Genomic DNA, 57,671 nt, shown 5'->3' with positions numbered 1-57,671 from the left:
TCGGAAATCTCCCGCTTCCAGCGTGGCGGTAACGGGCGCCTTGCCGGTCAGGAAGCCGCGGCCGAGCGGGCTGAACGGCACGAAGGAAATGCCCAGCTCGCGGCAAGTGTCGAGAACGCCATTGGTTTCGACATCACGCGTCCACAGAGAATATTCGCTCTGTAACGCGGTGATCGGGTGGATGGCGTGGGCTCGGCGCAATGTCTCGGCAGAGACTTCGGAAAGGCCGATCGCGCGAACCTTGCCCTCGGTGACCAGTTCGGCCATTGCTCCGACACTCTCTTCGATGGGCACCGCTGGGTCGACACGGTGCAGATAGTAGAGATCGATGACGTCGGTATCGAGGCGCTTGAGCGAAGCGTGCGCGACGGCTCGGGCATTTTCGGGACGGCCATCCGTTCCGGTGATTTCACCGAAATCGTTCCGATCCCGGTTGTAGATGAAGCCAAACTTCGTCGCGATGACCACGCGTTCCCGATACGGCTTGAGCGCCTTGCCCAGAAGTATCTCGTTGCGATACGGGCCATAAACCTCGGCAGTATCGAAGAAGGTTACGCCAAGTTCGACTGCACGATGCAGTGTCTGGATTGAACTGGCTTCATCTTGGACGCCATAGGCCTGGCTCAGTCCCATGCAGCCCAAACCGATGGCCGAGACGTCGATTTTGCCTAATTTGCGATGTTCCATAACGTGTTCCTCTGTGAAGTTAGCCGGAATACGAACAGGGTAGAGCGAGCGACTAGCACTGATAACCCGTGCAAGCGAGATTGTGTTGATCTAAAATTTAGAACAATGGACAGAACACAGCTCTCCCAACTCGTCGTTTTCGTCGCCGTCGCCAAGACAGGCAGCTTTCGCGCGGCGGCCGATCAACTCGGCATCGCGCCTTCTGCGGTCAGCCATGCGGTCTCCACGTTAGAGGGCGCCTTGGGGCTGCGCCTATTGGCAAGGACCACACGCTCGACACGCCCGACAGAGGAGGGCGAACGCCTTCTGGCACGGGTCACAGGCCCCCTCGCCGAAATCGAAACCGGGTTCGCGGAAGTTACGGAGGATGCTGTTGCGCCTTCTGGTCCCTTACGGATCACGATGCCGCTCCTCGCTGTCCAGGAAGTCATCATGCGTCGACTGCCGGCATTCGTGGCGCTCTATCCTGCGATTGAGCTCGACATTCGCGTTTCGGATACGTTTGAGAACATAGTCGAGGAAGGGTGTGACGCCGGGATCAGGCTCGGGGAGAGCCTGGAGATCGACATGATCGCGGTACGTGCTGGTGGGGCACGGCGCGGCATGATCGTTGGGGCCCCGGCTTACTTCGCCGGGCATCCCAAACCTCTGCACCCCCGCGACCTGGCCGCACACAACTGCATCCGCCGCAGGTTCCAGAGTGGCCGTATCTACCGCTGGGAATTGGAGCGCGACGGGCATGCCGTCAGTGTCGGGGTGAACGGCAATCTGATCCTGCCACAGCAGGAACTGATGAGGCAGGCCGCCCTCGATGGCATTGGGCTGGCTTTTTTGTTTGAGGAAAGCGTTTTGGCCGATGTCCGCGCAGGCAGGCTGATTTCCGTCATGGAAGAATGGTGTCCACCCTTCGATGGCTTTTATATCTACTATCCTTCCCGGCGACTGATGCGTCCTGCATTGCGGGCCTTCATAGAATTCTTTCGTTATGGAGAGTCTGCGTAACACGCCATTCGTGGCACGCTTGGGGATTGCGCGATGACGTCCGCCGGCCTGGGTCGTGTCATTGCGATTGCCGGGGCCTGGTTCTGACATGCCCACGCGTGCAACCGCTGCACACCCATATGGCCCCCAGCCCACCAAAGCGCCAGTGCTTCAGTGAGCGGAGGGCTGCGCCGTGTAGGTTTTCTTGGCGTCTCATGTCCTCACGCTAGGCGTGGCATTGGACATTTTGATGGTGTCGGATTTTTACAGCGGCGTGGGCTGAATGATCTCCACCCAGTAAGCGTCCGGGTCCTTGATGAACGCCAGGCTTTTCATGCGGCCATCGCTCAGGCGCTTCTGGAAGTCGCAGCCCAGGGCTTCGAAGCGCTCGCACGCGGCCACGATATCCGGCACCGAAATGCAGATATGGCCAAAGCCGCGTGGGTCGGTGTTGCCGTTATGGTAGGCGAAGTCGGCGTCGTTTTCGGTGCCGTGGTTGTGGGTCAGTTCCAGGATGCCTGGGATCGAGTTCATCCACTGGGTACGCTCGGTGGCGTCTGCGGGGATCCGGGCCTTGTCCACCAGTGCGAGGAAGTACAGGCTGAATTCGGCTTCCGGGAAGTCGCGCTTTTCGAGCAGCGAGAACCCCAGGACGCGGGTGTAGAAATCCAGGGATTTGGTGATGTCCTTGACCCGCAGCATGGTGTGGTTGAACACGAAGTTCGACGTGGCGGTGTCAGGCTGGGCGGTGACGCCCGGGAAAGTGTTCAGATCGTGCAGGCTCATGGGCCCTCCAGAAAAAAATGGGGCAAACGCGGCGTGAGATGAGCGGTGCGTTCCCTTGGCTTGCGGCAAGCATTCGTGCGGCTGGGCCATGATACGCAAGGCCCGCCCGCCGCGCCAAATGAAAAAGCCCACGCAGGCCTTGCGAGCCGCAGGGGCTGGGCCGCAAACTTCGGCGCTTGAACCTGGGATGTTTTTTTAATGAGCGAATGTCGTACAGCGTTGTTGAGCACGTTGTGTTTGTTATTGGGTAGCCCTATGGCGCTGGCGGCCGAACCGGAAATTCACTGGCCCAGCGGCTGGCAAATCGAGGAAGTGGAGCCTGCCGGGGAGACGCCCGCCAACACTCAACCGGTGTCTCGGCAACGGGCAATCAAGAATGATGAAAATGGCGCGACAGTGATGGTCATGGAGTTGACGGGCACGCCGATCGAGGCCGGGCATGCCGTCAATCTTGAGGGCGTGTTACTGGAAATGCGCAAGTCCATCCAGAAAGACTTTGCCCAGGGCGGCTATCAAAGTGTGTGCAGCAAGATGCATCCTACAACATTGAGTCGTCTTGAGGCGCTGGAAACTACTTGTGTGATTACCGAGAACGGCCGCCACGTACTCTCGCAAACATTGGTGGGCGCTGTTGATACCGATAAAGCCTTTGTTTTTTCATACGCAGGCCAGGCGCAAGCATACGAAGCGAGCAAGGATGAAGTCCGTTCGGTGCGCGACAGCCTGAAACTTTGAAAAGGCCCCACGGTAAGCGTTTTTGAACAAAGTGAAATGTTATTTAAGTTCGCATTCGAACGTTTAAACAAAAAAAGCCCCGCTGTTGCGGGGCTCTTTGCAAGTGCGTTGTCGATCAGCCGCGAAGCCAGGAATCTACAGTGGCAGCGCCGTACTGTTCTTTCCAGGCTTTCAGGCCGCGGTGGTTGCCGCCTTTGGTCTCGATCAGTTCGCCGGTGTGCGGGTTCTGGTAAACCTTGACCACGCGTGCGCGACGCTGTTTTGGTGCGGTGGCGACCGCTGCGGCCTTGCCTGGGTTAGGGTCAAGGATGGAAATGATATCGCGCAGGCCCTTGCCATAGCTCTTCATCAACGCTTGCAGCTTTTCTTCGAATTCGATTTCTTTCTTCAGGCCAGCGTCGTTCTTCAGAGATTCCAGCTGGGCAAGCTGCTCTTGAAGGGCTTTTTCTGCTGCGCGAAATTCGGCGAGTCTGGACAAAATCTTTACTCCAATAGTGTATTTGGCTGATATCAACTGCAGATAACGCTATAAGCCAAGAGCTGTAAGGCGACTCAAGAAAGAAGCCTTCCTGCGAGTTCTGCACAGGTATGAAAAATTGTAGTAGTTAATCCGTCACGAGTAAATCATGTCTTTAGCTAATTAACACTCTTTCATCGGCGCGGTAGATGGCTATTCAATGGCTGATCAGGGATTTAATGAACTCATCGCAGGGCAGCGGGCGCCCGAACAGGTAACCCTGCAGGAAATCCACGCCTTGTGCCGCCAGGTATTCACATTGCTCGATTGTTTCCACGCCTTCGGCAACGATGCCCAAGTCGAGCTTGCCGGACAGCTCTATGATGCTGTCCAGAATATGCCGCGAGAGTGGATCTACACCGATCATGGCGACAAAGCTTTGATCGATCTTCAAGTAGTCGACATTGAAGTTGCGCAAGTAGGCCAGGCTGGAGTGACCGGTACCGAAGTCATCGATTGCAATCATCACGCCCAGTTCATGCAGCGCATCGAACAGGCGGCGGGTGATGTCCGTAGGGTTGATCAGCTCGCGCTCGGTCAGTTCCAGCACCAAGGTTACCTGGCCAGGCGGGAAGGCCGCGAGAAACTCGCGACAGTCCTGCACCAGGGCCAAGTCCTGGCAATGACGCGCGGTGATATTCACGCCGATATGGAAACCACGGGGAAAACGCTCGGCATGCGGCGCCAGTTGCGCTGCCGTCTGGCGCAGCAGCGCGCGCGTCATGGGTACGATCAGGCCGCAATCCTCGGCCAGCGGAATGAACAGGTCCGGCCGCACCAGGCCTTCCTTGGGGTGGTTCCAGCGCATCAAGACTTCGCAGCCGGCCCACTCGCGCGTATCGCCGCGTACCACCGGCTGGAAATAGGCGACGAACTCATTGGCACCCAGGGCCCGTTGCAGCTCGTGGGTCGGGGCCGACGAGCGTTTCTGCAGCCAGTGAGCCAGCACGCCCGCCAGTACACCGAAGAACACCACCAGGCTGAACAGCGCCGGGTAACGCTCTTGCATATAGCGCCAGGTTTCCCCGGCCGGCAGGCCGGCGTCGACACTGTAGTGATAACGCGGCGACACCAGATGGTGATGGGCCACGGCAAATACCGGTAGCGCCGTGTCCTGCACCTTGCCGTCAGCGCCCATCCAGTGCGGCCCGACCTGCAGGACCAGCTCTGCGTGGCGGCTGATCAGGCGCAGGGCGTTGGTCAGGTGGTAGCCGTCAATCGACGCAAAGGCGCCTTGATCGCCGTCGACCAGGCGGTATACCAGCAGCGCGGTATCCGGTGTGACCGGGTTGCCATCCATCAACCACAAGCGCCCATCGACATAATCGCCCGGGTTGACCTGCGATTCATAACCACCGCCGAACAAGGAACTGCAATAGATGTTTTTCTGCCAGGACAAGGTGGTTGCCCGGACAAACGGCCGGCGCGTGACTTGCTCGCGCAGTGCCAGCTGCACGCCGCTGTCACAGGGCTGGCCGGCCAGTGGCAGCAAGGCCTGGGCGGCGAGGGCGGTGTTGTCGAGCATCAGGTCGAACTGGCGCACCGCTTCCTGGGCCATCTGCGCGGTACTTTGTTGCAGCGTGCGTTCAGCCTGCCAGTGCAGGATGAGTATGCCCAGGCCGATTGGCAGCAGCGCGCTGAGTGCGCTGATCAGGTAGCGGGTGGCGCGTTTTTGCGGGCCGTTGACGGTCAGGGGCATGGGGCGAACGGTCTGTGGTGGGAGGCGGAACGCCGCAAGGCGCAGGATTAACTCGATGATAGATGGCCGGGCTCAATTAAGCTCGCCGCGGCAGAGAAATCCACGCTTTGTGCAACTTGAATAAAGGCCAGGGTCGCCGGCGTCGACTGGCGTTGATCCAGCACCGCCAGGCCAACTTCGCGGCTGACCGGCGGCGACAGCGGGCGCACGGTGTAGCGCGCATCCGGCGTTTCGGGCAGCGACGCCTGCGCCACCACGCTGACGCCGTCGCCGCGACTCACCGCCTCCAGGGTGCTGAGCAATTGCGAACAGCGATAACGCACATTCGGGGTCAACCGGGCGCTGTCGAACAGTCGCGAGACCAGTTCCAGCGAGCCGGCTTCGGTGAGGATGAACGGGTCGGTGCACAGCGCCTTCAGTGCCACGCAAGGGCGTTCGGCCAAGGGGTGGGCGGCGGGCAAAAGGGCGACCATCTGGTCTTTGAACAGCGCAAACGTATCGAATCGCTCGTGCTCCAGTACCACAAACCCGACGTCGATACGCCGCTCATCCAGCCATTGGATCACTTGGCGATCCGGGCCTTCGTCGACATGCACTTCAATGCCCGGATGCTGCAGCCGATAGCGCTTAAGAATGCGCGGCAGCAGGCGATTGGATGAGGTGGGGCCGAAAGAGCCGATGCGCAGCGTACCGCGTTTCATCCCGCGCGCGTCGCAGGCTTCCTGCTGCAAGGTGTCGGCCACGCCGAGCAACGTGCGGGCGCGCATCAGCAGTTGCCGGCCGATGTCGCTGAGTTCGATTGGGGACTGATGGCGTCGAAACAACTCCACCCCCAGCTCTTGCTCCAGGGCTTTGATCGCATGGGACACGGCAGACTGACTGATCCCCAGGCGAAGGGCCGCACTGGTGAAACCTTGCAGTTCGGCGACCCGCGAGAATATTTCCAATTGCGTGAGGGTCATGAGTATTTACTCATTTTACGATGATTGATCATTAGCTGGAGGATACGCCAATCCTACAGGCCACAGAGCAACCCGCCGATGACATCTTCCTCCGACCGCTCGACTTATCTGAAGCTCACCGCTGTGACCATGATCTGGGGCGGGACCTTTGTGGCCGGCCGCTACCTGGCGGCCGACCTTGACCCGCTGCTGGCCGCGACCCTGCGTTTTCTATCGGCGAGCGTTGCGCTGTTGCTGTTCATGGCCTGCGCACGCGTGCGCCTGACTCGCCCTGACGCCAGGCAATGGGTGCGCCTGGCCGTGTTGGGTTTTTTCGGCATCTTTTTCTACAACCTGTGCTTCTTTTACGGCCTGCATTACATCAATGCATCGCGAGCCTCCTTGATCGTGGCCCTAAACCCCGCAGTGATCGGCGTGGCTTCATGGTGGCTGTTCAAGGAGCGCCTGGGCGCGGCCAAGTGGCTGGGGATTGCCTTGTGCCTGGTCGGCGCGGGCACGGTGATTGTCAGCCGCAATCCCCAACTGCTGCAGGCCGCAGCCAACGCGTGGGTCGGCGATTTACTGATCTTCGGCTGCGTGGTGGGGTGGGGCGTGTACTCATTGTGTTCCCGTGAGCTCAATCACAGCCTGGGCGCGTTGCAAACAGTCACGTGGTCGATTCTGCTGGGGACAGTAATGCTGACGGCCACCACCCTCATCAGTGGCAGGATCAGCCTGAATGCGCTGGCCGCCGTGCATTGGCCGCAACTGTTCAGCCTGTTGTACCTCGGGGTGCTGGGCTCGGCGCTGGCGTATATCGGCTGGTACGACGGCATCCGCCGAATCGGCGCGACCCGCGCCGGTGTGTTTATCGCGCTGAATCCGCTGACCGCCGTCATTTGCGGCGCGGTGTTGCTGGATGAGCGACTGACTCTGCCGATGCTGTTGGGCGGCGCGGTGATCCTGCTCGGTATCTACCTGTGCAACAAACCCCTTGCTCCGAGCAGGCCAATGGGGATTTGATAAGAGTGCGGACAAACACTGTTACGCTGTGTAGAATCGATTTACGCATACAAGAATATGGACTTGCGCTCACGCAAGCCTCAGCCGTCAGAGACTGATGTACCCATGAAGCTACTCGGCTCCCCCCTCATCTTCGGTGACTTCCTCGCCCGCAGCGTGCGAGGTCTCTCGTGTGCGCCTCCCTCCCACTTCATCCTTGCTGGCAATTGACATCCGTTCATCCCAAGAATGAAGAGGCGCCGAAAATGGCTGACCAATACGAAAACCCAATGGGCCTGATGGGCTTTGAGTTCATCGAATTCGCATCGCCCACCCCAGGCACCCTGGAGCCGATCTTCCAGATCATGGGCTTCAGCAAAGTCGCGACCCACCGTTCCAAGAACGTTGACCTGTATCGCCAGGGGGAGATCAACCTGATTCTCAACAACGAACCCAACAGCATCGCCTCCTACTTCGCGGCCGAGCACGGCCCATCGGTGTGCGGCATGGCGTTCCGTGTGAAGGACTCGCAAAAGGCCTACAACCGCGCCTTGGAACTGGGCGCCCAGCCGATCCATATCGACACCGGGCCGATGGAGCTGAACCTGCCGGCGATCAAGGGCATCGGCGGCGCGCCGTTGTACCTGATCGACCGTTTCGGCGAAGGCAGTTCGATCTACGACATCGATTTCGTCTACCTCGAAGGCGTAGAGCGTAACCCGGTCGGTGCCGGCCTCAAGGTCATCGATCACCTGACCCACAACGTGTATCGCGGGCGCATGGCCTACTGGGCCAACTTCTACGAGAAACTGTTCAACTTCCGTGAAGCGCGCTATTTCGATATCAAGGGCGAGTACACCGGCCTGACCTCCAAGGCCATGAGCGCCCCGGACGGCATGATCCGCATCCCGCTCAACGAAGAGTCGTCCAAGGGCGCCGGGCAGATCGAAGAGTTCCTGATGCAGTTCAACGGTGAAGGCATCCAGCACGTGGCGTTCCTCACCGACGACCTGGTCAAGACCTGGGACGCATTGAAGAAGATCGGCATGCGCTTCATGACCGCGCCGCCGGATACCTACTATGAAATGCTCGAAGGTCGCCTGCCGAACCATGGCGAGCCGGTGGACCAACTGCAAGCGCGCGGCATCCTGCTCGACGGTTCGTCCATTGAAGGCGACAAACGCCTGCTGTTGCAGATTTTCTCGGAAACCCTGATGGGCCCGGTGTTCTTCGAATTCATCCAGCGCAAGGGTGATGATGGCTTCGGCGAGGGCAATTTCAAGGCGCTGTTCGAGTCCATCGAGCGTGACCAGGTGCGCCGCGGTGTACTGAACACCGACTGATCACCTTCTCGTCACAACAAGCCCGGTCGAGGTCGCCTCTGCCGGGTTTTTTTGTACGCCAGGTGTGAGGAACTGTATTTCGAACCGCGTCCACAAAGATGGCAGGGCCGCAGGAAACCTCCTGTGCCTTGATGCAGGGATGCCGAACTTCAGTAGTCACGTCGGGATACATTTTATGATCAATACATCCTATGCAAGCCAACATCCGCTTACCCCTTACGCGCAAAACGAGCCCGCAGTGTCCACTCGCAGCATCCGCTCGACCAGCGACTCGGACCCAGTCGACCAGGCGTTTCAAAGCTACATGGACCGCATACAGTCAGAGTTCCGCGACGGTTCGCTGAGTGCCGGCGGGCGAGCGCTGGCGACTGCCGTCGTAAGGCCTGGCAAACCGGGAGCACCCGGTGTGCAGGTGTCGACCTTTGCCGTCGATGGCGCGCAAGCCAAAGACATCGTCATGGCCAAGCGCACGCCGGCGACCGCCGAAGGGCCGAACTTTCTGATGTATTTGCCGGAGCAAGAAGGTCAGTCGTTTCACGCATTCAACACCCGTGAAGAAATGACAGCCTCGCTCAAGGCGGCGCTCAGCGATCCAAAGAAGGTGGACCAGCTTGCCGCACACTTCTCCAGTGACGCGGCGCCAAAGCAAGTGGAGCGGGTCAAGCAGGTGCTGGGGAAATTTGCCGCTGGCGATATCAATGCGGTGGTCGGCAGTTATGGGTATGAGAAGGGGGACATCTTTACGCGTCTGGACAAAGACGCCAGCACCCCGCCGGTGCCCGTCAACGGCCTGACCGACACGCGCCTCCACAGCCTGTCGCCGGATGGCAAGGCCACCTACATCGGGACACGCGAGGATGGCAATAAGGTGATTTACAATTATGACGCTTACGGCAACCTGCATGGCGGTAGCAAGGATGGTCTCTACTTAGTGCGTAACGGGCTGAACAATAACGACCCGCTCGTACTGATGACGCCTCAGGAATACAAAGCGGATGTCGGCAATCTGATCCTGAGCAATGTGGGCGCCAATGATCTGAATGGGCTCTACGGCGAATTCCTCAAGCAGCTCAGAAACCCAGGCCATGGCCTGGGGACGGCGCTGGAGGCGTTGGGCGTTCCTGAAGACGTGGCTTATTCTATCGAAAAAATCGCCAAGAACCCGGTCACAGGCACGTTGCTCGAGCTGAACCAGGGCAATCGACTGGGCAATCTGTTTGGCGTCAAGAAAGAAGTGATGGATGCCTCCCTGGAAGAGGTAGGCAATCAAGTGCAGAGCGACATCCCGTTCTACGGCTCAGGGCGCGAGCGACTGAACGCCTTGGCCGACATGTTGGAAAAGCAATTCGGCACGCCTGTTCAGCCAACAGTCCAGGTGCAAACCCGCTGAATGGCGGCGCAGCCCTGAGCAGGAGGGCATGGATGCGCCCCACGCTCTCGCGCTTATGCCCTGCGTTGGCGCACCAGGTGCTTGAAGCCTTCGTACACCAGCACCATCACCGCCAGCCAGATCGGGATGTAGGTCAGCCATTCGCCCGTCTTGATACCTTCACCCAGCAGCAACGCCACCCCCAGCAGCAGGACCGGCTCCACATAACTGAGCAACCCGAACAGGCTGAATGCGAGCAAGCGGCTGGCAATGATATAGCTCACCAGCGCCGAGGCACTGATGACGCCCAGCATCGGGATCAATGCGTACAGTTTCGGATGGGCCGCCATCACCGCAAAGCCCTGTTCGCCGCTTTGCACAAACCACCAGGCCACCGGCAGCATCAGCGCCATGTCCAGCCACAGCCCGCCCAAATGGTCGGTGGTCAGGTATTTGCGCACCACGAAATAGACCGGGTAGCCGATGATCACCACCAGCGTGGCCCAGGAAAAACCACCGGCCTGATACAGTTCGTTAAGCACCCCAAGGGCTGCAAAAAACACCGCGATCTGTTGCAGCCGCGACAAGCGTTCGCCGTACACCAGGCGTCCGGTCAGCACCATGGTCAGCGGCAGCAGGAAATAGCCCACCGACACATCCAGGCTGCGCCCATTCAGCGGCGCCCACATGAACAGCCACAATTGCACACCGAGCAGCGCCGAGGACACCACGATGCCGCCGATCAGTCGCGGCCTGGCCGCCAGCATCCGCAGCACGTCCCATACCCGTCGCCATTCGCCGCTGATGAGCATGAACACCGTCATGCACGGCACGGTGAGTAACATGCGCCAGCCGAAAATCTCCAGGCCACTCAAGGGCGTCAGCAGCGACGTGAAGTAATACATCACGGCAAACAACACCGAAGCCAAGACCGATAACACAACACCTTTAGACACGCTGTCCTCGCGAAAACCGTTGGATACAAAAGAGGGGGGATTTCAGCAGGGGAATATAGTGCTTTTGGCGTCAGAAGGTGGCTCTGTTTTGGGGCGTTTCATCCAGGTTTTGCTCACTGCCCTCGGTAGAAGGGCAGTGAACTGCGATTTTCCGGGGGGTTACGTGCGTGCCATGCGGCCCGACACAAAGTGACCGACATCATTGAAGCCCGGGGTGGACGAGTGCCCCGGCGTCACCAGCGAGTCGATAAAGGCCTCGTCCTCAGCCGTGAGCTTCACATCCAGTGCGCCGGTGTACGCATCCCACTGCGCTTCGGTGCGCGGGCCGACAATCGCAGAGCTGACGGCCGCGTTGTTCAGTACCCAGGCGATTGCGAATTCGACAATCCCCACGCCACGTTCTTTGGCGTATTGCTGGATTTGCTGGGCAATGCGCAGCGACTCGACCCGCCATTCGGTTTCCAGAATACGCTTGTCCTGCCGCGCGGCGCGGCTGCCGGCCTCGGGCGTGGCATCGGGTGCGTATTTTCCGCTGAGTACGCCACGGGCCAGTGGGCTGTAAGGCACCACGCCCAAGCCATAGGCGGCTGCGGCGGTGATCTGTTCGATCTCGGCCTGGCGATTGACGATGTTGTACAGCGGCTGGCTGATCACCGGCTTGTCCACGCCCAGGCGCTCGGCCACGCGAATCACTTCGGCAATGCGCCAGCCGCGGTAGTTGGACAGGCCCCAGTAACGGATCTTGCCCTGGCGAATCAGGTCGCCGATCGCCGATACGCTGACCTCCAGCGGGGTGTTGTGGTCTTCGCGGTGCAGGTAGTAGATATCCAGGTAGTCGGTGTCGAGGCGGGTCAGGCTGGCTTCCAGTGCATTGAAAATACGCTTGCGGCTCAAACCGCTGCGGTTGGGCAAACCGTCCGGTGGGCCAAAGCCGACCTTGGACGCCACCACCCAATCCTGACGCTGGCGGGCGATGGCTTCACCGACCAGCTCTTCCGAACGTCCGCCTGTATAAACGTCTGCGGTGTCGATGAAGTTGATGCCCTGGTCCCAGGCCTTGTCGATGATGCGCAACGAGTCTTCGGTGTTGGTCTGTTCGCCAAACATCATGGTGCCCAGGGTCAAGGCGCTGACCTTCAACCCGGATTGGCCCAACGTGCGATAAATCATGCAAAGCTCCTCAAATCAGGAAAACGTGTGCCATGCAATACCAGACTCGCAGGCTCTGGGACAAGCCCTGGGCGTGTTTCTTCATACGCTCAGCAGCGTCCGGCAACGTGTCTGGAGGAAGCGATGCAACACTTTCACCCGTTCCGACACTTGCAGGCGATGGGGGCACATCAGATTGAAGGGCGTGGGTTCGCCCTGCCAGTCGGTCAACAGTGGCACCAGGCGCCCGGCCTGGATGTCGCTGGCGATATCCAGGTTGGCTTTATAGGCGATGCCATGCCCGGCCAATGCCCAGCGCCGCACGATTTCGCCGTCATCGCTCAAATAGTCGCCCGTCACCTCGACTTCCTGCAGCTCGGCGCCTTGGCGGAAGTACCAGGTGTTGTTGGCCCGCCCCTGGCGCATGTAGCGCAGCGTATTGTGTTGCGCCAGTTCTGCCGGCGTGCTCGGTGCGCCATGGCGCGCGAGGTAGGCGGGGCTGGCGCAGGCGATGCGGCGGTGGTCCGGCACCACTGGCAACGCCACCAGGCTGGAGTCACGGGGTACACCGAAGCGCAGGGCGATGTCGACGGTTTCGCGGAACAGGTCGGCGTTACTGTCGTTCAGCAACAGTTGAACGCGGATGTTCGGGTGCTCCAGCTTGAACTCATCCAGCCAGCCCAGCAGCACGTTGCGCCCGAAATCCGAAGGCGCGGCCAATTGCAGCCAACCGCTGAGGCTTTGGCCTTGTTGCTTGATCGCCTGTTCACCTTCGGACAGGGCTTCCAGGGCCACGCGCACGCTGTCCAGATAGCGTCGGCCTTCCTCGGTCAGGCGCATGCTGCGGGTGGAGCGCGCCAGCAGCCGTATGCCCAGGCGGGTTTCCAGGCGCTTGAGCGCAATACTCGCGGCGGCCGGCGTGAGGCTGAGGCTGCGCGCGGCCGCCGACAGGCTGCCGGTGTCGGCGCTGCGCACGAAGACTTCCAGGTCGAGAATCGAGCTCATTTGTAAAAATCCTTTAAATATCTTGTCGTTTTACCGGGATTTTTCGCTGATTGCCAAGCTGGGAAGATGAACGCTCATTTTTTGACCCAGGATCTTTCCCCATGACCCATTCCCTCAGCGGTAAAACTGTCATCGTTATCGGCGGCAGCAGCGGCATTGGCGCGGCAGTGGCCAAGGCGGCAGCCGCGCGTGGCGCGCAGGTGGTGCTGGCCGGACGGCGTGTGTCCTCCGGCGTCGATAACGGCGTGCGCAGCGAACCGGTGGACGTCACCGACAGCGCCTCCCTGCAACGCCTGTTCGAAGCCGTGGGGCACTTTGATCATCTGGTCTATACCGCCGGCCCGTCGGTGCGCGCCAAGAACCTGATCGACACCGACCTGGACGAAGCCCAGGATAATTTCAACGTTAAACTCTGGGGTTCGTTGCGTGCGATTCAACGGGCGCTGCCGTTCCTCGACGAGCACGGCAGCATCAGCCTTACCTCCGGTCAACTGGGGCGCAAATTGGCGCCCGGTCAGTTCATCAAGACCGGTATCAATGCCGCCACCGAAGCGCTGGGCAAGCAATTGGCCAAGGAGCTGGCACCGCGTCGGGTGAATGTGATCAGCCCTGGCGTGATCGACACGCCGGCGTATGCCGGGTTGGACGACACGCAGCGCCTGGCGATGTTTGCCAAGGTGGAGGGCGCATTGCCAGTAGGTCGTGTCGGGCAGGCCGCCGAAGTGGCGGCGGGGTTTGTGCTGGCCATGGAAAATGGCTTTATGACCGGCGCCGTGATCGATATCGACGGCGGCGGCCAGTTGTAAATCCCCAACCCAGAGTAGGAGCAAGCCTGCTCCAACTGTCAGACTTTGAGGGTGCGGGTCATACGCAGTGCCAACACACTGCCGCCGACGATCACCGCCGCCAGCAGGTACAGCGCGATATCCGTGGACCCGGTGGCATCCTTCACAAAGCCGACGATGTACGGGCTGAGGAAGCCGGCCATCTGGCCCATCGAGTTGATCAACGCCAGGCCACCTGCCGCCGCGCCCGCACTGAGCATGGCGGTGGGCACCGGCCAGAACATCGGCAGGCCGGTGAGGGCGCCCATGGTGGCGATGGTCAGGCCGAGAATGGCGATGGCCGGGGTGGTGGCGAAATTCACCGCGATCACCAGGCCCAGCGCGCCCATCAACATCGGCACTACCAAATGCCAGCGCCGCTCCTTGCGCAAGTCGGCGGAGCGGCCCACCAGCAACATGAACACCGCGGCCAGCAGGTAGGGAATTGCGCTGAGCCAGCCGATCACCAGGTTATCGCTGAAACCCAGGTTCTTGATGATCGACGGCAACCAGAAGTTGATCGCGTAGACGCCGCTCTGAATGCAGAAATAGATCAAGCCGAACGCCCAGATCGCCGGGTTCTTGAACACTTCGGCGAGGGAATCGGTGGTGGTTTTCGGCTTGTTCGCCAGGTCAGTCGCGTGGTCGGCTTCCAGCATTGCGCGCTCATGCGGTTGGAGCCATTTGGCGTTGGCAAAACTGTCGCTGAGCAGGAAATAGGCGAGGGCGCCCAGGATTACGGTCGGGATGCCTTGCAACAGGAACATCCACTGCCAGCCGGCGAGCCCGCCTTGGCCGGCGCCGAAGTGGTTGAGTATCCAGCCGGAAAACGGGCTGCCCAACAGGCCGGACACCGGAATCGCCGACATGAACAACGCCATGATCCGCCCACGGCGGAACGTCGGGAACCACTGCGAGAGATACAGCACCACACCGGGGAAGAAGCCGGCTTCGGCGGCACCGGTCAACAGGCGCAACGTATAGAAATGCGTCGGCGTGGTGACGAACAGCAGGCAGGTAGACAGCGCGCCCCAGACGATCATCATCAAGGCAATCCAGCGCCGCGGACCGAACTTGGTCAGCGCCAGGTTGCTCGGCACGCCACACAGCACGTAGCCGATAAAGAAGATCCCGGCACCCAGGCCGTACACGGTTTCGCTGAACTTCAACGCATCGAGCATCTGCAACTTGGCAAAGCCAACGTTCACCCGGTCAAGGTAGTTGAACAGGTAGCAGATAAAAATGAAGGGGATCAGGCGCAGGGTAATGCGCTTGTAGATGGCGTTTTTATCGTCATCGGTGGCCAGTGGTGCAACGGCGCTCTGTGACATGGGAGTCTCTCTTTATTATGATTTTTTGCGATGCGAGGGTAACGTTGATCGCCCCATGAGTCTCGGCCACCTGGCGGGGTGCTGTCTTTGTGCTCGCGCACAGTGAAGCATCCTTTGCGCTGTGCCGATGAACAACCGCCGCTTTCAAGGAAATTAGCCCCATGTTCGAGCTGGATCATGACCTGGCGCAGGATATCGTCGATCGCACCATGGCGATCCTGCCGCATAACGTCAACGTCATGGACAGCCAGGGCCTGATCCTCGGCAGCGGCGAGCCGGAGCGCATCAACACGCGGCATGAAGGCGCGCAACTGGTGTTGGCCAACGGCCGCGTGGTGGAGATCGACGGGCAGACCGCCAAGCACCTCAAGGGCGTGCAACCGGGCATCAACCTGCCGTTGATGCACGACCAGCGCCTGATCGGCGTGCTCGGCATTACCGGCGAGCCGGAGGGGCTGCGCACGTATGCCGAACTGGTACGCATGACCGCAGAAATGCTGGTCAGCCACCGGCATCAGCAAGCCGAGCAACAATGGCGACGCCAGCGCTGCGACGATCTGTTGGCGTTGCTGCTGGCCGACACCGGCGACTCGCCACGCCTGGTGGATGAGGCGCAGCAACTGGGGCTCAAGCCGCAGATGGCGCGCACGCCGTATCTGTTCGAGTTGGGGGCGGGGCAGACGGCGGAAGCGCTGAGCGCCTGGTTGACGTCGCGCTATCCGGACAGCTGGTGCGTCAGCTCCGCGCAGTATTCGCTGCTATGGTGCCGGCCGGCGGCGGTGCCGGTGGACAATCCGCGCCTGCTGGAAAAGCTCGAAGGCCTGGGCTGGACGATTCTGCGGGTGGCGGTCGGTGGGCAAGCCGATGGCTTGGCGGGGTTGCGTCGTTGTTATCGACGCGTGGGCGACCTGCTGGCCTACGGCCGCGATGTCCTGCCGCATTCACGGCTGCTGACCCTCAACCGCTATCGCCTGCCGGTGATGCTCTGGCGGCATCGCAACGATGATGCCCTGGACGAATTGCTCAACCCGCTGCGAAAAGTGCTGGCCAAGGACAACAACGGCCAACTGCAGGCGACCTTGCGCAGTTGGTGCGAACACGACGGGCAAAGCCAGGCATGCGCCGATGCGTTGGGCATTCACCGCAACAGCCTGCGCTACCGCATGGAGCGCATTGCCGAACTCAGCGGAGTCGACCCGTTGACGCTGGATGGCATGCTCGCGCTGTACCTTGGCGTCCAGCTGCTGCCCCAGGTTTTGTCGGAATGACCAACAAGCCGGGTTCGCACTTGTGCATCGGACCAGCGTCATTGCCGCTGCCAACTGGCAGCATGGGCGGCATAAAAACCGGAGAACGCCCATGAAAATCATCATCGCCCCCGATTCGTTCAAGGACAGCCTGAGTGCCGAAGGCGTCGCCCAGGCCATTGCCGAAGGCTTGGCGCAGGTCTGGCCGGATGCACACGTGGTCCAGTGCCCGATGGCGGACGGTGGTGAAGGCACGGTGGAGTCGGTACTCGCCGCCTGCCAGGGCGAACTGCGGCACCAGTCGGTGAAAGGCCCCTTGGGCGCTACGGTTGACGCGCATTGGGGCTGGCTGGCCGACAGCCACACCGCACTCATCGAAATGGCCGAAGCCAGCGGCCTGCAATTGGTGGCGCCGGGGCAGCGCGACGCGTGCTCCACGACCACCTTCGGCACCGGCGAACTGATCCGCGCGGCCCTGGACGCCGGTGCCCGGCGCATCATCCTGGCGATTGGCGGCAGTGCCACCAACGATGGCGGCGCAGGCGCGATGCAGGCACTCGGCGTGCAGTTGTTCGATGCCGAGGGTCACCCTCTGGCACCGGGTGGCCAGGCTTTGGCCCGCCTGGCGCGGATCAGCCTGGAACAACTCGACCCGCGCCTGGCCCAGGTGCGCTTTGAAATCGCCGCCGACGTGAATAACCCGTTGTGCGGCCCCCACGGCGCCTCGGCGATTTTCGGCCCGCAAAAAGGCGCCGATCCGCAGCAGGTCGAACAACTCGACGCGGCCCTCGGCCATTTCGCCGACCACTGCGCCAAGGTCCTGCCCAATGACGTGCGCGACGAACCCGGCAGTGGCGCCGCCGGTGGCCTGGGGTTCGCCGCCAAGGCCTTCCTCGGGGCGCAGTTCCGTGCGGGGGTGGAGGTGGTCGCCGAACTGGTCGGCCTCGACGAAGCGATACGCGGCGCCGACCTGGTGATCACCGGTGAAGGTCGTTTCGACGCCCAGACGTTGCGCGGTAAAACACCCTTCGGCGTGGCGCGCATCGCCCAGCGGCACCAGGTCCCGGTGATCGTGATCGCCGGCACGCTGGGTGAAGGCTACGAGCAGATGTACGCCCACGGCGTGGATGCAGCCTTCGCCTTGCCGTCCGGGCCGATGAGCCTGGAGCAGGCCTGCAGCGAGGCACCGCGCTTGTTGCGCGAGCGAGCGGCGGATGTTGCGCGGCTGTGGCGCCGCGCGGCGGGGTCAAGAACCTCGGCTTAGTCCCGTAACGCGAACGCCACCGCTGCCTGCGCATGCAGCACCGTGGTGTCGAGCAGCGGCAGGTTGCTGTGTTCGGGTTTGATCAGCAGGCCGATTTCCGTGCAGCCCAGGATGATTGCCTGGGCGCCGCGTGCGGCCAGGGATGCGATCACGCGCTGATAGACCTGGCGTGACGCCTCGCTGATCACGCCGACGCACAATTCCTCATAGATGATCCGGTGGACGGCCTGGCGCTCGTTCGCATCGGGCACCAGCACGTTCAGGCCGTGGGCGGCCAGGCGCGAGGTGAGAAAGTCCTGTTCCATGGTGAACGCGGTGCCGAGTAAACCCACGGTCAGGGTGCCGGCGGCGACGGCCGCGGCACCTGCGGCATCGGCAATATGCAGAAAGGGAATCGACACCGCCGCTTCGATCCGCGGCGCCACCAAATGCATGGTGTTGGTACACAGCACCACGCACTCGGCACCCCCTGCTTGCAGGCGGCACGCAGCATCCTCGAGGATCAGCGCGGCGTCGTCCCAGCGTCCGGCATGCTGGGCCTGTTCCACCGGGCCGAAGTCCACGCTGTACATCAGCAGTTGCGCCGAACGCAGCGGACCGAGCTGGTCGCGCACGCGCTGGTTGATGATGCGGTAGTACTCGGCGCTGGACTCCCAGCTCATGCCGCCGATCAGGCCGATGGTGTGCATGCGATGCTCCTGACAAGAAATATCGCATCACCTTACCCATCGGCCGCCGAATAGTCATACGCAGTTGCGCGCCAAATCAGCGGAGCAGTTTCACATATCCAGATTGCCCCAGCCCGGCCTGGCTTGCTCCGCTGCCACCGCGTGGATCTGTTTGCCGGTGGCCAGCTCCACCCGGCGCGCCACCTCCGGGTCGTCGGCGAACGGAATCAAACTGGCCTCATCCAGCGTCTCCTCGGATTGACCGCGCAAACAGTACTCCACCGCGCCATACAGGCACACCACCATCAGAAAGCTCCACATCAGACGATCCTCGCGTCAAGCTGCGCGACCCGCAAGTCGGCAACCCGCACCGTGCGCCAGGTGTTGTAGGCCATCAGCAGCATGCCGCTGAGAAACAACACGCCACCGGCAAAGCGCACCACAAACCCCGGATGGCTGGCCTGCAAGGCCTCGACAAACGAGTAGGTGAGGGTGCCGTCATCGTTGATCGCACGCCACATCAGGCCCTGGGTAATGCCGTTGACCCACATCGAGGCGATGTACAGCACGGTGCCGATGGTCGCCAGCCAGAAGTGCAGGTTGATCAGCGTCACGCTGTGCATCTGCTGGCGGCCGAAGACTTTCGGGATCATGTGGTACAGCGAGCCGAAGGTGATCATCGCCACCCAGCCCAACGCGCCGGCATGGACGTGGCCGATGGTCCAGTCGGTGTAGTGGGAGAGGGCGTTGACGGTCTTGATCGCCATCATCGGCCCTTCGAACGTCGACATGCCGTAGAACGCCAGCGACAACACCAAAAAGCGCAGGATCGGGTCGCTGCGCAACTTATGCCAGGCGCCCGACAAGGTCATCATGCCGTTGATCATGCCGCCCCAGCTCGGCGCGAGCAGGATCAGCGACATCGCCATGCCCAGCGACTGCGCCCAGTCCGGCAGCGCCGTGTAATGCAAGTGGTGCGGACCGGCCCAGATGTACAAGGTGATCAGCGCCCAGAAATGCACGATGGACAGGCGATAGGAATACACCGGCCGTCCGACTTGTTTCGGCACGAAGTAGTACATCATCCCCAGGAAGCCGGTGGTCAGGAAAAAGCCCACGGCGTTATGCCCGTACCACCATTGCACCATCGCATCGGTGGCGCCGGAATACACCGGGTAGGACTTGAACCAGTCCACCGGAATCGCCAGGTGGTTGACCACATGCAGCATGGCGATCACCAGGATGAACGCGCCGAAAAACCAGTTGCCCACGTAGATGTGCCGGGTCTGGCGGCGTACTACGGTGGTGAAAAACACAATGGCGTAGGCCACCCACACCACCGTCATCCATACCGCGCCGGAGAATTCGATCTCGGCGTATTCCTTGGTGGTGGTGTAGCCCAACGGCAGGCTGATCAACATGATCACGATGACCGATTGCCAACCCCAGAAGGTAAATGCGGCGAGCTTGTCGGAAAACAGCCGCACCTGGCAGGTGCGCTGTACCGCGTAATAACTGGCGGCGAACTGCGCGCTGCCGGCGAACCCGAAGATCACCAGGCTGGTGTGCAACGGTCGCAGTCGGCCAAAAGTCGTCCAGGGCAAATCGAGGTTCATTTCCGGCCAGACCAGCTGCGAAGCGATCCACACGCCCATGGCCATGCCCACCACGCCCCAGACGATGGTGGCGATCACGAATTGGCGGACGACCTTGTAGTTATAGGCCTGTCCGATTGTTGCTGTGCTCATGCTCAGTCCTCCCACGGTTCCAAGTGGCAGGCACTGTAGGAAGTGTGGCTAAAACAAAACAGACTCAGAAAAAGCTGATTACTACGGATCAGTTTATTCGGCGTGAAAGCACGGCTTATAGCCCATCTGATCCGCTTTTTAAGCCTGCACCTGAATCTTTAATGCCCTGCGCCGCAGGCGCATAGTCGCCCCCCTAGAAGCCGCGCCCTGGGACGCGGCCAACCCTGATGAGGCGGTGATATGTACCAGTACGATGCATACGACCGGGCGCTGGTGTTCGAGCGCGTGGCGCAATTTCGTGATCAGGTCGAGCGTTTTATCGCCGGCGAATTGAGCGAAGAAGAGTTTCTGCCCTTGCGCCTGCAGAACGGCCTGTACCTGCAAAAGCATGCCTACATGCTGCGGGTGGCGATTCCCTACGGCACCTTGAGCGCCGAACAGATGCGTACCCTGGCCAGCATCGCCCGCGACTACGACCGTGGCTACGGCCACTTCACCACCCGGCAGAACCTGCAGTTCAACTGGATCGAGCTGCACCAGGTGCCCGACATCCTCGAACGCCTGGCCCAGGTGGACATGCATGCGATCCAGACCTCCGGTAACTGCGTGCGCAATATCACCACCGAAGCCTTTGCCGGGGTCGCGGCCGACGAGCTGCTGGACCCGCGCCCGTTGGCGGAGATTCTGCGCCAGTGGTCGACCATCAACCCGGAATTCCTGTTCCTGCCGCGCAAGTTCAAGATCGCCATCTGCTCGGCCCGCGAAGACCGCGCGGCGATCATGATGCATGACATCGGCCTGTACCTTTACCGTGATGACCAAGGCGAGATGCTGCTGCGCGTGATGGTGGGCGGCGGCCTGGGCCGCACGCCGATCCTCGGCTTGCAGATTCGCGAGGGCTTGCCGTGGCGGCACCTGCTGTCCTACGTCGAGGCGGTGTTGCGCGTGTACAACCGGCATGGCCGGCGGGACAACAAGTACAAGGCGCGCATCAAGATCCTGGTCAAGGCGCTGGGGATCGACGCGTTTTCCCAGGAGGTGGAGGAAGAATGGCAGTACCTGCGCGATGGCCCGGCGCAGTTGACCGATGCCGAATACGCGCGCGTGGCGTCGGCCTTCGTACCGCCGGCGTATGCGTCGCTCAGCGATACCAGCCTGGCCTACGGCACCGAACTGGCCGACAACCCGGGCTTTGCGCGCTGGGTCAGCCGTAACGTCATGCCGCATAAAGTCGCGGGCTACGCCAGCGTGGTGTTGTCCACCAAGCCCGGCATCAGCGCGCCGCCCGGCGACGTCAGCGCCCCGCAAATGGAGGCCGTGGCTGAGTGGGCGGAGCGGTTCGGTTTTGGCGAAATCCGTATCGCCCATGAACAGAACATCGTGTTGCCGGATGTGCCCAAGGAGCATCTGCATGCCGTGTGGCGCCTGGCCTGCGAACACGGCCTGGGTGCGGCGAATATCGGCCTGTTGACCGACATCATCGCCTGCCCCGGCGGTGACTTCTGCGCCCTGGCCAATGCCAAGTCGATCCCCATCGCTCAGGCGATCCAGCAGCGCTTCGATAACCTCGACTACCTGCACGACCTGGGTGACATCAGCCTGAACATCTCCGGCTGCATCAATGCCTGCGGCCATCACCACATCGGCAATATCGGCATCCTGGGCGTCGATAAGAATGGCAGTGAGTGGTATCAGATCACCCTCGGCGGGGCCCAGGGCAAACACAGTTCACTGGGCAAAGTGATCGGCCCGTCGTTCAGCGCCGCCGAGATTCCGGATGTGATCGAGCGCGTGATCAATACCTTCGTGCGCTACCGCGAAAGCGAAGAGCGCTTTGTCGATACCGTGCAGCGCATTGGCCTGGAGCCGTTCAAGGAGCAGGTGTACGCGGAGCAGCCGGCATGAACAATCTGTTGAAGCTTGAGCAGGGGCAGGCGCGCCTGGTGGCGGATGATCCGTGGGTGTTGGTGCGTGACGAGGTGCCGGAGGGCGCTGCGCTGATCCTGCCGCTGGCGTCCTATGCGCCGGGGCATGGCGTGTGGCTGGGCCCGGATGATGAGGTCGAACTGCTGCAGCCCTGGCTCGCCACGCTGCCGCTGATTGCCCTGGATTTCCCCAGCTTTCGTGACGGCCGCGCCTATAGCCAGGCCTATCTGTTGCGCACGCGTATGGGCTGGCGAGGCGAGTTGCGGGCGATTGGCGATGTGCTACGCGATCAGCTCAGCCATATGCGCCAGTGCGGGTTCGATGCGTTTGCGGTGCGCGCGGACAAGTCGGCTGAAGACGCCCTGAAAGGGCTGGCGGGGATGAGCGTGCAGTACGGGCGTAGCGTGATCGAGCCGCGCCCGCTGTTTCGCAGGCGTTAATCATACGGTGAGTTGCCGCATCTGCCATGATCGCGGTTCGCACTACGGCTCACCCGAGGAAAACCGCAATGGATGATGTACAGCAACTGGGCGAGATGCTTCGTCATTACGCCGATAGCGAAGCGCACAAAAAACAGCAGTTCGAGGTGCAATCGGCGCGCTGGGCGCTAAAGCTCGGCGAGCTGTTCCAGCAGATCGAACAATGGCTGGAACCGGTCAATACCGCTGGTTTGCTTGAAGTCCACCGTGAAGCGTATGTCGCCAGCGGCCCGAGCGTTCCGGTGGAGACATCGCCGTTCAAGAGCGAAAAACTCACCGTGCAGATCACCGGCAAGAATGTGGAGTTCGTGCCGGACGTGATGGGCGTCGGCGGCTTGATTTCGGTGTCGGTCATGGGCCTGACGGCGGCACGGCACGGCAGTGTTTCACTGGTGCTGCCGGCGGACAAAAACGACTGGTTGTGGAAGAAAACCAACGGTTTGAAAGACCCGGACACCTTCGCCTTCAACGCGAACTTCCTGGCCGCACAGTTGCAGAGCCTGATCCCGCGCGAGCGCGGCTGAGCTTTTCAGCGCTTTTTCCAAGGATTGGCTATACCTACAGCTCAACGTTCTGATGATGACTGCCAAGGAGTTCGATGATGAAACTAAGGCTAATGATCAGCACGCTCTGCATCGCCACGATCGGGATGGTGGGCTGTGCCAGCCAAGTCACGCAACCGGATGAGTATTCAGGATTCCTGTCCGATTACAGCCGTCTCAAGCCGGCCAAGTCGCCTTCGGGCGTCGAGGTGCTGCGTTGGGTCGATCCGAAACTGGATATGAGCCGCTACAACGCGGTGTATATCGAACCGACGCAGTTTTACCCCAGGCCCCAAGCCACCGCGAAAATTCCTGAGAGCACGTTGCGTGGCATCAATGACTACTTCAACCAGGCCCTCAAGCGCGAAGTCGGCAAGTCATTGCCCCTTGCCCAAGGGCCCGGCGCCGGAGTGTTAGTGGTGCGTGCGGCGATTACGGCAGTCAGCAGCAAAACCCAGGGCCTGAAACCTTATGAGTTCGTGCCGGTCGCCCTGGTGGCCGCTGCGGTGAGTACCGGCACCGGCATCCGCGACCAGGACACGGTGCTGGGCACCGAGGCGCAGTTTCTCGACGGCGCCAACGGCAAGGTGGTTGCCGAGGTAGTACGCAAGGGCACCGGCAAGCCGCTGGAAAACGACTCGCAGGTGATGACGCCCAATGACGTGAAAAGCGTGATCGACGGTTGGGCGTCGGATTTGCATCAGTCATATCTGAAACTGAAAAAGCGGTAAGTCGCTTGCCGTATCACTTCAGTGGCGTCAGCGGCGGCAGCTTCCACTGGCCGTTGTTCGCCTCGGGTTTGGGCAGGTACAGGCGCAACACCGCGTAGAACGGGCCGGGCGGTGCAGGTAACCAGTTGCTCTGTTCGGCTTTTGGCGGTTCGTGGTGTTGCAGCGCCAGGGTCAGGCCGCCATCGGCGTCCAGTTTGAGGTTGGGCAACATCCGCGAATTGATCACATAGCGCTTTTTGTGGTTGGGCACCAGCAACTTGGTCTTGGCGTTGTACAGGGTCAGTGACCAGAAGGCGTCGACCGGCGGCAGTTGGTCCTTGGCGAAGTGGACGGTGTAGCTATGGCGCGCGCCGTTGGCGGGCTTGCCTTCACTGTCGACGACGTAATTGAAGTAGGTGGCTTCATCGGCAGAGTTGCCGAAAAGCCCCACCTCGGCACCGGCATAGCGGTACAGGTCGTTGTTTTTCAGGTGATCGCGGTTGCCGAACAGGTCGCCTATGGCGACCTGCTGGGTGTCGAGTTTGTCTTTTTTGAACGCCGCGAACTCAGCCTTGGCGTCGGCGATCCCGTCTTCCAGCGCTTTACGCTGTTCGGCGCTCAACTGGTTGACCTTGAACGGCGCGCCCGGTGCAATGCCGATGGTGGCAAAGCGTGCGAGCTGGTCTTTCTCGCTGTCCTGGGGGGCAGCGAAGGCGAGCATGAAGTTCAAGTAGCGAAACAGTTGCGGGCCTTCGGTCATGTTGGCCAGCGGTTTGGGCCAATCGATCTTCGGCGCCTTGGCGGGGGCGGCCTGTTTCACATAGCTGCTGAGCGACTGCACTTTGTAGCCATTCTGGATCTGCTTGACCTTGTTCAGGTCCTTTTCATCAAACAACTGCGTGCGGTACAGCGCATAAGCGAGGTTACTTTCGCTATACACCACGCGATCCACATCGACCGGCTGCTGACCTTTCCAGTCGGGCCCGGCGATCATGTAGTGGCCGCCATTGTTGCCGGTGCTGCGCGTGCCCAGGTACGCGAAGTTATGCGTATAGAGGTCGACCAGTTGCACCGAGTAATAGCGGTTGTCTTCGATCTTGGGCAGCGTCAGCACCAGCGGCTCGCTACGCAGGTCCATCCAGACGAAGGAGTAGGGCGTGTCGGGGTTTGGCGTGGCCAGTGTGGTGTCTTTGGGGGTGAAGACCTGGGCGGTGTTGCCAATATGGTTGAACGGCGCCTTGAAGTTGACGCCGCCCTTGTCGACCGCCTGGGTGTAGAGCGTTTTGTACATTTCCACGACCGGGTAACCATACAAATAGGCTTCCTTGGCGATTGCCCGAGCCTCAGAGGGGGTGGCCGTGAAGTCGGCCCAGGCGCCAGAGCTCATGAGTATCGAGAGGCTCGCCAACAGCAGGCGCGTCGGTTTTCCAATCATGTTGTTGCGTCCTTCCAGAGGGCTTGTGAGGAGTACTATTGAATGGTGTGGCAAAGCGGCGAGTTTCCAACTTTATTGGCCGAACGTCACGTTAATCCCGGTATGACGTAGAGCTTGACGTAAAAATGCCGCCCCTGTGGGCGGCATTGGACAAAAACGCAACGTCAGGCTGCGTCAAGCATTTGCTTAACCTTATTGCGCAATTGATCGATGGAGAACGGCTTGGCGATCGATTGCATGCCCGGCTGAACCTCGATGCTCTCGGGATAACCACTGGCAAACAGGACCGGCAGTTGCGGGCGCAGTTTACGCGCCTGGGTGGCCAAGTCCCGGCCATTCATATCCGGCAGGCCGACATCGGTCATCATCAGATCAATGACCTTATTTGTGTCCTCTACGAATTCAAGCGCCGATTTGGCGTCTTCAGCCTCCAGCACACCGAACCCCAGCTCTTCGAGTACGTCGACGATCAGCATACGCACAATGGAGTCGTCTTCGACTACGAGAATGGTTGAGGTGGGTGCCGACATAGTGAACATTCCTGAAAAAGTGAAGGTGCTGGGCGCGACAGGTCTAAAGGCAATCCACTAGTGAGTAGCGACAAGGCCAGCAAGTTCCGAAAAATTGCTGGCATTGTGAGCTTCGCGCCGGAGAATGTCGCGTCAGGGGCGGAAAAACTACAACGGAACCGACGCGATACGGTGGACCTGTGCGGAATCGCGGTAGAACTGCATGTCACCGGACTCAAAATAACTCACTTGATACTCAGGCGTGCCCGGATTCGTACCGTAAGCCCGATGCTGAAACGGGCTGGTGCCGCGGTTCAGGGTACGTTCCAGGCCATTTTTCATGGCCTCGGCCGAGTCAAATTGGGCCATCCCGAAATTCGGATCGAAGTAGAACCAGACGGGTTTGTCGTCACGCACCATGACGCCGGCCAGCAGGGCGTGATCCTTCGTTGCAATCCTCAGGCTCCTTGGCGGGCTCGCATCGGTCAGCTCGGTGGCGATCTGATGATAGGGAATCTGCCTGGGCTGCTTGCCCATATGAAAGGTATCCACGTGTTTGACTGCTTCATGAAACGACCTGAGGGTGCGGATGAACTGCGTCGCCGCAGGGTCCTGTGGATCGGCGGCCGCCTTGAACATATTGCCCAGGTAGGTCGTCTCTCGGCCCGATTGCATGGACAGTGCCAGGGTATTGGCGATACCCGCACATTCGCCTGGTGAAGCCAGATTGACTTGGCTGAGGTAAAACTCCTGGGGCATCGGGGTCAAGGTGCCGCCGACGGCGTGGATATCCCGCTGGAACAGGGTAAAGCCTTCCTGGATCAGTCTGACTTTCTTGCGTTCGATCTGTTTGACCAGCGTGCCGACGTCTTCGGCGCCCAGCCACCCACGGGAGATCAGCATCTGAAGCTCGAGAATCGTCGAGTCTGATGAGAAACCCGGCACCTTGTGCGGGTCACCGTTCGCATAGCCGGCGTTGAAGTCGGAAACCTTCTCGGGACGTTGCGCGCGTTTCAACTCGTTTTCGAACTCTTTGGGTGCATATTGACCGAGTACGGTCGGCGGGCCCTCCGGCGACTGTATTTCGCCCGCCAGCTTCTTGTAGAGCCAGTCGGTGAAGCTCTGGTTGATCTGCCCCTTCGCCGACACCGTGGTGGGTGCGAAGCCCTGGAGTGGCCCGCCGTAGGCGCGCATTTTTTCCGCGTCGAAGGCATACCACTGGCCATTTTTCAGCACTGCGGCACCGTCAATACTGTGTTCGCCGATCTTTACGGTGCCTGTGGCGACGACGCCATGCTCGTTGCTGGCGGCTTTGAGCAGGTCGTAACGGCCCGACGCGCCACGCAATGCGTTCACACCTTGCGCGCCTTTGGCGCCGAGGAACTTGAGCCCGCCACCGGCCAGGCGGGCCCCGCCAACCGCCAGGTCGCCTGCGCCGCTCAGCGGGTTGAATGCGCCGAACGTGGCCATGCCGATGACTTTGGCCGACCGTGCCACCTTGGTCGCCGCCGAAACGGTGGTCCCTGCGATCTTGACCACTTTTCCGGCCGCACCCACACCCGCCGTCACGATGCCGAACGCGTCCAGGCTCAGATCGATCAAGCCTTCAGCAATGTTGCCGTTGCGGAAGTGGTTGATCGCGGAGCGCAAAGGGACCAGGTCCAACAGGAAGTTTTCAATCATGTCGGACCGGTTCCGAATATTGTCGTCGGTGGTGAGGCCACGCGCCTGTTGCTTGATCGCCGGATCATCGAGGTTGATATGTTCAACGAAGGCATCGGCGATCAGTTGGACGCGGGGCGAGGCGAAGGTATCGCTGGGTGAATCGCCAGGCGGTGTCTGCTCTGTATCAAGCGTGGCTTGACCGGCGCTGGGGGTGAACACCTTTGTTTCGGAGACGATATTCGCCTTCCTTGAAGAGCCAGGCTGTGCCTGCCACTGCGGAATACTGCGGATAGCGCCGGCGTTGAAGTCGATCTCATAGGCCGTGGTCACCCCACCGCGCTCGATCCTTACCAGTAGTTCTTCGCCTTTGGGCAGCTCGGTTTTGTCACTGAACAAACCCAGCCCAAGTTTATGGGCGTGATTTTGATAAAAAGTGACGTTGCCATATTCAAAGTTTTTTCGGTCGTCTGCCGGCAACTGGCTGATCAAGTGCTTGATATACGTGCCGACGGCGTTCTTCTTTTCCTCGATCACCTGCTTGAATTGCGACTCGAACGCCGTGACCACCCCAAACTCGGGATTGGCGTTCAACGCCCCCACGGGGATACGGCTGTCACGGGAGCCGTAGACCGCGTCGGGTCCAACGTCCATCATCGCGACATCCAGCAGCGAGTGCACGCCCGGCACCTGATTTCTACGCCGGATATCCCCGCCCGGCATATGGGTGACGCGAATCAAGGGTTCTTCGAACAGCGCCTCCTTGTCGGGAAAGCGTTGTTTCAGCTCGGCCAATGCCATCGCTTTACGGGACGGGATGTCTTTGTCGAAGGCCTCTGAGGCGGCCAGCATCACGGACTGGCGTTCGCTGAAGCGAGTCACCAGGTTGTTCAGTTCATCGGACGCGTACAGATGCTCGGCTTTTTTCTCCAGCAGGCCATTGGCCGTGCCCCAATCGATCAAGGCGTTACGTTGAGCGGTGTTCGTCATGTTCACGTCTGCGCCGCTGGCGTGTTCGGCTTCCAGCATGACTGCGGCGAAGCTCATATTGGCGACCCGGCCGGGTATGTGCGCGTCGACCATCGTCGCGGCGATTGCGAGGTTGACCCAGGCCGGGCTGCCAAAGGTCACGCTGTCGGGAATGTCCTTGACCAGAAATACCGGCGCACGACCCGCCAGCAGCAGTTGGGCGGCTGCGCCAGCCAGTTCTGGGCTGGTTTTACCCTGAGCCACCAGGTGTTGGCGCAGGGCATCGACGATCTGGGCGGCCGACTTGCCCCTGAGTGAGTCGTCGGCCAGGTCGAAGCCTGCCACGTTGTTGCGTTGGGGGGCGGTGATGGACTCTGGGTCCAGCTGCAGTATCACGGCCGCGAGCAGGTAATCGAGGCTGCTGCTATCGGTGGCAATGCCCTGCATCTGTTCCTGAAGCGCGTGGCCCAATGATTGTGCTTCTGGCGAACTGACAAGGGCGTTCAACGTCGCGCCCGGGCTCGTCAGCGCTTCGGCCGCGAGAGGGGTTCGATGCCGCAGGAACTCCAGTACTCCGCCAGTGGTGTGCTTGAGCGGCTGTTTTTGCCCAAGAGGGTCGGTGTAATCCTGGGTGCGGGTGCGCAGGCGTTGTTGCTCATCGGCGCTCAAGGGCACCGGCCAGCTGAGGGCGCCGCCCAGGTTACCCAACGGGTGCGCCTGGGATCGGGCGGCCATGGCGTCCGACAGCCCGGTCAGGGATAAATGGCTATAGGGTGAAAGCAATCCTCCCTGGCGATTGATAAAGCTATCCACGCTGGTGCTGCCGCCGACTTCGCTGTGATAAGCCGAGTCGGGGTGAACGTCCATCGGCGTGGTCTTGAGGGCTGCCTGCACGGCCGGGGTGGACGCGTCAGGCCCAAGCCGCAGGGCGATTTCGTTGAGTTTGTCGGCAAGTGTTTTGAGGTTGTGATAATGCCCCAGCTTCGCCTTGAGGCTAGCGCTTTGCGCGACGGGAACGCTGGCTGGCGGCTGCACCGTTGGCGCAGGTGAGTCGTGGCTGGGGACGGGTGTCAACGTCGGCGGTGTAGCGGCGGGTATTGCGGGTGGCGTGGAGAGCGGCATCAATGAAACGCTGGGGAGGGTTTGCAAGGAAATAGTCATACGAGCACCGTTTTGTTGAACAGAAGGTGAGCGCCTTTCTCGCGGAGTTTCCTTATTCCCAAGACGCTTTAGTCTGTGGGAAGGCTGATCAACCAGGTTCCGGTTCAGCACGGGCGGAGTGTGAGCAACTGAAACTGTGACGGGATATGGGCGGCGTTCAGGGTGCCGTTGCCCGATTGCGCCGTTTCGGGTTGCAGCGGTTCATGGCAGAAAAATAGCGTTCAACCGCAACTTTGGGGCAAACTCCCGGTTTTTCCGCATTTGGCAAAGGCATGCCCATGACTCCCGCGTCGACCGTTGATGAAAAGAGCTTTCGTAAGCTGTTGAGCCGCAACGTCGCACTGCCCCTCGGTGTGGGTGTGCTCAGTGCGGTGTTTTTTGTGTGTCTGATCACTTATTTGTTGTCGGTGATCCAGTGGGTAGAGCACACCGATCGGGTCATCAATAACCTCAACGAAACGTCCAAGCTGACGGTTGACCTGGAAACCGGCATGCGCGGCTTCCTGATCACCGGCGACGAGCATTTCCTCGACCCGTATGAAGTGGCCAAGCCGCGGATCATTGCCGACTTACACAATTTGCAGGAACTGGCGGCGGACAACCCCCAGCAGGTAGATCGCCTCAAGCGTCTGGAAAGCCTGCAACTGGAGTGGAACAACTACGCCCAGTCGATGATTGATATGCAGCGCGAGAACGGCGACTACCGCAGCGCGGTGAAAGCCGGCCGGGGTAAACGCCTGACCGATGAGATTCGCAATGAATACGACGACGCGGTGGCGATGGAGCAACAGTTCCGGATTACCCGCAACGCGGAAGTCACCCGTACCACCCTCATCAGCGTCACCCTGTACTTGGTGTTCGTGCTGGGGCTGAGCGGCTTTCTGGCTTACATTGGTCGTAAAAATTTACTATCACTTTCAGATAGTTACAGTGCGAACTTCGCGTCGCAACAGAAGATCGCATTGCGTCTGGAGCAACAAGCTTGGCTGCGTAATGGCCAGACCGAACTGGCCGAACAGGTGCTCGGTCAACTGACCCTGAACATGTTGGGACGCAATATCCTGCAGTTCTTTGCCCAGTACATGGGCTCGGTGGTGGCGGCGCTGTATGTGCGCGAAGAGCACGGCGGCCTCAAGCGCGTGGCCACCTATGGTTTCTCCCGCGAGCAGGAGCAGCAGGAGCAGGCGATCTACAGCGACGAAGGCATCGTAGGGCAGGCCGCCCAGCTCGGTCGCCTGATTCGCCTGGACGACGTGCCGGTGGATTACTTCAAAGTGAGTTCCGGCCTGGGCGAGGGCACGACCCGCAGCGTGCTGGTGGTGCCGACCAGCGATGACGACCGGATCAACGGCGTGATCGAACTGGGTTTCCTGCGCCCGCTGCAGGAGCGCGACATCGAACTGCTGGAACTCATCGCCGGCAATATCGGTACCTCCATCGAAGCCGCCCGCTATCGCCAGCGCTTGCAGGAAGTGCTGGCCGAGACCCAGCAGCTCAACGAAGAGCTGCAAGTGCAGCAGGAAGAGCTCAAGACCGCCAACGAAGAGTTGGAAGAGCAATCGCGCATCCTCAAGGAGTCCCAGGCCCACCTGGAAACGCAACAGGCGGAACTCGAGCAGACCAACGAGCAATTGGCTGAGCAGACGCTTACCCTGGCCGAGCAGCGCGATGCCATGGACCGCAAGAACGTCGAGCTCAACCAGGCCCAGCTTGAGCTGGAAGACCGCGCCGACGAGTTGCAACGCTCGAGCAAGTACAAATCAGAATTCCTCGCCAACATGTCCCACGAACTGCGCACGCCGCTGAACAGCTCGCTGATCCTGGCCAAGTTGCTGGCGGAGAACCCTCAGGAAAACCTCAGCGCCGAGCAAGTCAAGTTTGCCGAGTCGATCTATTCCGCCGGCAATGACCTGCTCAACCTGATCAACGACATCCTCGATATCTCCAAGGTCGAAGCCGGCAAGCTGGAAATGCGCCCGGAAAACTCCAGCGTGGCGCGCCTGGTCGATGGCCTGCGCGGGATGTTCGAGCCGCTGGCGGCCGATCGCAAGCTGGGGTTCCAGGTGCAGGTGCAGGAAGGTACGCCGACCATGCTCTTTACCGATCGCCAGCGCCTGGAGCAGATTCTCAAGAACCTGCTGTCCAACGCGGTCAAGTTCACCGAGCAGGGCCAGGTCAGCCTGTCGGTGTCCCGCGCGCCGGGGGAGGGTGTCGCCTTTACCGTGCGCGATTCTGGGATAGGCATCGCCCCGGACCAGCAGGAGAGCATCTTCGAAGCCTTCCGTCAGGCCGATGGCACCACCAATCGCCGGTATGGCGGCACCGGCCTGGGGTTGTCGATTTCCCGCGACCTGGCCGCGTTGCTCGGCGGCTATATCAGCGTCACCAGCGAACCCGGCCAGGGCAGCACGTTCACCCTGGTCATCCCGGAGCAGTACGTCGAACGCGAGGAAGACGCTGCGCCTATCGAGCAACCGCGCCAGGTGATTGCCGCCCCGGCGCCCAAGCCCATCGCGGTCTCGCCGCTACCGGTGGCCGATGCCACACAGATCCCGCGCTTTGCCGACGACCGCGAGAAAGCGCCGTTCGCCACGCGCTGCATCCTGGTGGTGGAAGACGAACCGAACTTCGCGCGCATCCTGTTCGACCTCGCCCATGAGTTGGGCTACCACTGCCTGGTAGCCCATGGCGCGGATGAGGGTTACAGCCTGGCCGAGGAGTACATCCCCGACGCGATCCTGCTCGACATGCGCCTGCCGGACCATTCCGGGCTGACGGTGCTGCAACGCCTCAAGGAACACGCCAATACCCGCCACATCCCGGTGCATGTGATCTCCGTGGAAGACCGCGTCGAAGCCGCCATGCACATGGGCGCCATCGGTTACGCGGTGAAACCCACCACCCGCGAAGAGCTCAAGGATATATTCACGCGCCTGGAAGCCAAGCTGACCCAGAAGGTCAAGCGCGTGCTACTGGTGGAAGACGATGACCTGCAGCGCGAGAGCATTGCCCGCCTGATCGGCGACGATGACATCGAGATCACCGCTGTCGGCTTTGCCCAGGAGGCCCTCGACCTGCTGCGCACGAACATCTACGACTGCATGATCATCGACCTCAAGTTGCCCGACATGCTCGGCAACGAGCTGCTCAAGCGCATGGCCACCGAGGATATCTGCTCGTTCCCGCCAGTGATCGTCTACACCGGGCGCAACCTGACCCGCGACGAAGAGGCCGAGCTGCGCAAGTATTCGCGCTCGATCATCATCAAGGGCGCCCGTTCGCCGGAGCGCCTGCTCGACGAAGTCACACTCTTTTTGCACAAAGTCGAATCGCAGCTGTCCCATGAACGCCAGAAGATGCTCAAGACCGCGCGCAGCCGCGACAAGGTCTTCGAAGGGCGCAAGATCCTGTTGGTGGACGACGATGTGCGCAACATCTTCGCCCTGACCAGCGCCCTGGAGCACAAAGGCGCCGTGGTGGTGATCGGGCGTAACGGCCATGAAGCCATCGCCAGGCTCAATGAAGTCGATGATATCGACCTGGTGCTGATGGACGTGATGATGCCGGAAATGGACGGTTACGAGGCCACCGCCCTGATCCGCCAGGACCCGCGCTGGAAGAAGCTGCCGATCATCGCCGTGACGGCCAAGGCCATGAAGGACGATCAGGAGCGTTGCCTGGCGGCCGGCTCCAACGATTACCTGGCCAAGCCGATTGACCTGGATCGCCTGTTCTCGCTGATTCGCGTCTGGTTACCGAAGATGGAACGTATTTAAGTGGAACGCAGTTTTTTGGAAAAAAGCAGTGATATTGAGCTGCGCCTGCTGATTGAGGCGATCTACCTCAAGTACAGCTATGACTTTCGCGACTACTCCGGTGCGTCGGTCAAACGCCGTGTGGCCCACGCCTTGCGCCAGTTTGAATGCGCGACGATTTCGGCGTTGCAGGAGCGCGTCCTGCACGATCCGGCAGCGTTCATGCAATTGCTGCAGTTTTTGACGATTCCGGTCAGCGAGATGTTTCGCGACCCGTCGCACTTCCTCGCGATCCGTCAGGAAGTGGTGCCGCTGCTCAAGACTTATCCGTCGATCAAGATCTGGATCGCCGGTTGCAGCACCGGGGAGGAGGTGTACTCCATGGCGATCCTGCTGCGCGAGGAAGGGCTGTTGGAACGCACCATCATCTACGCCACCGACATCAACCCGGCATCGCTGGATAAGGCCAAGCAGGGGATTTTTTCCCTGGAGAATGTGCGTGCCTATACCGCCAACTACCAGCAGGCCGGTGGGCAGCGTTCCTTTGCCGATTACTACACGGCGGCTTACGATCATGCGATCTTCGACAAGACGTTGCGCGAGAATGTCACGTTCGCCGACCACAGCTTGGCAACCGACAGTGTGTTCTCAGAAACTCAATTAATTTCATGTCGCAATGTACTGATTTACTTCAATAAAAAATTGCAGGATCGGGCGTTTGGATTGTTTCATGAGTCGCTGTGTCATCGTGGCTTCCTGGTGCTGGGCAGCAAGGAAACCCTGGATTTTTCCGCCTACAACAAGCATTTCGAGCCCTTGGTCAAACAGGAACGGATCTACCGGAAATCATGAACGACGCTGCCGCCAACCCCATGTGTGGGATAGAAGCCATCGTCGTCGGCGCGTCCGCCGGCGGCGTTGAGGCGTTGCTGAGTATTTTTGGCGATCTGCCGCAGGCCTTCGGGCTGCCGATCATTGCCGTGCTGCACCTGCCGGACGAGCGCCGTAGCCAGTTGGCGGAAGTGTTTGCGCGGCGTTTGCAGATTCCGGTACGCGAAGGGCAGGACAAGGAAGTGATCCAACCGGGCACCTTGTACTTCGCCAGCCCCGGCTATCATTTGTCGGTGGAGCATGACCGCAGCCTGTCTTTGAGCCAGGAAGACCGGGTACACCATTCCCGGCCCGCCATCGATTACCTGTTCGCCTCGGCCGGCGATGTCTACGGCAAGCGCCTGCTGGCCATACTGCTGACCGGTGCGAACCAGGACGGCGCCCAAGGGCTGGCCCACGTCAAGCAGTCGGGCGGTATCACTGTCGTACAGGACCCCGACGAAGCACGGATTGCCGTGATGCCGCGGGCGGCCCTGGCCCTGCACACGCCTGACCATATTCTGACCTTGAGCCGCATTGCCTCATTGCTGGCTTCCCTGGAATCTTCCCCATGTTAAGTACTATCCAGGCCAAACTGCTGATCGTCGACGATCTGCCGGAAAACCTGCTGGCCCTCGAAGCGCTGATCAAGCGCGAGGACCGCCAGGTCTTCAAGGCCTTGAGCGCCGACGAGGCCTTGTCCCTGTTGCTGGAGCACGAGTTCGCCATGGCGATCCTCGATGTGCAGATGCCTGGCATGAACGGTTTCGAGTTGGCCGAGCTGATGCGCGGCACCGAAAAGACCAAGAACATCCCGATCGTATTCGTCAGCGCCGCCGGCCGCGAACTCAACTATGCCTTCAAGGGTTATGAAAGCGGGGCCGTGGACTTCCTGCACAAGCCGCTGGATATCCATGCGGTGAAGAGCAAGGTCAATGTGTTCGTCGACCTGTACCGCCAGAGCAAGGCGATGAAGCAGCAGGTGGAAGCGCTGGAGCGCAGCCGCCGCGAACAGGAGTTGCTGCTGACGCGCCTGCAGGCCACTCAGGCAGAGTTGGAGCAGGCGGTACGCATGCGCGATGACTTCATGTCGATCGTCGCCCACGAAGTCCGCACGCCACTCAACGGGCTGATTCTCGAAACCCAACTGCGCAAGATGCACCTGGCCCGGGACAACGCCGCCGCGTTCACCCTGGAGAAGATGCGCGCCATGGTCGACCGCGATGAGCGGCAGATCCAGAGCCTGATCCGGCTGATCGAAGACATGCTCGACGTGTCGCGCATCCGCACCGGCAAACTGTCGATTCGTCCGGCGCGCTTCGACCTCACGCAACTGGTGCGCAACCTGCTGGAAAACTTCGCGCCGCAAGTGGCCGCCGCCGAGTCGTCCATGCAACTGGAGGCGGAAGGCCCGGTGGAAGGCAGCTGGGATGAATTCCGCATCGAGCAAGTGGTGTCCAACCTGCTGACCAACGCCTTGCGCTATGGGGCCAAGAGCCCGGTGGGCGTGCGGGTGTACAGTGAACACGGCGAAGCACGGCTGGAGGTGCAGGACCACGGGATCGGCATCAGCGCCGATAATCAGAAGCGCATTTTCCAGCAGTTCGAGCGCGTGTCCGCCAGCCATGTGGCCGCCGGTCTGGGCCTCGGGCTGTTTATTTCCGAACAGATCGTCGCGGCCCATGGCGGTACCATCGAGGTGGAGAGCCAGATAGGCGAGGGCGCCCTGTTCCGGGTGTGCCTGCCCCTGGACGCGTCGGCGTGAAAACAATCGTCACTTCGACGCAACCTCTGCGTGACTGCATGGTCGTAAGTGCAGCAATTGACCGGACAAAGGCTTCCCATGAGTGAAGATGCACAAGATGTCGTTCTGATCGTCGAGGACGACGAATCGATTATGTTTGTCCTGGATGAATACCTCAAAGGCCTGGGCTATCGGGTATTGAAGGCGATCAATGGGGAGCAGGCTTTTGAAATCCTCGCCAGTAAACCGCACCTGGACCTCATGGTGACGGACTATCGCCTGCCTGGCGGCGTCACCGGCGTGCAGATCGCCGAGCCGGCGGTGAAGTTGCGCCCGGAGCTGAAGGTGATTTTTATCAGTGGCTACCCGCAGGAAATTCGTGACTGCGACAGCCCGATCACACGCAAGGCGCCGATCCTGGCCAAGCCGTTCGACCTGGATACGCTGCAAGAACATATCCTGCGGTTGTTGGCGTGACACCTGCATGTGTCAGTCCAACAACCGCTGATGCCCCTGGCCGGTCAGGATTACCAGGCAAGCACCTCGTCCTTTGCATGTGAATCAAGTACCCGTGCGGGGTTGGTTCCCTCGAAGAGCTCAAACGATCCATCGGGTTTTATGTCAATACGGTTGGCCGTTGCGATCGTAGTGGACGCCGGGTATTTGTTTGCGATGTTGAACAGCACTTGTTCACCGGCGTCACCTTGTTTCAGAGCGATGCCTAATCCCGGAATGGTCCGGACATAATCGCCGCCCACATAAATCACTTTGCTTGTCTGGTCTAACGATCCCTCCAGTTGTTTCAGCACGCGCTGTTGTTCTGTCGTCGGCACGCCGCCTTGGAAGTGCATTAATGTTCGTTTCTGGTAGACACCCTCTTTCAAGTCGGTAAGCACCGCCAGGGCCGTACAATCACTGATGCCACTGGTGCTGATGATTGCGGTCGGGTCAGTGACGGTGACGTCCTTGTAATCCGACATAGCGATGTGGTGGGTCGGGGCGGGGGGCTTCAGGTGAGTAACCGTCGTCGGGATGGATTCTTCATAAAGCCGTTTGACCGGTCTGTCATGAAGACTCGCGGTGCTTATCCACGACTCGTGATGGTCGCTGATCTTGAATTCAAGTTTTTTGGGGTCATTGCTATAAGTTTTGTATTGGACCGGCAGCTTCTTGTCATTGAATATTTTTTCGAGACCACGCCTCATCATGGCCTCGCTTGAAAACTCGGCCACTCCAACATTCGGGTCGTAAAAAAAGAACTTCTTACCGTCGCCATCCGGCACGGACCCGGCCACCATCGCATGGCCGGGAGAGTCGATCATCACGGTCTTGCCCCCAGGCGCATTGGCCAGTTCCGTAATCATGTCCTGATACGTTACCTGGCGCTGTGGGTTACCGGCGTGAAACATGAACGGTGTACTGATGCTTTTTTGCACATCGTCTAATGTGCGAGCAAATACTCGCGACCCCTCAGCCCGCGGATTGGCGGCGGCAACGTACAGGTTGTCAATAAATACGCGTTCTTTTCCTTGCGCCTTGGCCGATGCGAACGTACGCGAGAGAGCGGCGCACTGCCCATCGGAAAGGTGGTTGACCTGGCTAAGGTAGATGGTCTGAGGTACGGGGGTGAACGTTCCTCCGACGGCATTTACGTGGGCGTTGAAATGCTGTGTGCCGTTGAGCCCGTGCTGGACAGCCAGCCTTTCCTGCTGGCGGACCAAGGTGCCCACCTCTTTTGCTGTTTTGTCCGGGCGTAGCGCCAGCTTCATCACGTCTTCTGATTTCATGCCCTTGGCATAGCCTTTAATCAGTTCCGGCGCGCCTTCCTCATAGCCACTCTTAAACGCTGCGCTGGGCGTCACCCCATCGCCCTGGTAACGATCCAGTAGCTTTCCCCAGTCTTTTCGAATTTGAATCGACTCCGGCGAGAGCGCGCGCTGCGTGTTTTGCCACGCATGAAGCTCCTGAGTGCCGCCTCGTATTGACGGCTGGAAATCGTCCAGTGCTTTGCCAAACGGGCGTCGGGGCGTCGTATCAAAGGCATACCATTTACCGTCCTGAAGAACCGCGGCACCTTGCAAGGTCTCGCCGGACGTCTTGAAGGTACCCATCGCTGCCGCGTCGTATTGTTTGCTCGCGGCGACCAGGTCGTAGCCAGTGTGGGTGCCGCGTAGGTGCCGGATGTCTTGAATCGTGTCGGTGATGACGCGTTTACCGACGCTTGCCACGCCGCGACCGGTAGCGCGCAGTAAATCCGCCGCGCCGTCCAACGGATTAACCAGGCTGATCGCGCTCAACCCCAGGGTCTTTCCTATATGCAAGGCCTTGCTACCGGCAGACAGGGTCTTGGTTGCAACGTTAGCCAGTTTCCCTACGGTGGAGGCTCCAACGGTCATGATGCCAAACAGGTCGAGTGATAAGTCGATGATCCCTTCGCCGAGGTTGCCCTCCGTAAAATGCTTGATGGCTGACCGTAATGGGATCAGGTTAAGAAGCAACTCATTTAACTTTTTGTAAAAGGGTACCTCGGACTCAACCGTCGTCACCCCTCGAGCCTCGGCCTCCAGCGCGCCCCATACGCTGCTGACCTTGGCCACCGTGGCACCGATGGCCGCGCTCCGGGGGCTGGCGAAACTGTTCAACGGCCCGGCGGTGTCGGTGTTTTCTTGTAGCAGCTGTTGCCGTACCAGCGGGGAACCTTCATCGGGAATGGACAGTGTGACGGGGACCATGTCGGTATACGGCGTGTTGTTATCGCGCGGTTTTCCGTCTTCTATATGAGCCCCAGGCTGATAACCGGGCTGGAAATCGCCGAGGTCCCCGCGTTTGGTAAGCGTGTTCTTCTGGACATTCAGTTCATAGGTATGGGCAATCCCGTCGCGCATCACTTTCAATAGCACAGGGTTGCCGTCGGCAGCCGGGACCCGGACGATACCGCTGAGCTGATGTTCGCCCTTGAACTCCTTGAAGATCGAAAGGCTTCCGTATTCGATATTCTGCCGGTCCTCCAGCGGCAACTGGGCGATCAGATGCTTGACCTGCGTGGCGACGCTGCTGTCGAGGGCGCGACCAAACTGTTGGAACTCACTGACGAATTCCCTGCTGATATTTTTCAGGTTTTGCGTCTTGCTCAAGACCTCATCGAGGGTGAAGTTAGGCGTGTTGGCAGCAGAGCGTCCGGGGCCCCTGCGCGGTGGTGTGTAAGGCTCGATCACCCATTGATTGGGGTGTGACGCGTTGTTGTGCCTGGCCGGGTGGTAGGGCACATTGGGCGGATTGTGCAGCATGTTCTCCATGTACAAGTCCAATATCGAATAGGGCCCGGGTCGATCTTTATCGTAAGTGTCCAGTACGATGCACTTCAGTTCCAGGCGCGCGTCATCGCCCAAAACTTCGCGCAGTTCGGCCAGGGCCATCTCCTTGCGAGACGCCGGCGCGGGCGTGCGCTGTGCTTCGGAAGCTGTTCGCAGTTCGCCGACCTGCTGGTTAAAGGCGTCGGCGATGGTTTGCATATCTGCGGGCGACGTCACACTCGTGACGATGCTGTTGGTCAGGCCCCATTCCTTGAGCGCGTCATGCTGGGCGACATATTCGATCTGACGCTGAGCCTGGGACACCGGGGCGATATCCGCGTACAACATGACCTCGCCGTAACTCATGGTGGATGCCCGGCCCGGCGTCTCAGCCTCTATGCGCGCCACCGCGGTACTGAGGCTGACGTGGGCGGGGGAGCCGTGAGTGACCGTGGCGGGGATATCCTTGACCAGCAACTCTGGCGCCTTGGAGGCCAGTTTCAGGTTGGCCTGGATATTGGCTTTTTCCGGTGACGAAGCCTCTTTCGTGACGTAGTACAAATGGTCGGCCACACGCTGGGCCGTCTCTGATAAAGGTTTGCCTTTAAGCTGCTGGCCGGCCAGGTCAAAGCCTGAAATGTGCTTCTGGGGCAAGGTTGCCTGGGTGAATGCATCGGTGTAATTCAGGTTCAAGGCCGCCATTAACCAGTCATTGACGCTGCCTTTGACCGACAGTGTGTTGAACTTGGCCTGGATGGCCGCCCCCAGCGCCTGGCCCTTGGGCGACTGGATGATGCGGTCGAGCAGTTGCCGTGGGTTGCGAAGCTCGTGGGCTTCGACTGCTACACCTGGCATCAACGCTTCCAACACATTGCGGTTGCTCCCCAGGTTCAGGTCACCCACATTGCCGTGCTGCAAGAACGCCAACAGTTGGCGCTGGGTGTCCGTGTCAATCGGCTGCGGCCAGGACAGGGCGCCGCCGTAGTTACCATGGACGGGGCTTCGCGGTGTGGGGGTGAGGAGGAATCGCCTGAGGTTCTCCACGTCCTGTGCGGTGCCGGGTTTTTCAAAGCCGTGGTATTCAAGAAAATCAGCCAGGCTAGCCACGCCTCCTTGCTGCACGCCTCGGTCCCGTTCGTATGAGGAGTGGGGGTTCAATTCGAAGGTGGTTTCACGCAGATACGCGGGGACCTGCGACAGCTGAAGGCTGCCTGAGGCAAGCACTGTCCCCAGATGCTTCAACAACACAGTCGCTTGGTGCCGGTTGTTGATGTTCCCCAGCAGCGTCTGCTGCTGCTCGAGTGCGTCCTCGCTGCGCGTTTCCTGGAGCCCAGGGAATACAGCGGGGTCAAGCGGGGCAAAGGTTTTATCGCGCTCCAGCTCGGCGGCGCGTTGCTGGAGTTCGGAAGGGGCGATTCGCGTCGGCTCTTTGTAGAACTGCCCAACCAGCCAGGCCGGCGCACGGTTGGTGCTCTCGGACGACGGAAGGGGAAACGGCCTGTTCCTGTCGGAGATGACCCCTCCGATATTCATTAACGGTTCTCGCACCGCCGACCAGCGCTTGTCCTCGCTCGCACGCAACTGTAAGGGCGCATTGAGCGAAACATCTGGGGTTACACGGTAGGTGACTTGACCACTTTGCGGCAGGATTTTGATCGAGTCGGGCAGGGCTCTGACCGTGAGCCGCCAGTCGAGGAACTCCGGCGACCGAGCGGCATTGCCTAGTAACTTCCACCACTGGCCAAATGTTGAATCCGGCGGAATATCCACCATGATCGCGTTGTCGTGGGCGGGAACGCCGCTGAAGCCCTGCAATGCCTTGCCGTAGTTCTGCGCCAACGCACTGTCGCCCCTGGCCCGGGGGGAATCGCCAGGGGCAGAGAGGTGGGGGCTTTCGCGGTCAGGCTCTACAGCTACCTGCTCGACTGGCTCCAGCGTGTCGCTGGCAATGGAAGAGTGCAGGGGAAAAGCGTGGGCAAGGCTGTTGGAAATCGTCATGGGTGGCGGCTCTATCATCAGGATTGAGGTCCACTGGGTGAAAATTCCAGGTCCCAGTGGTAATCCTTCGTACCCAAGCCCCTTGACCGATTCCATTTTCGAACCGTGGCTTTATTGCACCTTGTTGCCGGTCGCCTCCGCTTGGCTGGCGGCTGCGCGGATCATTTCCCTGACTTTCGCCGTCAAGAGATCAAACGTGAACGGCTTGGTAATCAACTGCATCCCAGGGTCCAGAAAACCACCGCGCACCGCCGCGTGTTCGGCATAGCCGGTGATAAATAGGACCTTGAGTTCCGGCCGAATCTGCCGGCCGATTTCCGCCAGTTGCCGGCCGTTCATGCCCGGCAGCCCGACATCGCTGATCATCAGGTCAATGCGCTGGTCGGACTCGATGATCGGCAGTGCTGTGTTGGCATCGCTGGCCTCGACAAAGGCATAGCCCAGTTCCTTGAGCACCGCGCTGACCAGCACCCGTACCGCCGGGTCGTCCTCGACGATCAACACTGTTTCACCGGCATTGGCAAAGGGCAGCCGCGCGGGGTTCGCCGCTTCGGCCACGACCATTTTACCGACGAAACGCGGCAGGAACAGGCTGACGGTAGTGCCTTTTCCGACTTCGCTGTGGATCGTCACATGGCCACCGGATTGCCGTGCAAAGCCGTAAATCATCGACAGGCCGAGGCCGGTGCCCTGGCCGATCGGTTTGGTGGTGAAGAAAGGATCGAAGACGCGCCCCATTAAACTTTCCGGGATACCGCAGCCGCTGTCGCTGACGCTCAATTCAACGTAGTCACCGGGTTGCAATGTGCCGTAGGCGGCGGTGAACACGCTGTCGAGATGGCGGTTGCTGGTTTCCACGGTGAGGTTGCCGCCGTTCGGCATGGCATCGCGTGCGTTGATCACCAGGTTGAGCAGCGCGCTTTCCAACTGGTTGGGGTCGGCTTCGGCGGTCCAGAGCGGGTCGCTGAGGCGCATGTCCAGCGCAATGCTTTCATTGATGCTGCGTTGCAACAGTTCGCCCATGGAGGTCACCAGTTGGTTGATCTCGACGGGTTTTGAATCCAGCGACTGCCGCCGGGAGAACGCGAGCAGGCGGTGGGTAAGGCCGGCGGCCCGGTTGGCGGAGGTGACGCCCAGGTCGATCAGGCTGTCCAGGTCGTCCAGCTTGCCGCGGGAGACGCGCCTGCGCAGTAACTCCAGGCTGCCGATGATGCCGGTGAGCATGTTGTTGAAGTCATGGGCGATGCCGCCGGTCAACTGGCCGACGGCCTCCATCTTCTGCGATTGACGCAGTGCTTCTTCATTGCTGCGCAGCTGCGCCGTGCGTTCTTCTACTTGCTGCTCGAGCGTCTCCAGCGTGCGTTGCAAGCGCAGTTCGCTTTCGCTCAGGTCGATCAGCCGGTCGCGCGCATCGTATTGTCGGCGTCGTCCGCGCAGTGCCGCCGTAACCAGGCTGATCAACGTCACAGGATGGAAAGGCCGCTCGAGAAAGGTGACATTGCCCAATAACCCGCTCAGGTGCGAGGAACCGTTCTGCTCGGCGCCGCCGTGATGGGTCATCAATACGATGGGCAAGTCCGACCACGCAGGCTGTTGGTGCAAATACTCGAGCAGCGGCTCCAGATCGACGCCGCGCAAGGCTTCGGCAGCAATAATCAGCAGGCCGGCCCCTTCTTCCAGTGCGTTGCACAAGGCCGTCAGGCCCGTGGCGATCATGCCGTTGTACCCGGCCTCGTTGAGCATCATCAGCGCCAACGCGCCGTCGCGGCCCATCGGCGCAAGTACGATGGCGCGCTCGGAGACGGGGGATAGGCTCGTCACTGGCCCTCATCCTTGAGCAGAGGAGAGCCGGCGCCCATGTACGTGGGGATACCGCGCAGTACGCCCTGGAAATTATCGAGCGGCTCGCCGACAGTCATGCCCTGGCTGCTGATGCGGTACTCGCGAATGGTTGATTCATGGGCACCGGTGCGTTTCTTGATGATTGAAATGGCGCGGCGCACCTTGCCCAGCGCTTCGAAATAGCGCAGCAGAATGACCGTGTCGGCGAGGTAGGTAATGTCGACGGGCGCCTGCATGTCACCGACCAGGCCGTGCTGGGCGACGGTCATGAACGTGGCGGCGCCGCGGCGGTTGAGATACAGCAGCAGTTCGTGCATGTGCAGGATCAGCGCATTTTCTTCCGGCATGGCGGCCTGATAGCCGTTGATGCTGTCGATCACCACAGTCTTGATCCCGCGCTCATCCACGCAGCGCCGCACGCGGTGCGAGAACTCGCCGGGGGTCAACTCGGCCGCGTCGACTTGTTCGATCAGCAGGTTGCCGGTGGCTTGCAGCGCGGCGAGGTCGATGCCCATGTTTTTCATGCGCTCGAAGAGCAGGCCCAGTTCCTCATCGAAGATGAACAGCGCGGCTTTTTCGCCCCGCGCCACGGCGGCGGCGGCAAACACCATCGAGATCAGCGACTTGCCGGTGCCGGCGGGGCCGAGGATCAGGCTGCTGGAGCCGGTCTCGACTCCGCCGCCCATCAAGGCATCCAGTTCGCGAATGCCGCTGCTCAGGGTCTCGCGCACATAGCCGCCGCGATGCTCGGCCGCCACCAGCCGCGGGAACACATGCACGCCATCGCCCATGATGGTGAAATCGTGGAAGCCGCCGCGGTACTTTTGGCCGCGGTACTTCACGACCCGCACGCGACGGCGTTCGGCGCCGTAATTGGGCGTCAGTTCTTCCAGGCGAATCACCCCGTGGGCGACGCTGTGTACGGTTTTGTCGAGGGATTCGGTGGTCAGGTCGTCGAGCAGCAACACCGTGGCGTCGTAGCGCACGAAATAGTGCTTGATCGCCAGGATCTGTCGTCGATAACGCAGGGAACTTTGCGCCAGCAGGCGGATTTCGGAGAGGCTGTCGACCACCACGCGGGTCGGCTTGACCCGTTCCACCACTTCAAAGATCTGCCGCGTGGCCTCGCCCAGTTCCAGGTCGGAAGAGTACAACAGGCTTTGCTGCTGTTCGGCATTGAGCAGGCTTTCCGGCGGGGTCAGCTCGAAAATATGGATATTGTCATCCAGATCCCAGCCGTGGGATTTTGCGCCCTGGCGCAATTCACGTTCGGTTTCGGACAAGGTGATATAGAGCGAGCGTTCACCATTTTCTGCCCCTGCCTTCAGGAAGTGCAGGGCGACGGTGGTTTTGCCGGTCCCTGGTTCGCCTTCGAGCAGAAACAGATGGCTGCGGGACAAACCGCCGCAAAGAATGTCATCAAGACCTTCGATACCGGTGGCCGCCTTTTCGGATAACAGCGCGTTGGACATAGACAAGAAGTGCCCTCAGGTCACATACGAGTAAGGGGTGCGCGTTCGTTCGAGCGCGCTATACCTTCTTGACCCTGGCGTATGAGCGGGGTTCCACCTTTTCGTCTTTTGCGCGCAATGTCAGCGCCTGGGCGGCGATGCGGCGCGCCTACAGGCCCTGTTGCAGCGCCGGATCATCCGGGTTTTGTTGCTCCAACTGCGCCAGCAGCACCTGAACGTTCTGCAATTGACCGCTTTCTTTCCAGTAGCTGACCAGCAGCACTCGCGCCTTGCGATTGGCCGGGTGGCGCTGGATGATTTCTTCCAACTGGCGCTGGGCGGCTTCGAGTTCTTCCTGAGCGTGCAGGGTGGTGGCCAGGTCGTAACGGTAATCCTGATTGCTCGGTTCCAGTTCCACTGCCTTGGACAGGCCGAGCAAGGCGTAAGCACGCTCGCCATGGTGCAGCAACCACATGCCCAGGGCGTGTTGCAGGTACGCGGATTCGGGGTGCGCCGCGAGCTGGCGGGCGAGCAGTTGGCGGGACTCGTCGGTCTTGCCCTGTTTATCCAGCAGTTCGATTTGCGCAACCACGGCTTGCAGGTTGTCCGGCTGCAGGCGCATCGCTTGCTCCAGGGCGTTCTGCGCCTCCGGCAGCAGCGCGCTGTGGATGTACAGGCGCGCCAGTTGGAGCCAACCTTCGGCGGTTTCAGGTTGCGCCTTGAGCTTCTTCACGAACTCATCGAGTACCTGCTGCAAGGGCCCGAAATACAGGCCGAGGGTGTCGGGCGAGAGGCCGAGCAATGCGTTGGCGGCGGCAAAGCGCACGTCTTGTTGCGGATCGTCGAGCAACGGCCCGAGTAGCAGCGTGCGCTGGCCCGTGGGCACCAGGCCGACGATGCTGTGAATCGCCGCTTCACGCACCTGCGGCGAGTCATCGGCCAGGTCTTTGTCGGCGAGCTTCAGTGCCTGGGGGCTGGGGTAATTGGGCAGCTCGGCGTGCAAGGCCACACGACGCTCGTCGGACAAGTCCGGCCGGGCCAGTTGCTGGTACAGCACGCGGGCGGCGCCCGGTTCGCCGTTGCGCGCCTGTTTCAAGGCTTTCGCGTAGCCATGGGCAATGGCGGGCGGCACGGCCACCGGGGTGGAACGGGAGAAATACCAGGTGATCAGCACAATCAACAACAGGGCGCACAGGCCGATGATGGAGTAACGGCGTGACTTTGACATGCAGGCGTCCGAGAGCTTAGGCAGCTAGGGCAAAGCTCTCAGCTTCGGTCAGACCACGGCGAGTGTCAAACCTGTATCAGGTCAGCACGTATTCCACCGGCTCCAGGACAGGCGGCAAGGCCGTTTCGCCGAGGGCCGCCAGAATCTCGCGCTCCAGGGTCCGCACGATCGCGTTGCAGGGCAGGTCGTTCTCATCGAAGCCGAAGGGGTCCTCCAGGTCGTCGCCGATTTCGTCGAGGCCAAAGAAGGTGTAGCTGACGATTGCGGTGAACACCGGTGTCAGCCAGCCCAGCGGTTCGGCCATGGCAAACGGCAACAGAATGCAGAACAGGTAGATGGTGCGGTGCAGCAGCAGGGTGTAGGGGAAGGGCAGCGGTGTGCTTTTGATCCGCTCGCACGCTGCCTGCACCTGGGTCAGGCTGACCAGTCGGGTTTCCAGCTGGGTGTAGCGCCATTCACTGATCACGCCCCGTTCGGCCAGCCCGGAAAACCGCGCGCCGAGCTGTTGCAGGACCTGGTCCGGGAGGTTGGGGTGGCCTGCTTCGACGTCGATCCAGGGCTTCACCGCTCGCGCCTCATCTTCCAGGCGCAGGCGCGCGATCAATCCATGGGCAAAGCCGCACAGGCCGCGCAGCAGGCCGGCCCGCTCCAGCGGGTCGCTGAATACCTGGGTTTCACGGATCAGTGAGCGCACTTCGATGGTCATCTGCCCGAGTTGCTTGCGGCCTTCCCACCAGCGGTCGTAGCAAGCGTTGTTGCGAAAACTCATGAAGATCGACAGCGACAGCCCGAGCAAGGTGAACGGCGTGGCATTGACCTTGGAGAAATACGCCGGGTGCAGGGTTTCCACCAGCACGATGACCGAGGCCAGCAACGTGACCAGCAGGCTGCGCAGGGCGATGCGCTTGGCGATCGAGCCCTTGAGCGAAAACAGAATGCCCAGCAGGTTGGGTTTGGGGCGAACGATCATCGGGAGGGGCTTCTTCGGTGGCGCAGGCCATCAGGTTAGAAGCTGGCGGCCGACGCGTCCAATCGCTTGGGCCGACCGCTTGATCGGCGGGGTCTATGATCAAGCGGCATTGGCCAAACCAGTCAGGCATGTTGGTGGCTTTGACCATTGCTGCTGCAGCGCTCTAGAGCGACTATTTCCGCGGCTCTCGTCCGAAAAAACGTCCTGAAAATAAAAATACTGAAGGATTTGAAGCGATGCGTGACTATTTGGCTGCCACTACCGAGTTTGATTACCAACACACCGTCGACAGCGCCTTGGCCGGTAACCTGCAAGGCCTCAATGCCTGCATGGAATGCTGCGACCGACATGCGTTACCAGGGCGCATTGCGCTGTTCTGGGAAGGCAAGGATGGGCGCAGTGCCACATCCACCTTCAGCGACTTGCAAGACCAGGCTGCACGCTTCGCCAATTTCCTGTTGGCCCAGGGCGTCAAACGCGGCGACAAGGTGGCCGGCCTGTTGCCACGCACCGCCGAATTACTGGTGGTGGTCCTTGCGACCTGGCGCATCGGCGCCGTCTACCAACCGTTGTTCACCGCCTTCGGCCCCAAGGCCATTGAGCATCGCCTGAACAGTTCCGGCGCGGCCGTGGTGGTCACCGATGCGGTGAACCGGCCCAAGCTCGCGCAAGTGGAAGGCTGCCCGACGATCGTCACGGTCACTGGCGCCAAGGGCGAAGGCCTGGTACGCGGTGATTTCAGTTTCTGGGCCGAGCTGGCCACCTATTCCAACCACTGCGAGCCGGTGCTGCTGGGCGCTGACGACCCGTTCCTGCTGATGTTCACCTCGGGCACCACCGGCCCGTCGAAAGCGCTGTCGGTGCCGCTCAAGGCCATTGTTGCGTTCCAGAGCTACACCCGCGACGCGGTGGACCTGCGCCCCGAAGACGCATTCTGGAACGTTGCCGACCCGGGCTGGGCCTATGGCATCTATTTCGGCGTGACCGGACCGTTGTCCATGGGCCACCCGATTACTTTCTACGATGGCCCGTTCACCCTCGAAAGCACCTGCCGGGTGATCAATAAATACGGGATCACCAACCTGACCGGCTCGCCGACCGCGTATCGCCTGTTGATTGCCGGCGGCGAGCAATTCGCCCGCTCGATCAAGGGCAAGCTGCGTATTGTCAGCAGTGCCGGCGAGCCGCTGAACCCGGAAGTGATCCGCTGGTTTGCCGACAACCTGGGGGTGACCATCCATGACCATTACGGCCAGACCGAGTTGGGCATGGTGCTGTGCAATCACCACGGCCTGGAACACCCGGTGCATGTCGGTTCGGCGGGTTTTGCCTCGCCAGGGCATCGCATCGTGGTGCTGGACGACGATCACCAGGAATTGCCCGCCGGCCAGCCAGGGATTCTCGCCGTCGACCGTGAGCAATCGCCGATGTGTTGGTTCGCCGGCTATGACGGCGTGCGGACCAAGGCGTTTGTCGGCAAGTACTACCTCAGCGGCGACACCGTCGAACTGAACCCTGACGGCAGCATCAGCTTCGTCGGGCGCAGTGACGATGTGATCACCACTTCCGGCTACCGCGTCGGCCCGTTCGATGTGGAAAGCGCGCTGGTCGAACACCCGGCGGTGGTGGAAGCGGCGGTCGTCGGCAAGCCCGACGCGGAACGCACCGAACTGGTGAAAGCCTTCGTGGTGATCAACGAGCAGTTCCGCGCCACCCCCGAGCTGGCCGAGGAATTGCGCCTGCATGTACGCCAGCGCCTGGCCGCGCATGCCTACCCGCGGGAAATCGAATTTGTCAGCGACTTGCCCAAGACCCCGAGCGGCAAGCTGCAGCGCTTCATTTTGCGTAATCAGGAAATCGCCAAGGCGCAAGCCGTGTTGGCCTGATCCACTTTTCAAGGAAACAACGATGCAGATTGCAAACAAGGTTTTTCTGGTCAGCGGCGGCGCGTCGGGCCTCGGCGCAGCCACCGCTGACATGCTGGTCGCCGCCGGCGCCAAGGTGATGCTGGTGGACCTGAACGCCGATGCCGTCGCGGCCAAGGCCAAACAACTGGGCGACAACGCCCGCAGCGCGGTGGCGGACATCAGCCAGGAAGCCGCTGCCGAAGCCGCCGTGCAGGCCACCGTTGCGGCCTTTGGGGGCTTGCACGGGCTGGTGAACTGCGCCGGTGTGGTACGTGGCGAGAAGATCCTCGGCAAGAACGGCCCCCATGGGCTGGCCAGCTTTGCCCAGGTGATCAACGTCAACCTGATCGGCAGCTTCAACCTGCTGCGCCTGGCCGCTGCGGCCATCGCAGAAACCCAGGCGGACGCCGACGGTGAACGCGGCGTGATCATCAATACCGCGTCGGTGGCGGCGTTTGACGGGCAGATCGGCCAGGCGGCGTATGCTGCGTCCAAAGGTGCGATCGCCAGCCTGACCCTGCCCGCCGCGCGTGAATTGGCACGCTTCGGCATTCGGGTGATGACCATCGCCCCCGGCATTTTCGAAACCCCGATGATGGCCGGCATGACCCCGGAAGTCCGCGATTCCCTGGCCGCTGGCGTGCCGTTCCCGCCACGCCTGGGCAAACCGAGCGAATACGCCGCGTTGGTTCGACACATCATTGAAAACAGCATGCTCAATGGCGAGGTGATCCGTCTCGACGGCGCCTTGCGCATGGCAGCCAAGTAAGAGAGGAAGCGTCATGAGTGACCCCATCGTAATTGTCAGCGCCGCACGCACCCCCATGGGCGGGTTCCAGGGCGATCTCAAAGGCCTGACCGCACCGCAACTGGGCTCCGCGGCGATTCGCGCCGCCGTCGAGCGTGCCGGCATCGCCAGCGATGCCGTGGATGAAGTGCTGTTCGGCTGTGTACTGCCGGCCGGCCTCGGCCAGGCCCCGGCACGCCAGGCCGCGCTTGGCGCCGGGCTGGACAAGGCCACCCGCTGCACCACCCTCAACAAAATGTGCGGCTCGGGCATGGAGGCGACGATGCTTGCCCATGATTCGCTGCTGGCCGGCAGCGTTGATGTGGTGATTGCCGGCGGCATGGAAAGCATGTCCAACGCGCCGTACCTGCTGGACCGCGCACGCAGCGGCTACCGCATGGGCCACGGCCGCGTGCTCGACCATATGTTCCTCGACGGCCTGGAAGACGCTTACGACAAAGGCCGCCTGATGGGCACCTTTGCCGAAGACTGCGCACAACATAACGGCTTTACCCGCGAGGCCCAGGATGCGTTTGCCATTGCATCCCTGAGCCGCGCACAAGCCGCGATCAGCAATGGCAGCTTCGCGGCCGAGATCGTGCCGGTGCAGGTCACAGTGGGCAAGGAGCAAAAAACCATCCTGCATGATGAGCAACCACCCAAAGCCAAGCCGGAGAAGATCGCCAGCCTGAAGCCGGCGTTCCGTGAAGGGGGCACAGTGACTGCGGCCAACTCCAGTTCGATTTCCGACGGTGCGGCGGCCTTGCTCCTGATGCGTCAGTCCGAGGCGCACAAGCGCGGGCTGCAACCCTTGGCGGTGATCCGTGGGCATGCGGCGTTTGCCGATGAACCGGGCCTGTTTCCGGAGGCGCCGGTGGGGGCGATCCGCAAGTTGATGAGCAAGACCGGCTGGAACCTGGGCGACGTGGACCTGTTCGAAATCAACGAAGCCTTTGCCGTGGTCAGCCTGATCACCATGAGCAAGCTGGAGATCCCCCACGACAAGGTCAACATTCATGGCGGCGCCTGTGCCCTGGGCCACCCGATCGGCGCCTCAGGCGCGCGGATTCTGGTGACGCTGCTGTCGGCCCTGCGCCAGAAAGGCCTCAAGCGTGGCGTCGCCGCCATCTGCATCGGCGGCGGTGAAGCCACGGCCATGGCGGTCGAATGCCTGTATTAAGGATTGAACATGCTGCCCAATGACGAACAACTGCAAATCAGCGACGCGGCCCGACAATTCGCCCAGGAACGCCTGAAACCGTTCGCGGCCGAGTGGGACCGCGAGCACCGCTTTCCCAAGGAGGCCATCGGCGAAATGGCCGAACTGGGCTTCTTCGGCATGCTGGTGCCGGAACAGTGGGGCGGTTGCGACACCGGCTACCTGGCCTACGCCATGGCCCTGGAAGAAATCGCCGCCGGCGACGGGGCCTGCTCGACCATCATGAGCGTACACAACTCGGTGGGCTGCGTGCCGATCCTCACGTTCGGCAACGATCAGCAGAAAGAGCAATTCCTCAAGCCCCTGGCCAGCGGCGCGATGCTCGGCGCCTTCGCGTTGACCGAGCCGCAGGCCGGTTCCGATGCCAGCAGCCTGAAAACCCGTGCGCGCCGCGAAGGCGACCACTATGTGTTGAACGGCTGCAAACAATTCATCACCTCCGGGCAAAACGCCGGCATCGTGATTGTGTTTGCCGTCACCGACCCGGCGGCGGGCAAGCGCGGCATCAGCGCGTTTATCGTGCCGACGAATTCGCCGGGCTACACGGTGGCGCGGGTCGAGGACAAGCTGGGCCAGCATGCGTCGGACACTTGCCAGATCCTGTTCGAAGACGTCAAGGTGCCGCTCGCCAATCGTCTGGGGGAGGAGGGCGAAGGCTACCGCATCGCCCTGGCCAACCTCGAAGGCGGGCGTGTCGGCATTGCCTCGCAATCGGTGGGCATGGCCCGCGCCGCCTTTGAAGCGGCGCGTGACTATGCCCGCGAGCGCGAAAGTTTTGGCAAACCCTTGATCGAACACCAGGCCGTGGCCTTCCGCCTGGCGGACATGGCCACGCAAATCGCCGTCGCGCGGCAAATGGTGCATTACGCCGCCGCCCTGCGTGACAGCGGCAAACCGGCGCTGGTCGAGGCGTCCATGGCCAAGCTGTTCGCCTCGGAAATGGCCGAGAAAGTCTGCTCCGCCGCCTTGCAAACCTTGGGCGGTTACGGTTACCTGAGCGACTTCCCCTTGGAGCGGATCTACCGCGATGTGCGGGTCTGCCAGATTTACGAAGGCACCAGCGATATTCAGCGCATGGTCATCTCACGCAATCTTTAAGGAGCCATTACATGAGTTACGAAACTATTTTGCTCGACGTGCAGGGCCGTGTCGGGTTGATCACCCTCAACCGCCCGCAAGCCCTGAACGCGTTGAACGCACAACTGATCAACGAGTTGAATCAGGCGCTGGACACCCTGGAACGCAACCCTGAAATCGGCTGCATCGTGCTGACCGGCTCGAAAAAAGCCTTCGCCGCTGGCGCCGACATCAAGGAAATGGCCGAGCTGACCTACCCGCGGATCTATATCGACGACCTGTTCAGCGAGGCCGATCGCGTGGCCAACCGTCGCAAGCCGATCATCGCGGCCGTCAACGGCTTCGCCCTGGGCGGCGGCTGTGAGCTGGCGCTGATGTGCGACTTCATTCTGGCGGGCGACGGCGCCAAGTTCGGCCAGCCGGAAATCAACCTCGGCGTGCTGCCGGGCATGGGCGGCACCCAGCGCCTGACCCGCGCCGTGGGCAAGGCCAAAGCCATGGAAATGTGCCTGACCGGGCGCTTTATCGATGCGGTGGAAGCCGAGCGTTGTGGGGTCGTGGCGCGTATTGTCCCGGCCGATGAACTGCTCGAAGAGGCGCTGAAAGTCGCCACGCTGATTGCCGGCAAGTCGGTGCCGATCAGCATGATGGTCAAGGAAAGCGTGAACCGGGCGTTTGAAGTGAGCCTGTCGGAAGGCGTGCGCTTTGAGCGTCGAGTATTCCATGCGGCGTTTGCGACGCAGGATCAGAAGGAAGGCATGGCGGCATTCGTGGCCAAGCGCGCGCCTGAATTCAAAGACCAGTAAGCAGCTTATAAACGCCACACCCCCCCTGTGGGACGCTCCCACAGGGGGGGTGTGGCGTGTCAGTCAGAGCTGGTAGTTCTTCAGCTCCCGTGCAATCACCATCCGCTGAATCTCGCTGGTGCCCTCGTAGATCTGCGTGATCCGCGCATCGCGGTAGTAGCGCTCCACCGGATAATCCTCCAGATACCCATACCCGCCATGAATCTGCATGGCCGAGGAGCAGACCTTTTCGGCCATTTCCGAGGCGAACAGCTTGGCCTGGGACGCTTCCGACAGGCACGGCTTGCCCGCACTGCGCAGGCGTGCGGCGTGCAGGATCAGTAAACGTGCGGCATTGAGCCGGGTTTGCATGTCGGCCAGCAGGTTGGCCACGCTCTGGTGCTCGATGATGGCCTTGTCGAACTGCACGCGGTCACGGGCATACGCCAGCGCCGCTTCAAACGCAGCACGGGCGATGCCCAGGGCTTGAGCGGCAATGCCGATGCGCCCGCCTTCCAGGTTGGACAGCGCAATCGCCAGGCCTTTGCCGCGCTCACCCAGCAGGTTGGCCTCAGGCACGCTGCATTGGTTGAGGGTGACGGCACAGGTGTCCGAGGCGCGGATGCCCATTTTGTGTTCGGTACGGTCGACCACGAACCCCGGCGTGTCGGTCGGCACCAGGAAGGCAGAAATGCCGCGCTTGCCCAGTTCCGGATCGGTCACCGCAAACACAATCGCCAACTTGGCGCGCTTGCCGTTGCTGACAAACTGCTTGGCGCCATTGATCACCCACTGGCCGTCGCGCAGTTCGGCACGGGTACGCAGGTTGTGGGCTTCGGAGCCGGCCTGCGGTTCGGTCAGGCAGAAGCAGCCGATGGCCTGGCCGCTGGCGAGGTCGGCCAGCCAGGTTTGTTTCTGTTCAGGTGTGCCGTAGTTGAGGATTGGCCCGCAACCCACTGAATTATGGATACTCATCAGGGCGCCTGTGGCACCGTCGCCGGCGGAAATCTCTTCCACAGCCAAGGCATATGCTACGTAATCGACATAGGTGCCGCCCCATTCTTCCGGCACCACCATGCCCAGCAGGCCCAGTTCGCCCATCTTCGCCACCAGGGCATCATCGATCCAGCCGGCTTTTTCCCAGGCCTGGGCGTGAGGGGCGATTTCGCCACGGGCAAAGTCGCGCGCCATGTCGCGAATCATGATCTGTTCTTCAGTATATTCAATATCTTGCATGGCTTATCTCGCAACCTGCGTGAAGTTGTGGAAGAAGCTTTCCACGTGGCTCGGGTCCAGTCCATGGAGCGTCGACGGGTTCCAGCGCGGGCTCTTGTCCTTGTCGATGATCAGGGCGCGGACGCCTTCAATCAGGTCGCCACGCTCGAACCACTGGCGATCCAGATGCAGTTCCAGGGCGAAACACTGCTCCAGCCGCAAACGGCGCCCGCGCCGCAGCATTTCCAGGGTCACGGCCATGGCCAGCGGCGAACGGGTTTGCATCAGGTTGGCCGTGGTCAGCGCCCATTCATGGCTGTTGGCGACGGTTACTTGCTGCAGTTGTTCGACAATGCTCTGCACGTCCGGCAGGGCAAAGAAATGATCGATAGCGGGGCGCAAGGCGGCAAGCGGGGCGTCCGGCAGTTGTTGCACGGCCAGCTTGGCCAACACGCCTTGCAGGTCCTTGAGAGGGGAGTCTTGCCATTGCAGTTGATCGAGTTTCTGGTCGAGGTCGGCCAGCTTGGTGCTGTCCAGGTACCAGTCCGCCAGCCCGCAGTACAACGCATCGGCCGCGCGAATCTGCACGCCGGTAACGCCCAGATAAATGCCCAGTTCGCCAGGAATGCGCGGCAGGAAGTAGCTGCCGCCGACGTCGGGGAAGTAACCGATCGCCACTTCCGGCATCGCCAGGCGGCTGCGTTCGGTGACCACGCGCAGATCCGCGCCTTGCACCAGGCCCATGCCGCCGCCTAGGACAAAACCGTCCATCAGGGCCAGTATCGGTTTGCGGTAATGGTGGATGGACAGGTCGAGGGCGTATTCCTCGACGAAGAAATCCTGGTGCAGGCTGTCGCCGTTCTTGAAGCTGTCGTAAAGCGAGCGAATATCGCCGCCGGCGCAGAAGGCTTTTTCACCGGTACCGCGTAGGACCACGGCGTACACCTGGGGATCGTCTGCCCAGGCCTGTAACTGTTCGGTCAGGCTGCGAACCATGTTCAGGGTGATGGCGTTCAAGCCGGCGGGGCGATTGAGGGTAAGGTGGCCAATATGGTTGCGAACGTCGGCCAGAACCTCTTGCTGAAGCCTGTCGGCGTGGCTTGCCTCGGATGAAACCTGAGCAGTCATCTGTAACTCCCTGCTTTTATTGTTCTTTATCAATATGTTCGGGGACGAACGCTCCCGCGATCGTACCAGTGCAAATTTGCCCAGTACAACCCGGAATCATGCAGGTCGTTTTTGCATTTATGCAGAACCGGCGATCAGGCCGCCGAAGGATGAAAATAGCCGGCCAGAGCCTCGGCGCAGAGCAGCACGGCCCGCCTGGCCGCAGGCTCGGCAGCGGGGTGGTTGATAAACCCGTGGCGCATGCCTGGGTACTCTTTGTGCCGCACCGGCACCCCGGCGGTTTTCAAGCGTCGCGCGAAGGCGCGCCCTTCATCGCGCAGCGGATCGCAGCCGGCGGTGATGATCAAGGCCGCAGGCAAGCCCTGCAGGCACGGATCGCGGGCGGGTGAAAGCCAAGGATGCGCCCGCGGCGTATCGGCGGGTACGTAGTGGCTCACGTACCACTCCAGCAATTCGGCCGTCAGCCCGAAGCCTGTGGCGAAGTCATGTCGGGAACGATTGCGCGCCAGGCAGTCGAGAAGCGGGTAGAGCAGTAATTGAAAACCGATGTGCGCCTCGCCCAGGTCCCTGGCCATTTGGCCGATCACCGCGGCAAGCCCGCCGCCCGAGCCACCGCCCGCCACGGCGATGCGCCGAGTGTCCAAGCCCAGGCTGGCACCGTGGCGGGCGATCCAGACCGTGGCGGCATAACAGCTTTTTACCGCGGCGGGGAAGCGTTGTTCCGGTGGCCTCGGGTAGTCCACCGCCACCACGGCGCAGCCGGCCCACTCCGCCATCACCCGGCAAAAGCTGTCGTGGGTATCGAGGTCGCCTGTGACCCAGCCGCCGCCATGGAAATACATCAGCACCGCTGCCGGCGCAGGACGGGCCGGCCGGTACAGCCTCACGGCCACCGGCTGCCCCGGTGTGGCCAGGGTCAGGTCGCTGACATCCATCACCACCGCATCACGCACTTCCCGACGTGCCTGCTCGGGGCTCATGGCCTGGCCTCCGGTGCCTGTGCCTGGGCTTCGATTTCCACCAGGTAGTCCGGGGTTATCAGCGCCTTGACGCCCAACAACATGGTGGTCGGTTCGCAGCCCTCGAAAAACTCCTTATGCGCTTGGGCGATTTGCGGCCACCACTTCACGTTGGTGGTGTACATGCGTGTGGCAATCACTCGGGTGCGATCGGTGCCCAGCCGTTTAAGCGCCGCTTCGATGATTTCCAGGCAGCGACGGGTCTGTAAGTACACATCGTCGCTGGCGTAGGGGTTGCCCTGCTCGTCGAAGGCTACCGTGCCACTGGTGACGATGGTTTCACCGACGCGCAAGGCACGGCAGTAACCGCCATTTTTCTCCCAGGGGGCGGCGGAAAAGCAGCGCTGGATCGATGCGCCCTTTGGAATCGGTTCAAGTTCGACGTGGAGGGTCTTCAAGCCGCGGAACTGCAGGTTACTGGTACGCCACACCGGCGGCTTTTTCTCCTGCAGGCGCAGGTTCGGGAAGCGCTTGAGCAGGCTGCTGAACACCACCTCGGCCTCCAGCCGGAACAGCGCCGGGCCCAGACAGAAATGCACGCCACGGCCAAAGGCCAGGTGGTCGTTTTTCGCGCGTTGAATGTTGAAGCGGTCCGGGTCGGCGAAGTGCTCCGGGTCGCGGTTGGCAGCGGCACGTATCAGGTACACCAGATCGCCTTTGCGCAGGGTCTGGCCTCTGAGCTCGATATCTTGCGTCACGACGCGATGGCTGAACTGCCCCGACGGATCAATGCGCAGCATTTCTTCGATCGCGGGTTTCATCAACGAACCATCGGCCAGCAGTGCGTTCAACTGGGCAGGGTTGGTCAACAAGTACCACAGGCCGATGCCCAGCATATCGGCGCTGGTGGTGTAGCCAGCCACCAGAACAAAGGCCACCTGGGCCAGCAGATCGTCTGTGCTCGTGTCGGGGCCGGCGGCGGCAATGACACGGCTGACCAAGTCGTCACGCGGGGCCTGTCGGCGTCGCTCGATCAGGTTGCCGAAGTACGCATACATCTCCTCCAGGCCTTGCGCGGCGGCGCCGGGAGTATTCGCCGGGTCAAGGTTGCCGACCAGAAACATCAGGATCACATCGGTCCAGCGCCGCAGCTTGAGCGCATCTTTTTTGGGGATGCCGTAGAGCATCGCCAGCACTCTGGCCGGCACCTGATTGAACAGGCGGCTCATCAGTTCGGCGGAAGGGCCCACTGTGGCGAGGAGTTCATCGGTAACCGCCTGGATGTCTGCCCGCAGCGCTTCAATCGAGCGCGGCGTGAATGCGCGGCCGAGCAGATGGCGGCTGGCCTCATGGACTTTGCCATCCTGGGCGTACATCCAGCGCGATGCTTTTTCAATAAAGGGCTCGTACATCGCGCGTTTTTCGGGCGGCAGTTGCGCGTTTACCAACTGGCGTATCCGATCCGAGGAGTAGCGCGCGGCGTCGCTTTGCGCCTTGAAGACGTCATCGAAGCGAGTCAGCATCCACGCCTTGTGCTGGGAACTCCAATACACGGGATGATGGGTGCGTAGAAACGCGTAGGCCGGGTAGGGATCGCGAACCGTGTCGGGGTCGCGGAAGTCGGGTTTGCCTTGAGGGTTCATGGTTATTGATCCTCATACAATGCGCGGGTGAACTGCTGGATGTAGTCGGCTTTCGCGATAGGCGCGTCGACCAGCTCGTCAGGCGGCTTCAGCCAGTCGCCGAGCCAGGCAATGCGCGCAATGCTGGCGCACGGTTCGTCATCGTGAGCGAGCCC

47 protein-coding genes (2 of these 47 cut by a window edge) are annotated in these 57,671 nt (G+C 61.0%); 22 read left to right on the top strand and 25 right to left on the bottom strand.

Translation table 11 applies throughout. The features are described from left to right. Positions 1-687, bottom strand: the 5' portion of a protein-coding gene (locus ACP7E3_RS14305) for an aldo/keto reductase (protein ID WP_104903242.1). 309 nt of this gene lie to the left of the window's left edge; the window shows 687 of its 996 coding nt (coding positions 1-687); it begins with the start codon at positions 685-687; its stop codon lies beyond the left edge, outside the window. 105 nt (positions 688-792) lie between these two features. Here ACP7E3_RS14305 and ACP7E3_RS14300 point away from each other — a divergent pair, with 105 nt between their 5' ends. Further along, entirely contained in the window at positions 793-1,689 is an 897-nt protein-coding gene (locus ACP7E3_RS14300) for a LysR family transcriptional regulator (RefSeq protein ID WP_046383531.1), read from the top strand. Between the two features lie 243 nt (positions 1,690-1,932). Here the strand turns inward: ACP7E3_RS14300 and gloA are convergent, their stop codons facing one another. Then, positions 1,933-2,454: a lactoylglutathione lyase gene (gloA, locus tag ACP7E3_RS14295; RefSeq protein ID WP_108524182.1), complete on the bottom strand. Its 522-nt coding sequence runs from the start codon at positions 2,452-2,454 to the stop codon at positions 1,933-1,935. Between the two features lie 198 nt (positions 2,455-2,652). On the opposite strand from gloA, the gene ACP7E3_RS14290 reads away from it, so the two are divergent. After that, positions 2,653-3,189 carry a DUF4946 domain-containing protein gene (locus ACP7E3_RS14290; protein ID WP_046383529.1) on the top strand — a complete coding sequence of 179 codons (537 nt, stop codon included), beginning with the start codon at positions 2,653-2,655 and terminating at the stop codon, positions 3,187-3,189. A 115-nt stretch (positions 3,190-3,304) separates the two neighbouring features. Here the strand turns inward: ACP7E3_RS14290 and ACP7E3_RS14285 are convergent, their stop codons facing one another. The 3 genes from ACP7E3_RS14285 to ACP7E3_RS14275 form a co-directional block, all read right to left on the bottom strand. Further along, the gene (locus ACP7E3_RS14285) at positions 3,305-3,667 is read right to left on the bottom strand and encodes a histone-like nucleoid-structuring protein, MvaT/MvaU family (RefSeq protein WP_017846297.1); all 363 of its coding nucleotides are present in this window, start codon (positions 3,665-3,667) and stop codon (positions 3,305-3,307) included. Between the two features lie 196 nt (positions 3,668-3,863). Next, positions 3,864-5,405, bottom strand: a complete 1,542-nt coding sequence (locus ACP7E3_RS14280; RefSeq protein WP_426123464.1) for an EAL domain-containing protein — start codon at positions 5,403-5,405, stop codon at positions 3,864-3,866. Between the two features lie 47 nt (positions 5,406-5,452). Beyond that, a complete protein-coding gene (locus ACP7E3_RS14275; RefSeq protein ID WP_046383527.1) occupies positions 5,453-6,367 on the bottom strand; it encodes a LysR family transcriptional regulator in 915 nt (304 codons plus the stop codon). A 78-nt stretch (positions 6,368-6,445) separates the two neighbouring features. On the opposite strand from ACP7E3_RS14275, the gene ACP7E3_RS14270 reads away from it, so the two are divergent. From ACP7E3_RS14270 to ACP7E3_RS14260, 3 genes are all read left to right on the top strand, one after another. Then, positions 6,446-7,369: a DMT family transporter gene (locus ACP7E3_RS14270; protein ID WP_426123461.1), complete on the top strand. Its 924-nt coding sequence runs from the start codon at positions 6,446-6,448 to the stop codon at positions 7,367-7,369. 245 nt (positions 7,370-7,614) lie between these two features. Then, positions 7,615-8,691 (top strand): 4-hydroxyphenylpyruvate dioxygenase, encoded by a 1,077-nt coding sequence (hppD, locus tag ACP7E3_RS14265; RefSeq protein WP_017846293.1) that lies wholly within the window; start codon positions 7,615-7,617, stop codon positions 8,689-8,691. Positions 8,692-8,866: 175 nt separating this feature from the next. Beyond that, positions 8,867-10,081 (top strand): dermonecrotic toxin domain-containing protein, encoded by a 1,215-nt coding sequence (locus ACP7E3_RS14260; RefSeq protein WP_426123459.1) that lies wholly within the window; start codon positions 8,867-8,869, stop codon positions 10,079-10,081. A 53-nt stretch (positions 10,082-10,134) separates the two neighbouring features. Here the strand turns inward: ACP7E3_RS14260 and rarD are convergent, their stop codons facing one another. The 3 genes from rarD to ACP7E3_RS14245 all read right to left on the bottom strand — a co-directional run bounded on the left by rarD (position 10,135) and on the right by ACP7E3_RS14245 (position 13,170). Then, a complete protein-coding gene (rarD, locus tag ACP7E3_RS14255; RefSeq protein ID WP_057004165.1) occupies positions 10,135-11,016 on the bottom strand; it encodes an EamA family transporter RarD in 882 nt (293 codons plus the stop codon). A gap of 159 nt (positions 11,017-11,175) precedes the next feature. Beyond that, positions 11,176-12,186 carry an aldo/keto reductase gene (locus ACP7E3_RS14250; protein WP_201021069.1) on the bottom strand — a complete coding sequence of 337 codons (1,011 nt, stop codon included), beginning with the start codon at positions 12,184-12,186 and terminating at the stop codon, positions 11,176-11,178. 81 nt (positions 12,187-12,267) lie between these two features. Continuing rightward, on the bottom strand, positions 12,268-13,170 hold the full coding sequence (locus tag ACP7E3_RS14245) for a LysR family transcriptional regulator (RefSeq protein WP_046383522.1): 903 nt from the start codon (positions 13,168-13,170) through the stop codon (positions 12,268-12,270). Between the two features lie 101 nt (positions 13,171-13,271). Here ACP7E3_RS14245 and ACP7E3_RS14240 point away from each other — a divergent pair, with 101 nt between their 5' ends. Next, complete coding sequence (locus ACP7E3_RS14240; RefSeq protein WP_426123456.1) at positions 13,272-13,976, top strand: SDR family oxidoreductase; 705 nt, start codon at positions 13,272-13,274, stop codon at positions 13,974-13,976. Positions 13,977-14,014: 38 nt separating this feature from the next. On the opposite strand, the gene ACP7E3_RS14235 is transcribed toward ACP7E3_RS14240, so the two are convergent. Then, the gene (locus ACP7E3_RS14235; RefSeq protein WP_057004162.1) at positions 14,015-15,325 is read right to left on the bottom strand and encodes an MFS transporter; all 1,311 of its coding nucleotides are present in this window, start codon (positions 15,323-15,325) and stop codon (positions 14,015-14,017) included. Positions 15,326-15,486: 161 nt separating this feature from the next. Between ACP7E3_RS14235 and ACP7E3_RS14230 the strand changes: the two genes are divergently transcribed. Continuing rightward, positions 15,487-16,593, top strand: a complete 1,107-nt coding sequence (locus ACP7E3_RS14230; protein ID WP_046489470.1) for a sugar diacid recognition domain-containing protein — start codon at positions 15,487-15,489, stop codon at positions 16,591-16,593. A gap of 91 nt (positions 16,594-16,684) precedes the next feature. Then, complete coding sequence (locus ACP7E3_RS14225) at positions 16,685-17,836, top strand: glycerate kinase (RefSeq protein WP_426123453.1); 1,152 nt, start codon at positions 16,685-16,687, stop codon at positions 17,834-17,836. Here the strand turns inward: ACP7E3_RS14225 and ACP7E3_RS14220 are convergent. The 3 genes from ACP7E3_RS14220 to ccoN form a co-directional block, all read right to left on the bottom strand. Continuing rightward, positions 17,833-18,525 carry an aspartate/glutamate racemase family protein gene (locus tag ACP7E3_RS14220; RefSeq protein ID WP_426123451.1) on the bottom strand — a complete coding sequence of 231 codons (693 nt, stop codon included), beginning with the start codon at positions 18,523-18,525 and terminating at the stop codon, positions 17,833-17,835. The genes ACP7E3_RS14225 and ACP7E3_RS14220 overlap by 4 nt on opposite strands. Before the next feature lie 90 nt (positions 18,526-18,615). Next, the gene (locus tag ACP7E3_RS14215) at positions 18,616-18,825 is read right to left on the bottom strand and encodes a cbb3-type cytochrome c oxidase subunit 3 (protein ID WP_046383517.1); all 210 of its coding nucleotides are present in this window, start codon (positions 18,823-18,825) and stop codon (positions 18,616-18,618) included. Next, positions 18,825-20,252, bottom strand: coding sequence for a cytochrome-c oxidase, cbb3-type subunit I (ccoN, locus tag ACP7E3_RS14210; RefSeq protein WP_017846282.1), 1,428 nt, complete (start codon positions 20,250-20,252; stop codon positions 18,825-18,827). Before ccoN ends, ACP7E3_RS14215 begins: the two co-directional genes overlap by 1 nt. 240 nt (positions 20,253-20,492) lie before the next feature. Here ccoN and ACP7E3_RS14205 point away from each other — a divergent pair, with 240 nt between their 5' ends. The 4 genes from ACP7E3_RS14205 (at position 20,493) to ACP7E3_RS14190 (ending at position 23,930) form a co-directional block, all read left to right on the top strand. After that, positions 20,493-22,157, top strand: a complete 1,665-nt coding sequence (locus tag ACP7E3_RS14205) for a nitrite/sulfite reductase (RefSeq protein WP_108524177.1) — start codon at positions 20,493-20,495, stop codon at positions 22,155-22,157. Next, positions 22,154-22,618, top strand: coding sequence for a DUF934 domain-containing protein (locus tag ACP7E3_RS14200; RefSeq protein WP_057004157.1), 465 nt, complete (start codon positions 22,154-22,156; stop codon positions 22,616-22,618). Before ACP7E3_RS14205 ends, ACP7E3_RS14200 begins: the two co-directional genes overlap by 4 nt. A gap of 68 nt (positions 22,619-22,686) precedes the next feature. Further along, entirely contained in the window at positions 22,687-23,181 is a 495-nt protein-coding gene (locus ACP7E3_RS14195; protein WP_046383514.1) for a hypothetical protein, read from the top strand. Positions 23,182-23,258: 77 nt separating this feature from the next. Then, positions 23,259-23,930 carry a DUF3313 domain-containing protein gene (locus ACP7E3_RS14190; protein WP_108524176.1) on the top strand — a complete coding sequence of 224 codons (672 nt, stop codon included), beginning with the start codon at positions 23,259-23,261 and terminating at the stop codon, positions 23,928-23,930. Between the two features lie 13 nt (positions 23,931-23,943). On the opposite strand, the gene ACP7E3_RS14185 is transcribed toward ACP7E3_RS14190, so the two are convergent. From ACP7E3_RS14185 to ACP7E3_RS14175, 3 genes are all read right to left on the bottom strand, one after another. After that, entirely contained in the window at positions 23,944-25,344 is a 1,401-nt protein-coding gene (locus tag ACP7E3_RS14185; protein ID WP_017846277.1) for a DUF1254 domain-containing protein, read from the bottom strand. 164 nt (positions 25,345-25,508) lie between these two features. Next, positions 25,509-25,874 carry a response regulator gene (locus ACP7E3_RS14180; protein ID WP_057004155.1) on the bottom strand — a complete coding sequence of 122 codons (366 nt, stop codon included), beginning with the start codon at positions 25,872-25,874 and terminating at the stop codon, positions 25,509-25,511. Between the two features lie 147 nt (positions 25,875-26,021). Further along, positions 26,022-29,645: a hypothetical protein gene (locus tag ACP7E3_RS14175; RefSeq protein ID WP_426123447.1), complete on the bottom strand. Its 3,624-nt coding sequence runs from the start codon at positions 29,643-29,645 to the stop codon at positions 26,022-26,024. Positions 29,646-29,923: 278 nt separating this feature from the next. Between ACP7E3_RS14175 and ACP7E3_RS14170 the strand changes: the two genes are divergently transcribed. The 5 genes from ACP7E3_RS14170 (at position 29,924) to ACP7E3_RS14150 (ending at position 36,491) form a co-directional block, all read left to right on the top strand. Further along, a complete protein-coding gene (locus ACP7E3_RS14170) occupies positions 29,924-33,421 on the top strand; it encodes a response regulator (RefSeq protein WP_288080527.1) in 3,498 nt (1,165 codons plus the stop codon). Continuing rightward, on the top strand, positions 33,422-34,252 hold the full coding sequence (locus ACP7E3_RS14165; RefSeq protein WP_017846273.1) for a CheR family methyltransferase: 831 nt from the start codon (positions 33,422-33,424) through the stop codon (positions 34,250-34,252). It abuts the gene before it with no gap. Further along, positions 34,249-34,848: a chemotaxis protein CheB gene (locus ACP7E3_RS14160; protein WP_017846272.1), complete on the top strand. Its 600-nt coding sequence runs from the start codon at positions 34,249-34,251 to the stop codon at positions 34,846-34,848. Before ACP7E3_RS14165 ends, ACP7E3_RS14160 begins: the two co-directional genes overlap by 4 nt. Then, positions 34,842-36,035 (top strand): hybrid sensor histidine kinase/response regulator, encoded by a 1,194-nt coding sequence (locus tag ACP7E3_RS14155; protein ID WP_128191409.1) that lies wholly within the window; start codon positions 34,842-34,844, stop codon positions 36,033-36,035. Before ACP7E3_RS14160 ends, ACP7E3_RS14155 begins: the two co-directional genes overlap by 7 nt. Positions 36,036-36,113: 78 nt before the next feature. After that, entirely contained in the window at positions 36,114-36,491 is a 378-nt protein-coding gene (locus tag ACP7E3_RS14150; RefSeq protein ID WP_017846270.1) for a response regulator, read from the top strand. A gap of 50 nt (positions 36,492-36,541) precedes the next feature. On the opposite strand, the gene ACP7E3_RS14145 is transcribed toward ACP7E3_RS14150, so the two are convergent. From ACP7E3_RS14145 to ACP7E3_RS14125, 5 genes are all read right to left on the bottom strand, one after another. After that, positions 36,542-41,305, bottom strand: a complete 4,764-nt coding sequence (locus tag ACP7E3_RS14145) for a hypothetical protein (protein WP_426123443.1) — start codon at positions 41,303-41,305, stop codon at positions 36,542-36,544. Positions 41,306-41,416: 111 nt separating this feature from the next. Next, a complete protein-coding gene (locus ACP7E3_RS14140; RefSeq protein ID WP_232565615.1) occupies positions 41,417-43,126 on the bottom strand; it encodes an ATP-binding protein in 1,710 nt (569 codons plus the stop codon). Continuing rightward, entirely contained in the window at positions 43,123-44,625 is a 1,503-nt protein-coding gene (locus ACP7E3_RS14135; protein WP_046383506.1) for an ATPase domain-containing protein, read from the bottom strand. The genes ACP7E3_RS14140 and ACP7E3_RS14135 overlap by 4 nt, the downstream gene beginning before the upstream one ends. A gap of 142 nt (positions 44,626-44,767) precedes the next feature. Further along, positions 44,768-45,826, bottom strand: a complete 1,059-nt coding sequence (locus ACP7E3_RS14130; protein WP_017846266.1) for a tetratricopeptide repeat protein — start codon at positions 45,824-45,826, stop codon at positions 44,768-44,770. Positions 45,827-45,902: 76 nt separating this feature from the next. Further along, entirely contained in the window at positions 45,903-46,796 is an 894-nt protein-coding gene (locus ACP7E3_RS14125; protein WP_201021066.1) for a bestrophin family protein, read from the bottom strand. A 236-nt stretch (positions 46,797-47,032) separates the two neighbouring features. Between ACP7E3_RS14125 and ACP7E3_RS14120 the strand changes: the two genes are divergently transcribed. From ACP7E3_RS14120 to ACP7E3_RS14100, 5 genes are read left to right on the top strand one after another with little or no spacing between them, the layout of a single operon-like run. Beyond that, positions 47,033-48,682 (top strand): AMP-binding protein, encoded by a 1,650-nt coding sequence (locus ACP7E3_RS14120; RefSeq protein ID WP_426123439.1) that lies wholly within the window; start codon positions 47,033-47,035, stop codon positions 48,680-48,682. Positions 48,683-48,704: 22 nt separating this feature from the next. Further along, a complete protein-coding gene (locus ACP7E3_RS14115) occupies positions 48,705-49,472 on the top strand; it encodes an SDR family NAD(P)-dependent oxidoreductase (protein ID WP_017846263.1) in 768 nt (255 codons plus the stop codon). 13 nt (positions 49,473-49,485) lie between these two features. Further along, on the top strand, positions 49,486-50,670 hold the full coding sequence (locus ACP7E3_RS14110) for an acetyl-CoA C-acyltransferase (protein WP_017846262.1): 1,185 nt from the start codon (positions 49,486-49,488) through the stop codon (positions 50,668-50,670). A 9-nt stretch (positions 50,671-50,679) separates the two neighbouring features. After that, entirely contained in the window at positions 50,680-51,807 is a 1,128-nt protein-coding gene (locus ACP7E3_RS14105; protein ID WP_426123437.1) for an acyl-CoA dehydrogenase, read from the top strand. An 11-nt stretch (positions 51,808-51,818) separates the two neighbouring features. After that, positions 51,819-52,592, top strand: a complete 774-nt coding sequence (locus ACP7E3_RS14100) for an enoyl-CoA hydratase (RefSeq protein WP_017846260.1) — start codon at positions 51,819-51,821, stop codon at positions 52,590-52,592. Positions 52,593-52,655: 63 nt separating this feature from the next. On the opposite strand, the gene ACP7E3_RS14095 is transcribed toward ACP7E3_RS14100, so the two are convergent. The 5 genes from ACP7E3_RS14095 to ACP7E3_RS14075 form a co-directional block, all read right to left on the bottom strand. Then, positions 52,656-53,807: an acyl-CoA dehydrogenase family protein gene (locus tag ACP7E3_RS14095; RefSeq protein WP_057004145.1), complete on the bottom strand. Its 1,152-nt coding sequence runs from the start codon at positions 53,805-53,807 to the stop codon at positions 52,656-52,658. Between the two features lie 3 nt (positions 53,808-53,810). After that, positions 53,811-54,914 (bottom strand): enoyl-CoA hydratase/isomerase family protein, encoded by a 1,104-nt coding sequence (locus tag ACP7E3_RS14090; RefSeq protein ID WP_426123434.1) that lies wholly within the window; start codon positions 54,912-54,914, stop codon positions 53,811-53,813. Between the two features lie 134 nt (positions 54,915-55,048). Beyond that, complete coding sequence (locus tag ACP7E3_RS14085) at positions 55,049-55,894, bottom strand: alpha/beta hydrolase (protein WP_017846257.1); 846 nt, start codon at positions 55,892-55,894, stop codon at positions 55,049-55,051. Next, entirely contained in the window at positions 55,891-57,516 is a 1,626-nt protein-coding gene (locus ACP7E3_RS14080) for a cytochrome P450 (protein WP_046383500.1), read from the bottom strand. Before ACP7E3_RS14080 ends, ACP7E3_RS14085 begins: the two co-directional genes overlap by 4 nt. A gap of 2 nt (positions 57,517-57,518) precedes the next feature. Continuing rightward, positions 57,519-57,671 carry the 3' portion of an acyl-CoA dehydrogenase family protein gene (locus ACP7E3_RS14075; protein ID WP_046383499.1) on the bottom strand. It continues 1,365 nt past the right edge of the window, so only the last 153 of its 1,518 coding nucleotides appear in the window; the start codon falls outside the window, past its right edge; it ends in the stop codon at positions 57,519-57,521.

This window comes from Pseudomonas sp. PSPC2-3, assembly GCF_049898265.1.
GTDB lineage: Bacteria > Pseudomonadota > Gammaproteobacteria > Pseudomonadales > Pseudomonadaceae > Aquipseudomonas > Aquipseudomonas veronii.
This window is presented reverse-complemented; position numbering and strand designations above follow the sequence as displayed.

Bases quoted from the DNA above. Each gene is read 5' to 3' on its own strand.
- ACP7E3_RS14300 (WP_046383531.1), top strand. From the start codon at position 793: ATGGACAGAACACAGCTCTCCCAACTCGTCGTTTTCGTCGCCGTCGCC.
- gloA (WP_108524182.1), bottom strand. From the start codon at position 2,454: ATGAGCCTGCACGATCTGAACACTTTCCCGGGCGTCACCGCCCAGCCT.
- ACP7E3_RS14290 (WP_046383529.1), top strand. From the start codon at position 2,653: ATGAGCGAATGTCGTACAGCGTTGTTGAGCACGTTGTGTTTGTTATTG.
- ACP7E3_RS14280 (WP_426123464.1), bottom strand. From the start codon at position 5,405: ATGCCCCTGACCGTCAACGGCCCGCAAAAACGCGCCACCCGCTACCTG.
- ACP7E3_RS14275 (WP_046383527.1), bottom strand. From the start codon at position 6,367: ATGACCCTCACGCAATTGGAAATATTCTCGCGGGTCGCCGAACTGCAA.
- ACP7E3_RS14270 (WP_426123461.1), top strand. From the start codon at position 6,446: ATGACATCTTCCTCCGACCGCTCGACTTATCTGAAGCTCACCGCTGTG.
- hppD (WP_017846293.1), top strand. From the start codon at position 7,615: ATGGCTGACCAATACGAAAACCCAATGGGCCTGATGGGCTTTGAGTTC.
- ACP7E3_RS14260 (WP_426123459.1), top strand. From the start codon at position 8,867: ATGATCAATACATCCTATGCAAGCCAACATCCGCTTACCCCTTACGCG.
- ACP7E3_RS14250 (WP_201021069.1), bottom strand. From the start codon at position 12,186: ATGATTTATCGCACGTTGGGCCAATCCGGGTTGAAGGTCAGCGCCTTG.
- ACP7E3_RS14245 (WP_046383522.1), bottom strand. From the start codon at position 13,170: ATGAGCTCGATTCTCGACCTGGAAGTCTTCGTGCGCAGCGCCGACACC.
- ACP7E3_RS14240 (WP_426123456.1), top strand. From the start codon at position 13,272: ATGACCCATTCCCTCAGCGGTAAAACTGTCATCGTTATCGGCGGCAGC.
- ACP7E3_RS14235 (WP_057004162.1), bottom strand. From the start codon at position 15,325: ATGTCACAGAGCGCCGTTGCACCACTGGCCACCGATGACGATAAAAAC.
- ACP7E3_RS14230 (WP_046489470.1), top strand. From the start codon at position 15,487: ATGTTCGAGCTGGATCATGACCTGGCGCAGGATATCGTCGATCGCACC.
- ACP7E3_RS14225 (WP_426123453.1), top strand. From the start codon at position 16,685: ATGAAAATCATCATCGCCCCCGATTCGTTCAAGGACAGCCTGAGTGCC.
- ACP7E3_RS14220 (WP_426123451.1), bottom strand. From the start codon at position 18,525: ATGCACACCATCGGCCTGATCGGCGGCATGAGCTGGGAGTCCAGCGCC.
- ACP7E3_RS14215 (WP_046383517.1), bottom strand. From the start codon at position 18,825: ATGTGGAGCTTTCTGATGGTGGTGTGCCTGTATGGCGCGGTGGAGTAC.
- ccoN (WP_017846282.1), bottom strand. From the start codon at position 20,252: ATGAGCACAGCAACAATCGGACAGGCCTATAACTACAAGGTCGTCCGC.
- ACP7E3_RS14205 (WP_108524177.1), top strand. From the start codon at position 20,493: ATGTACCAGTACGATGCATACGACCGGGCGCTGGTGTTCGAGCGCGTG.
- ACP7E3_RS14200 (WP_057004157.1), top strand. From the start codon at position 22,154: ATGAACAATCTGTTGAAGCTTGAGCAGGGGCAGGCGCGCCTGGTGGCG.
- ACP7E3_RS14195 (WP_046383514.1), top strand. From the start codon at position 22,687: ATGGATGATGTACAGCAACTGGGCGAGATGCTTCGTCATTACGCCGAT.
- ACP7E3_RS14190 (WP_108524176.1), top strand. From the start codon at position 23,259: ATGAAACTAAGGCTAATGATCAGCACGCTCTGCATCGCCACGATCGGG.
- ACP7E3_RS14185 (WP_017846277.1), bottom strand. From the start codon at position 25,344: ATGATTGGAAAACCGACGCGCCTGCTGTTGGCGAGCCTCTCGATACTC.
- ACP7E3_RS14180 (WP_057004155.1), bottom strand. From the start codon at position 25,874: ATGTCGGCACCCACCTCAACCATTCTCGTAGTCGAAGACGACTCCATT.
- ACP7E3_RS14175 (WP_426123447.1), bottom strand. From the start codon at position 29,645: ATGACTATTTCCTTGCAAACCCTCCCCAGCGTTTCATTGATGCCGCTC.
- ACP7E3_RS14170 (WP_288080527.1), top strand. From the start codon at position 29,924: ATGACTCCCGCGTCGACCGTTGATGAAAAGAGCTTTCGTAAGCTGTTG.
- ACP7E3_RS14160 (WP_017846272.1), top strand. From the start codon at position 34,249: ATGAACGACGCTGCCGCCAACCCCATGTGTGGGATAGAAGCCATCGTC.
- ACP7E3_RS14155 (WP_128191409.1), top strand. From the start codon at position 34,842: ATGTTAAGTACTATCCAGGCCAAACTGCTGATCGTCGACGATCTGCCG.
- ACP7E3_RS14150 (WP_017846270.1), top strand. From the start codon at position 36,114: ATGAGTGAAGATGCACAAGATGTCGTTCTGATCGTCGAGGACGACGAA.
- ACP7E3_RS14145 (WP_426123443.1), bottom strand. From the start codon at position 41,305: ATGACGATTTCCAACAGCCTTGCCCACGCTTTTCCCCTGCACTCTTCC.
- ACP7E3_RS14130 (WP_017846266.1), bottom strand. From the start codon at position 45,826: ATGTCAAAGTCACGCCGTTACTCCATCATCGGCCTGTGCGCCCTGTTG.
- ACP7E3_RS14125 (WP_201021066.1), bottom strand. From the start codon at position 46,796: ATGATCGTTCGCCCCAAACCCAACCTGCTGGGCATTCTGTTTTCGCTC.
- ACP7E3_RS14120 (WP_426123439.1), top strand. From the start codon at position 47,033: ATGCGTGACTATTTGGCTGCCACTACCGAGTTTGATTACCAACACACC.
- ACP7E3_RS14115 (WP_017846263.1), top strand. From the start codon at position 48,705: ATGCAGATTGCAAACAAGGTTTTTCTGGTCAGCGGCGGCGCGTCGGGC.
- ACP7E3_RS14110 (WP_017846262.1), top strand. From the start codon at position 49,486: ATGAGTGACCCCATCGTAATTGTCAGCGCCGCACGCACCCCCATGGGC.
- ACP7E3_RS14105 (WP_426123437.1), top strand. From the start codon at position 50,680: ATGCTGCCCAATGACGAACAACTGCAAATCAGCGACGCGGCCCGACAA.
- ACP7E3_RS14100 (WP_017846260.1), top strand. From the start codon at position 51,819: ATGAGTTACGAAACTATTTTGCTCGACGTGCAGGGCCGTGTCGGGTTG.
- ACP7E3_RS14095 (WP_057004145.1), bottom strand. From the start codon at position 53,807: ATGCAAGATATTGAATATACTGAAGAACAGATCATGATTCGCGACATG.
- ACP7E3_RS14090 (WP_426123434.1), bottom strand. From the start codon at position 54,914: ATGACTGCTCAGGTTTCATCCGAGGCAAGCCACGCCGACAGGCTTCAG.
- ACP7E3_RS14085 (WP_017846257.1), bottom strand. From the start codon at position 55,894: ATGAGCCCCGAGCAGGCACGTCGGGAAGTGCGTGATGCGGTGGTGATG.
- ACP7E3_RS14080 (WP_046383500.1), bottom strand. From the start codon at position 57,516: ATGAACCCTCAAGGCAAACCCGACTTCCGCGACCCCGACACGGTTCGC.